At 57.3% G+C, this 57389-nt stretch carries 52 protein-coding genes and 4 pseudogenes (2 of these 56 only partly in view); 31 read left to right on the top strand and 25 right to left on the bottom strand.

The window, feature by feature from the left end; genetic code table 11:
* From ABQ278_RS10910 to ABQ278_RS10875, 8 genes are all read left to right on the top strand, one after another.
* Positions 1-312 carry the 3' portion of a pirin family protein gene (locus ABQ278_RS10910; protein WP_349319614.1) on the top strand. The gene continues 309 nt to the left of window position 1, outside the view, so 312 of the gene's 621 nt are visible here — the last part of the coding sequence; the start codon falls outside the window, past its left edge; its stop codon occupies positions 310-312.
* The gene (locus ABQ278_RS10905) at positions 242-583 is read left to right on the top strand and encodes a pirin-like C-terminal cupin domain-containing protein (RefSeq protein WP_349322149.1); all 342 of its coding nucleotides are present in this window, start codon (positions 242-244) and stop codon (positions 581-583) included. Before ABQ278_RS10910 ends, ABQ278_RS10905 begins: the two co-directional genes overlap by 71 nt.
* 3 nt (positions 584-586) lie before the next feature.
* The gene (locus ABQ278_RS10900) at positions 587-964 is read left to right on the top strand and encodes a hypothetical protein (protein ID WP_349319613.1); all 378 of its coding nucleotides are present in this window, start codon (positions 587-589) and stop codon (positions 962-964) included.
* A 112-nt stretch (positions 965-1076) separates the two neighbouring features.
* Positions 1077-3020: a peptidase M61 gene (locus ABQ278_RS10895; RefSeq protein ID WP_349319612.1), complete on the top strand. Its 1944-nt coding sequence runs from the start codon at positions 1077-1079 to the stop codon at positions 3018-3020.
* 104 nt (positions 3021-3124) lie between these two features.
* Positions 3125-4060: an alpha/beta hydrolase gene (locus ABQ278_RS10890; RefSeq protein WP_349319611.1), complete on the top strand. Its 936-nt coding sequence runs from the start codon at positions 3125-3127 to the stop codon at positions 4058-4060.
* A gap of 9 nt (positions 4061-4069) precedes the next feature.
* Complete coding sequence (locus ABQ278_RS10885) at positions 4070-4816, top strand: 16S rRNA (uracil(1498)-N(3))-methyltransferase (RefSeq protein ID WP_349319610.1); 747 nt, start codon at positions 4070-4072, stop codon at positions 4814-4816.
* A 128-nt stretch (positions 4817-4944) separates the two neighbouring features.
* Positions 4945-6327, top strand: a complete 1383-nt coding sequence (locus ABQ278_RS10880; protein WP_349319609.1) for a glutamate--cysteine ligase — start codon at positions 4945-4947, stop codon at positions 6325-6327.
* Positions 6328-6463: 136 nt separating this feature from the next.
* Complete coding sequence (locus tag ABQ278_RS10875; protein ID WP_349319608.1) at positions 6464-8380, top strand: oligopeptide:H+ symporter; 1917 nt, start codon at positions 6464-6466, stop codon at positions 8378-8380.
* A gap of 134 nt (positions 8381-8514) precedes the next feature.
* On the opposite strand, the gene ABQ278_RS10870 is transcribed toward ABQ278_RS10875, so the two are convergent.
* Positions 8515-10548 carry a hypothetical protein gene (locus ABQ278_RS10870; RefSeq protein WP_349319607.1) on the bottom strand — a complete coding sequence of 678 codons (2034 nt, stop codon included), beginning with the start codon at positions 10546-10548 and terminating at the stop codon, positions 8515-8517.
* 246 nt (positions 10549-10794) lie between these two features.
* A complete protein-coding gene (tldD, locus tag ABQ278_RS10865; RefSeq protein WP_349319606.1) occupies positions 10795-12234 on the bottom strand; it encodes a metalloprotease TldD in 1440 nt (479 codons plus the stop codon).
* A 494-nt stretch (positions 12235-12728) separates the two neighbouring features.
* Here tldD and coxB point away from each other — a divergent pair, with 494 nt between their 5' ends.
* From coxB to ABQ278_RS10815, 10 genes are all read left to right on the top strand, one after another.
* Positions 12729-13691, top strand: coding sequence for a cytochrome c oxidase subunit II (coxB, locus tag ABQ278_RS10860; protein ID WP_349319605.1), 963 nt, complete (start codon positions 12729-12731; stop codon positions 13689-13691).
* Positions 13692-13714: 23 nt separating this feature from the next.
* Complete coding sequence (gene ctaD / locus ABQ278_RS10855) at positions 13715-15406, top strand: cytochrome c oxidase subunit I (RefSeq protein WP_349319604.1); 1692 nt, start codon at positions 13715-13717, stop codon at positions 15404-15406.
* A gap of 216 nt (positions 15407-15622) precedes the next feature.
* Positions 15623-16549, top strand: coding sequence for a heme o synthase (locus ABQ278_RS10850; RefSeq protein WP_349322148.1), 927 nt, complete (start codon positions 15623-15625; stop codon positions 16547-16549).
* Entirely contained in the window at positions 16546-16767 is a 222-nt protein-coding gene (locus tag ABQ278_RS10845; protein ID WP_349319603.1) for a hypothetical protein, read from the top strand. The genes ABQ278_RS10850 and ABQ278_RS10845 overlap by 4 nt, the downstream gene beginning before the upstream one ends.
* Before the next feature lie 86 nt (positions 16768-16853).
* Positions 16854-17357 carry a cytochrome c oxidase assembly protein gene (locus tag ABQ278_RS10840; protein ID WP_349319602.1) on the top strand — a complete coding sequence of 168 codons (504 nt, stop codon included), beginning with the start codon at positions 16854-16856 and terminating at the stop codon, positions 17355-17357.
* A 116-nt stretch (positions 17358-17473) separates the two neighbouring features.
* The gene (locus ABQ278_RS10835; RefSeq protein ID WP_349322147.1) at positions 17474-18370 is read left to right on the top strand and encodes a cytochrome c oxidase subunit 3; all 897 of its coding nucleotides are present in this window, start codon (positions 17474-17476) and stop codon (positions 18368-18370) included.
* Positions 18370-18729: a DUF983 domain-containing protein gene (locus tag ABQ278_RS10830; RefSeq protein WP_349319601.1), complete on the top strand. Its 360-nt coding sequence runs from the start codon at positions 18370-18372 to the stop codon at positions 18727-18729. The genes ABQ278_RS10835 and ABQ278_RS10830 overlap by 1 nt, the downstream gene beginning before the upstream one ends.
* Positions 18729-19433, top strand: coding sequence for an SURF1 family protein (locus ABQ278_RS10825; protein ID WP_349319600.1), 705 nt, complete (start codon positions 18729-18731; stop codon positions 19431-19433). The genes ABQ278_RS10830 and ABQ278_RS10825 overlap by 1 nt, the downstream gene beginning before the upstream one ends.
* Entirely contained in the window at positions 19430-20695 is a 1266-nt protein-coding gene (locus ABQ278_RS10820) for a pitrilysin family protein (RefSeq protein ID WP_349319599.1), read from the top strand. The genes ABQ278_RS10825 and ABQ278_RS10820 overlap by 4 nt, the downstream gene beginning before the upstream one ends.
* Positions 20696-20803: 108 nt before the next feature.
* Complete coding sequence (locus ABQ278_RS10815) at positions 20804-22585, top strand: bifunctional diguanylate cyclase/phosphodiesterase (protein ID WP_349319598.1); 1782 nt, start codon at positions 20804-20806, stop codon at positions 22583-22585.
* Here the strand turns inward: ABQ278_RS10815 and ABQ278_RS10810 are convergent.
* Positions 22582-23211, bottom strand: a complete 630-nt coding sequence (locus ABQ278_RS10810) for a YqgE/AlgH family protein (protein ID WP_349319597.1) — start codon at positions 23209-23211, stop codon at positions 22582-22584. The two genes, ABQ278_RS10815 and ABQ278_RS10810, sit on opposite strands and share 4 nt — an antisense overlap.
* A gap of 161 nt (positions 23212-23372) precedes the next feature.
* Here ABQ278_RS10810 and ABQ278_RS10805 point away from each other — a divergent pair, with 161 nt between their 5' ends.
* A complete protein-coding gene (locus ABQ278_RS10805) occupies positions 23373-23855 on the top strand; it encodes a peroxiredoxin (protein WP_349319596.1) in 483 nt (160 codons plus the stop codon).
* 61 nt (positions 23856-23916) lie between these two features.
* On the opposite strand, the gene ABQ278_RS10800 is transcribed toward ABQ278_RS10805, so the two are convergent.
* The 3 genes from ABQ278_RS10800 to ABQ278_RS10790 all read right to left on the bottom strand — a co-directional run bounded on the left by ABQ278_RS10800 (position 23917) and on the right by ABQ278_RS10790 (position 27615).
* On the bottom strand, positions 23917-25281 hold the full coding sequence (locus ABQ278_RS10800; RefSeq protein ID WP_349319595.1) for a serine hydrolase: 1365 nt from the start codon (positions 25279-25281) through the stop codon (positions 23917-23919).
* 96 nt (positions 25282-25377) lie between these two features.
* A complete protein-coding gene (locus ABQ278_RS10795; RefSeq protein ID WP_349319594.1) occupies positions 25378-27165 on the bottom strand; it encodes an acyl-CoA dehydrogenase C-terminal domain-containing protein in 1788 nt (595 codons plus the stop codon).
* Positions 27166-27207: 42 nt separating this feature from the next.
* Entirely contained in the window at positions 27208-27615 is a 408-nt protein-coding gene (locus ABQ278_RS10790; RefSeq protein ID WP_018081823.1) for a MerR family DNA-binding transcriptional regulator, read from the bottom strand.
* A gap of 175 nt (positions 27616-27790) precedes the next feature.
* On the opposite strand from ABQ278_RS10790, the gene ABQ278_RS10785 reads away from it, so the two are divergent.
* A complete protein-coding gene (locus tag ABQ278_RS10785; RefSeq protein ID WP_349319593.1) occupies positions 27791-29500 on the top strand; it encodes a hypothetical protein in 1710 nt (569 codons plus the stop codon).
* Positions 29501-29579: 79 nt separating this feature from the next.
* Complete coding sequence (locus tag ABQ278_RS10780) at positions 29580-31253, top strand: lysine--tRNA ligase (protein ID WP_349319592.1); 1674 nt, start codon at positions 29580-29582, stop codon at positions 31251-31253.
* An 8-nt stretch (positions 31254-31261) separates the two neighbouring features.
* On the opposite strand, the gene ABQ278_RS10775 is transcribed toward ABQ278_RS10780, so the two are convergent.
* From ABQ278_RS10775 to ABQ278_RS10755, 5 genes are all read right to left on the bottom strand, one after another.
* Positions 31262-31897: a helix-turn-helix transcriptional regulator gene (locus tag ABQ278_RS10775; RefSeq protein WP_349319591.1), complete on the bottom strand. Its 636-nt coding sequence runs from the start codon at positions 31895-31897 to the stop codon at positions 31262-31264.
* 112 nt (positions 31898-32009) lie between these two features.
* Positions 32010-32459, bottom strand: coding sequence for a hypothetical protein (locus ABQ278_RS10770; RefSeq protein WP_349319590.1), 450 nt, complete (start codon positions 32457-32459; stop codon positions 32010-32012).
* A 70-nt stretch (positions 32460-32529) separates the two neighbouring features.
* The gene (locus tag ABQ278_RS10765) at positions 32530-32883 is read right to left on the bottom strand and encodes a hypothetical protein (protein ID WP_349319589.1); all 354 of its coding nucleotides are present in this window, start codon (positions 32881-32883) and stop codon (positions 32530-32532) included.
* 133 nt (positions 32884-33016) lie between these two features.
* Positions 33017-33475: a PaaI family thioesterase gene (locus ABQ278_RS10760; protein WP_349319588.1), complete on the bottom strand. Its 459-nt coding sequence runs from the start codon at positions 33473-33475 to the stop codon at positions 33017-33019.
* The gene (locus ABQ278_RS10755) at positions 33475-33927 is read right to left on the bottom strand and encodes a PaaI family thioesterase (RefSeq protein WP_349319587.1); all 453 of its coding nucleotides are present in this window, start codon (positions 33925-33927) and stop codon (positions 33475-33477) included. The genes ABQ278_RS10760 and ABQ278_RS10755 overlap by 1 nt, the downstream gene beginning before the upstream one ends.
* Before the next feature lie 154 nt (positions 33928-34081).
* Between ABQ278_RS10755 and queC the strand changes: the two genes are divergently transcribed.
* Both queC and queE read left to right on the top strand, forming a co-directional pair.
* A complete protein-coding gene (gene queC, locus ABQ278_RS10750; RefSeq protein ID WP_349319586.1) occupies positions 34082-34822 on the top strand; it encodes a 7-cyano-7-deazaguanine synthase QueC in 741 nt (246 codons plus the stop codon).
* Positions 34822-35454, top strand: coding sequence for a 7-carboxy-7-deazaguanine synthase (queE, locus tag ABQ278_RS10745; protein WP_349319585.1), 633 nt, complete (start codon positions 34822-34824; stop codon positions 35452-35454). The genes queC and queE overlap by 1 nt, the downstream gene beginning before the upstream one ends.
* Positions 35455-35493: 39 nt before the next feature.
* Here the strand turns inward: queE and ABQ278_RS10740 are convergent, their stop codons facing one another.
* The 3 genes from ABQ278_RS10740 to aroC all read right to left on the bottom strand — a co-directional run bounded on the left by ABQ278_RS10740 (position 35494) and on the right by aroC (position 37851).
* The gene (locus ABQ278_RS10740) at positions 35494-36207 is read right to left on the bottom strand and encodes a pirin family protein (protein WP_349319584.1); all 714 of its coding nucleotides are present in this window, start codon (positions 36205-36207) and stop codon (positions 35494-35496) included.
* Positions 36208-36338: 131 nt separating this feature from the next.
* Positions 36339-36545 carry a hypothetical protein gene (locus ABQ278_RS10735; RefSeq protein ID WP_349319583.1) on the bottom strand — a complete coding sequence of 69 codons (207 nt, stop codon included), beginning with the start codon at positions 36543-36545 and terminating at the stop codon, positions 36339-36341.
* Between the two features lie 202 nt (positions 36546-36747).
* On the bottom strand, positions 36748-37851 hold the full coding sequence (gene aroC / locus ABQ278_RS10730) for a chorismate synthase (protein ID WP_349319582.1): 1104 nt from the start codon (positions 37849-37851) through the stop codon (positions 36748-36750).
* 128 nt (positions 37852-37979) lie between these two features.
* Between aroC and ABQ278_RS10725 the strand changes: the two genes are divergently transcribed.
* Positions 37980-39311, top strand: a complete 1332-nt coding sequence (locus ABQ278_RS10725; protein ID WP_349319581.1) for a dicarboxylate/amino acid:cation symporter — start codon at positions 37980-37982, stop codon at positions 39309-39311.
* On the opposite strand, the gene ABQ278_RS10720 is transcribed toward ABQ278_RS10725, so the two are convergent.
* Positions 39246-39974 carry a GNAT family protein gene (locus tag ABQ278_RS10720; protein ID WP_349319580.1) on the bottom strand — a complete coding sequence of 243 codons (729 nt, stop codon included), beginning with the start codon at positions 39972-39974 and terminating at the stop codon, positions 39246-39248. The two genes, ABQ278_RS10725 and ABQ278_RS10720, sit on opposite strands and share 66 nt — an antisense overlap.
* A complete protein-coding gene (locus ABQ278_RS10715; RefSeq protein WP_349319579.1) occupies positions 39975-40766 on the bottom strand; it encodes a DnaJ C-terminal domain-containing protein in 792 nt (263 codons plus the stop codon).
* Between the two features lie 114 nt (positions 40767-40880).
* Here ABQ278_RS10715 and pdxH point away from each other — a divergent pair, with 114 nt between their 5' ends.
* The 4 genes from pdxH to ABQ278_RS10695 all read left to right on the top strand — a co-directional run bounded on the left by pdxH (position 40881) and on the right by ABQ278_RS10695 (position 47825).
* The gene (gene pdxH / locus ABQ278_RS10710) at positions 40881-41543 is read left to right on the top strand and encodes a pyridoxamine 5'-phosphate oxidase (RefSeq protein ID WP_349319578.1); all 663 of its coding nucleotides are present in this window, start codon (positions 40881-40883) and stop codon (positions 41541-41543) included.
* A 154-nt stretch (positions 41544-41697) separates the two neighbouring features.
* Positions 41698-43011, top strand: a complete 1314-nt coding sequence (locus tag ABQ278_RS10705) for an AAA family ATPase (protein ID WP_349319577.1) — start codon at positions 41698-41700, stop codon at positions 43009-43011.
* A 188-nt stretch (positions 43012-43199) separates the two neighbouring features.
* Complete coding sequence (locus ABQ278_RS10700; protein WP_349319576.1) at positions 43200-44036, top strand: DUF1499 domain-containing protein; 837 nt, start codon at positions 43200-43202, stop codon at positions 44034-44036.
* A gap of 615 nt (positions 44037-44651) precedes the next feature.
* Positions 44652-47825, top strand: coding sequence for a TonB-dependent receptor domain-containing protein (locus tag ABQ278_RS10695; protein ID WP_349319575.1), 3174 nt, complete (start codon positions 44652-44654; stop codon positions 47823-47825).
* A 112-nt stretch (positions 47826-47937) separates the two neighbouring features.
* Here ABQ278_RS10695 and ABQ278_RS10690 read toward each other — a convergent pair whose 3' ends face one another.
* The 6 genes and pseudogenes from ABQ278_RS10690 to ABQ278_RS10665 all read right to left on the bottom strand — a co-directional run.
* Positions 47938-48210, bottom strand: a complete 273-nt coding sequence (locus ABQ278_RS10690) for a hypothetical protein (protein WP_349319574.1) — start codon at positions 48208-48210, stop codon at positions 47938-47940.
* The gene (locus ABQ278_RS10685; protein ID WP_349322146.1) at positions 48210-49892 is read right to left on the bottom strand and encodes an IS66 family transposase; all 1683 of its coding nucleotides are present in this window, start codon (positions 49890-49892) and stop codon (positions 48210-48212) included. The genes ABQ278_RS10690 and ABQ278_RS10685 overlap by 1 nt, the downstream gene beginning before the upstream one ends.
* A 91-nt stretch (positions 49893-49983) precedes the next feature.
* On the bottom strand, positions 49984-50331 hold the full coding sequence (gene tnpB / locus ABQ278_RS10680) for an IS66 family insertion sequence element accessory protein TnpB (RefSeq protein WP_349319573.1): 348 nt from the start codon (positions 50329-50331) through the stop codon (positions 49984-49986).
* On the bottom strand, positions 50328-50732 hold the full coding sequence (locus tag ABQ278_RS10675; protein WP_349319572.1) for a transposase: 405 nt from the start codon (positions 50730-50732) through the stop codon (positions 50328-50330). Before ABQ278_RS10675 ends, tnpB begins: the two co-directional genes overlap by 4 nt.
* Positions 50632-51300: a UPF0149 family protein gene (locus ABQ278_RS10670; RefSeq protein ID WP_349319571.1), complete on the bottom strand. Its 669-nt coding sequence runs from the start codon at positions 51298-51300 to the stop codon at positions 50632-50634. The genes ABQ278_RS10675 and ABQ278_RS10670 overlap by 101 nt, the downstream gene beginning before the upstream one ends.
* A pseudogene (locus ABQ278_RS10665) lies at positions 51281-51981 on the bottom strand (IS66 family transposase); the annotation flags it as partial. The pseudogene ABQ278_RS10665 and the gene ABQ278_RS10670, both read right to left, overlap by 20 nt.
* Positions 51982-52077: 96 nt before the next feature.
* Here ABQ278_RS10665 and ABQ278_RS10660 point away from each other — a divergent pair.
* Together ABQ278_RS10660 and ABQ278_RS10655 are read left to right on the top strand one after the other, a co-directional pair.
* The gene (locus ABQ278_RS10660) at positions 52078-52455 is read left to right on the top strand and encodes a transposase (RefSeq protein ID WP_349319570.1); all 378 of its coding nucleotides are present in this window, start codon (positions 52078-52080) and stop codon (positions 52453-52455) included.
* Positions 52456-52861: 406 nt separating this feature from the next.
* Complete coding sequence (locus ABQ278_RS10655) at positions 52862-54487, top strand: IS66 family transposase (RefSeq protein ID WP_349319569.1); 1626 nt, start codon at positions 52862-52864, stop codon at positions 54485-54487.
* Between the two features lie 817 nt (positions 54488-55304).
* Here ABQ278_RS10655 and ABQ278_RS10650 read toward each other — a convergent pair.
* Together ABQ278_RS10650 and ABQ278_RS10645 are read right to left on the bottom strand one after the other, a co-directional pair.
* Positions 55305-56278: pseudogene (locus ABQ278_RS10650) on the bottom strand (recombinase family protein); the annotation flags it as partial.
* A gap of 70 nt (positions 56279-56348) precedes the next feature.
* Entirely contained in the window at positions 56349-56528 is a 180-nt protein-coding gene (locus ABQ278_RS10645; protein ID WP_349319568.1) for a hypothetical protein, read from the bottom strand.
* Between the two features lie 315 nt (positions 56529-56843).
* Here ABQ278_RS10645 and ABQ278_RS10640 point away from each other — a divergent pair.
* Positions 56844-57053, top strand: a pseudogene (locus ABQ278_RS10640) (transposase domain-containing protein); the annotation flags it as partial.
* 72 nt (positions 57054-57125) lie between these two features.
* Here the strand turns inward: ABQ278_RS10640 and ABQ278_RS10635 are convergent.
* Positions 57126-57389, bottom strand: a pseudogene (locus ABQ278_RS10635) (transposase) (its annotated part continues 30 nt past the right edge of the window); the annotation flags it as partial.

The raw sequence follows: 57389 nt of genomic DNA, 5'->3' as shown, positions 1-57389 counted from the left end.
ATTACCCATTCTGAACGCGAGGAAGACAGTGCCATCGCCAAAACGCGCCATCTCGACGGGCTGCAACTGTGGCTGGCCCTGCCCGAAGCCGATGAGGAAATGGACGCGGCTTTCTTTCATTATGATGCCGACGAAATCCCGCAGACTGAGAGTCAGGGTGCAACGGTGCGTGTGATGATGGGGCATGCCTTCGGCCTGACCTCGCCGGTCAAGACCTTCGCCCAGAACTCTTTATGTCGAGATAAAAGCGCAGGCTGGCAGCGCGATCGACGCGCCGCTGAGCGCAGAAGAACGCGCCATCTATGCCTGTGACGGTGCGCTCGAAATCGACGGGCATCGGCTGGAGCAATATGAAATGGCCGTGCTGACGCCCGGCGCCAGCGTGCAGATTAAGGCGCTGGACGAGGCGCACTTCGTCATCATCGGTGGTGAGCCTCTGACCGAACGCCATATCTACTGGAATTTTGTGTCATCCCGCCCTGAGCGTATCGAGCAGGCCAAGGCAGATTGGCAATCGCAGGACGGCATAGCCTTCCCGAAGGTGCCAGGCGACGATCAGGAATTCATTCCGCTGCCGGAGTAGGTCATGCAGATACTGTCGATGAAAAACCTCAACTCTGTCGGGTGGTGGGAATTCCGGCGGGTGACCTATAACCTCATTCTGGTGCCGTTTCTGGCCGGCTCCCTCTGGCTGGGTGCTTTCCTGGTGTCACAGACCTCACTCAGAAATATGCCTGTGGAGCCTCTGGGCCTTGTCTTTATGGCCGGTATCTTCCTTGTGCTGGCGAATTTGGCCTACACGATCGGCTGGCTGACTGAAATTTTATGGAGCAATGGCAAAACCGATCTCACCCGACCTTACCGCTGGCGCATGTGGATTTGGGGCACGGTCCTGTCGGTCGTGCTGGCCTGGCTGCCGGCGGCGCTGGGAATCCTGATCTTCCTGCTTCATCTGTTTCATTAGATCCGCTTTTTTGAATGTTTAAGCGTCTGTCATGCGAACATCGTCTTTACAAATGTAACGATCTGCGCTTGGTTCACTGTCTCCGGGTGTGACGTTTTATGTGAGAGAATTGATGAAAACCTATGGTTTTGCGAGCGCGCTAGCGCTTTGCGCCGCCTTGTCGGCTGGCATGGTAGCTTATGGTGCGGGCGCTCAGACCGTGGCGCCGCCGGATCCGGTGATCGCACCCCCGCAGGATATCGCCTATCCGGGGGTCCTAAAGGTGACGGTTGACGCCACCGATCTTGACCGCAAGATTTTCAGTATCAAGGAAACCGTGCCGGTCAGCAAAGCCGGTGATCTGGTCCTGATGCTGCCGGAATGGCTGCCGGGCAAGCACTCTGACCGTTCGGAGATCAGCAAGATCGCCGGCCTTCTGGTGTCCGCCAACGGTAAACCGCTCACCTGGGTGCGTGATCAGATCAATGTGACGGCCTTCCATATCGACGTGCCGGCCGGCGTGACGGCGGTGGACGTCGAATTCCAGTATCTGGCGCCGACCACGGCGGCAGCCGGTCGCGCGGTCATGACGCCCGACATGCTGAACCTTCAGTTCAATTTCGCCAGCCTCTATCCGGCGGGGTATTACGCCCAGCGCATTCCGGTGCAGGCGACGGTTAAATTCCCCGAAGGCTGGGGTTACGCCACGGGGCTTGAGACCGACAGCAAGACGGGTGATACGGTGGTCTTCAAGACGACCGATTATGACACCCTGATCAATTTGCCGATCTTCTCGGGCCGCTATTTCAAGACCTGGGATCTCGATCCGGAGGGGCCTGCGCCAGTGCGCCTCAATGTGATGGCGGATAGTCCAGAGCAACTGGACGTCATGCCGGGCTTTATCGATGTCCACAAGAAGCTGGTTCAGCAGGCCTACAAGCTCTACGGCGCGCATCATTACGACCACTACGATTTCCTTGTGGCGGCTTCGGATCAGATCGGCGGCATCGGTCTTGAGCATCATCGCAGTTCGGAAAACCGCGTCGAAAAGAAGTATCTGACCGAAGCCAAGGTCAGCTACAGCCGCGACCTGCTGGCGCACGAATACACCCACTCGTGGAACGGCAAGTTCCGCCGCGGCGCCGATCTGTGGACGCCGAACTTCCAGGTGCCGATGCGCAACAGCCTGTTGTGGGTCTATGAAGGCCAGACGCAATACTGGGGTCAGGTTCTGGCAACTCGTTCGGGACTGAACAGCAAGGAACTGGCGCTGCAAAACCTGGCGGCGACGGCGGCCAACCTGGATAATCTGCCAGGCCGTTCGTGGCGCGCCTTGCAGGACACTACCAACGATCCGGTGATCTCGGCCCGCGCGCCGCAGAACTGGCGTGCCTATCAGCGTTCGGAAGACTACTACAATGAAGGTCTGCTGATCTGGCTCGATGCCGATACGCTGATCCGCGAGAAGACCGGCGGCAAGAAGTCCCTCGACAATTTCGCCAAGGGCTTCTTCGGCATCCAGAACGGCGACTGGGGCGAGGCGACCTACACGTTCGATGACGTGGTCAAGACGCTGAACGCTGTCTACCCGTATGACTGGGCCACCTTCCTGCTCACGCGCGTTGATGGTCATGGCGAGGCCGATAAGGGCGGTGCGCCGCTCGACGGCATTACGCGTGGCGGTTACAAGCTTGTCTATACCGAGACACCGAGCGATCTTTGGAAGGGGAACGAGACCCTGGGAAAGGTGACCAACCTCAGCTATTCCATCGGTTTCTCGGTCAACAACAAGGACAACACTCTGGCCGGCGTCCTATGGGGCAGCCCCGCCTTCAAGGCCGGTCTGACGCCGGGCGACACGCTCGTGGCGCTCAATGGCAAAACCTATGACAGCGATGCCCTGAAGCTGGCGATCACCGCTGCCAAGTCCGGCAAGCCGATTGAGTTGATCGTCAAGATGGACGAGACCTATCGCGTCATCAAGATTGATTATACAGGTGGCCTGCGTTACCCGGTCCTGCAACGTATTGAAGGCACGCCAGCGCTTCTCGATGATATCCTGGCCGAGAAGAAGTAAGATGAAAGGCCTCTCCGGTGACGGAGAGGCCTTTTTCGTTCATCTTCCCGTCAGCTTGGTGGTGCTACAGGCGGTTATACCACACCCCATTCGTGAGCGCTGCCATGAGCTGTAAACGCCTGATCACCGCCATTGCCTGCCTGCTGGCCGCAGGTGCTGCAACCTTGCCCGCCGACGCCCAGCCCATCCGAAAGCGTCTTATGCAGCGGATGAAAGAAAAATCCGCTGCTGCCCAGCCGATCGATCCGGGGCAGTACGTCGCCGGCGCCACGCGAAAGTCGGCTGTCTACGGGACCGATGCGGATCAATCCATGGAAGTTTATCTGCCATCGAATCCGGACCATGCCCCGGTCATCGTCATGGTACACGGCGGTGGCTGGCGTGTCGGTGACAAGAACATGACCGCCGTGGTCGAAAACAAGATCAAGCACTGGCTGCCCAAGGGCTATATCTTTATCAGTATTGATTACCGCATGTTGCCTGATGCCGGGGTGGATGTGCAGGCGCAGGATGTCGCCGCCGCTATCGCCTACATAGAAAAGCAGGCGCCAAGCTGGGGTGGCGATGCCGCTAAGCTGATCCTGATGGGGCACTCCGCCGGCGCGCATCTGGTGGCGCTCATGTCGGCCGATCCGTCTCGCGTTCGTCAGGCAGGCGGCCATGACTGGGCGGCGAGCGTCGTCTTGGATAGCGCCGCCTATGACGTGGCCGCCGTCATGAAGGGTAAACATCTCGATCTGTACGACGACGCCTTCGGCAGCGATCCCGCCTATTGGGCGCGTCTGTCGCCCCGCGCTCAGCTCAAGGCCGAGGCCGTACCGATGATGCTGGTCTGCGCCTTGAAGCGGTCGGACAATTCCTGCGGCCAGAGCCATAATTTTGCCGAGGCATTGAAGGGGATGGGGCAGTCGGCGCCGGTGGTGGAACTGGATATGAAGCATGCCGAGGTGAACGCACAGCTTGGACTGCCTGGCGCCTACACCGACAGTGTCGACAGCTTTATCACGGCTCATCTTGGCACGAAGGTTATTCAGCGCTAAACCGGCTGTATGATCCGTCTCTATATTTCCGAACCGACGCCGGCCTTTGTGGCAGGCTTATCTCTGGCGCTTAACAGCGATCAGAGCCGCTATCTGACCTCCGTCATGCGCAAAGGTGTGGGTGACGAGATTGCTATCTTTAACGGGCGCGACGGTGAGTGGACGGCGCGCATAGCCGAGGCCGGCAAGCGTCATGTGACGCTTGCTCTGACCGAACAGACGCAGACACAGGGCCAGGCGCAGGGGCCGGTTTTGGCGGTGGCGCTGATCAAGCGCACGCCGTTGGAATACATCATCGAGAAGGCGACAGAACTGGGCGTCGGCAAAATTCAACTGTTGATCACCCGCCGCTCCAATGCCGATCACACCAAGCTGGAACGCCTGAAACTGATCGCGCAGGAAGCGGCCGAACAGACTGAGCGGCTCGATGTGCCGGAGATTTTGCCGCCTGTGAAGCTGGAAAGCTTCCTCGCCAAGCCCGATGTCGATGTCATTTTGTTTGGCGACGAAGACAGCACGCACGAGGGCGACAGACGTATCACAAGACCTTTGCTTGCAGTTTTGTCAACATTGAGTGAAAAGCGTGCGGCCATCCTGATCGGCCCCGAAGGCGGATTTGATGATATGGAGCGTCAAACCTTGCGCGCCCGTGACGACGTCTATGCGGTCAATCTGGGACCGCGCATCCTGCGCGCCGATACCGCAGCTATCTCCGCGCTTACGCTCTATCAGGCCGCGCTTGGCGACTGGAAGTAACCTCCGCCTAAGGTGGCAAGGGCAAAGCCCGTCCGAGCCGTTGCGAGGAGGCTCTCGCCGATTGAGTCGCAAAAAACTAACTGTAGCCTTGTCAGTGACGATAAGGCGGCCCATATAGGCCAAACTTGATGCAGACCTATCAGAGGGCAGGGCACGTGGCTTATAATTCAGATGTAGAACCTGTGCGCAATTTTTCTGAACTGGTCGGTTATTTTGAATCCGGCAGCAAGCCGCGCGACAAGTGGCGCATCGGCGCCGAGCACGAGAAATTTGCCTTCCACCTCGATACCCTGCACCGACCGGCCTATGAAGGCCCCGATGGCATCGAAGCCATGCTCAAGGGCATGCAGCGCTTTGGCTGGAAGCCCTACGAAGAAAATGGCAAGCTGATCGCCTTGCTGCGCGATGGCGCCTCGGTGACCCTGGAGCCGGGTGGTCAGTTCGAGCTTTCCGGTGCGCCGCTGGAAACCATCCACGATATCTGTAATGAGACCGGTCAGCACCTCGAAGAAGTCAAGGCTGTGGCGTCGGAACTGGGGCTCGGATTCCTGGGTGTCGGCTTCTCGCCGCTATGGACGCGCGAGGAAACGCCGGTCATGCCCAAGGGCCGTTACAAGATTATGCGCGCCTACATGCCGAAGAAGGGCAACCTCGGGTTGGATATGATGCTGCGCACGTGCACGGTGCAGGCCAATCTCGACTACGAATCCGAAGCCGATATGGTGCTGAAGTTCCGCGTGTCGCTGGCCTTGCAACCGATCGCCACGGCGCTTTTCGCCAACTCACCGTTTATTGAAGGCAAGCCGAGCGGTTTCCTGTCGGCGCGCGCCAATGTCTGGACCGACACCGATCCGGATCGCACAGGTATGCTGGATTTCGTTTTCCAGGACGGTTTCGGCTTTGAGCGCTATGCCAAATATGCGCTCGATGTGCCGATGTATTTCGTCAAGCGTGACGATTATATCGATGTCTCTGGTCAGGATTTTAAAGCCTATATGAAGGGCGAACTGCCGGGTTTGCCGGGGCAGTTGCCGACCATGGACGACTGGGCCGATCACCTGACGACCCTGTTCCCGGAAGTACGCCTGAAAAAGTACCTCGAAATGCGCGGCGCCGATGGCGGGCCGTGGAGCCGTCTGTGCGCGCTGCCGGCGTTGTGGGCCGGTCTGCTGTATGATCAGACCTCCCTGGAAGCCGCCTGGGAGCTTGTGAAGGGCTGGACGACGCAAGACCATAACACCCTGCGCGCCATGGCAGCCAAAACCGGTCTCAAGGGCGAGATCGCCGGCCGTCCGGTCAAGGATTGGGCCATGGACGTGCTGGAGATCGCTAAGGCCGGCCTCAAGCGCCGCAACCGGCTGTCGGGCGGCATGGTCGATGAAAGCGGTTATCTTGGCGAACTGTTCGAGATTGCCGACAGCGGCCTGACCCCGGCCGATCGTTTATTGGAAAAGTTCAATGGCGTGTGGCAGGGCAATATCCGTAAGCTCTACGAAGAAGAAGCTTATTAAATTTAAGCGCTAAAATCGTATACTGTTCGCAGGTGCAGCGACGAGTCCGCTTGCAAAACCAAAAATTAACTGCTCTGTTCCTTGCAAATGACACAACCCTTGAAGGGTTGGTTCCAAGACCTTTGCGAGTTTCAGAATGAGTTTCATAATTTTCGCCGGGCTGCTGATCACAGCGCTTACGGCTATCCCTGTGCTTATGCAGATGCGCAACCAGCCCAAGGGGCTGTTTGTGTGCTTCTTTGCCGAGATGTGGGAACGCTTTTCCTATTACGGGATGCGGGCGCTGCTGATATATTACATGACGCAGCACTTCCTGTTCGATGATAGCCGCGCCAATTCGCAATACGGCTCCTATACGACGCTGGTCTACATGCTGCCGCTGGTCGGCGGACTGGTAGCCGACCGTTGGATCGGAACTCGCAAGGCCATCATCTTCGGTGGCCTTTTGCTGGTGTTTGGCCACTTCGGTATGGCGTTTGAAGGCCAGCCCAATCAGCAGACCCTGAGTTATGGCGGGCATCAGTATGAGTTCGTCGCCAAGGGCCGCGAAGGTGAGCGCACGGTCCGCCTCGAACTGGACGGCAAGCTTTATGATTATGCCCCGACCAAGGACGGCGGTCTGGAAATCAAGGATCTGCCGGCGAACGCGCCTATTCCCGCCGTCATGCCCAAGGGCTCCTATGAGTTCGGCGTGAAAAAGATGACGCCGTGGGCGGAAACCGCCTTCTTCCTGTCGATCTCTCTGATCGTTATGGGCGTAGGGTTCCTCAAGCCGAATATCTCGTCGCTGGTGGGCCAGCTTTACAAGGACCGCGACCCGCGCCGCGATTCCGGTTTCCAGCTCTATTATTTCGGCATCAATATGGGCTCGTTCTGGGCGGCCATCCTGTGTGGCTTTCTGGGGAACAAGTACGGCTGGTGGGCCGGTTTCGGACTGGCGGGCCTAGGCATGCTTACAGGTCTTGTATGGTTTGTGCTTGGTCGCAAGTGGCTGGAAGGCAAGGGGGAAGCGCCTGATCCGGTGGCGGTGAAAACCAAGGTCGGCGGCGTGATGTCGAAGGAATGGCTGATCTATGCTGTCGGCATCATCTTCATCCCGGTGGTGTTCCTGCTGATCCAGCACAATGACTATGTGCGTCTGGTGCTGCTGGCTTCGTTCACCCTGATCATGATCTACATCGTCTTCCAGATGGTGACGAAGTTTAACCGGGTGGAAAACTACCGCCTTGGCCTGGCCATGGTACTGACCCTGGCTTCGGTGGTGTTCTGGTCGCTGTTCGAGCAGGCGGGGTCGTCCTTGAGCCTGTTCGCCGAGCGCAATACCAACCTCAATATTCTGTCTCATCCGATCATTGTTGGTGGCGGAGGTACTGGAGGTGGTGGACTTGGGCCCATCGTGCTGGCTTCAACCGAGCAATTGGCGGGGATGACCAATCTGCCTGCGCATTACTTCTGGATCGAAATGGGTATCACCGCCTCCAACACCCAGAGCTTCAATGCCGGCTTTATCCTGATTTTCGCGCCGATCTTCGCCGCCATCTTCTCTTTCCTGGCGCGTCGCAAGCAGGACCCGGACCCGGTCAAGAAGTTCGCTTTCGGTCTGACCTGTGCCGGACTTGGTTTCCTTGTGCTGGTGTGGGCCTCGCCTCTGGCCGATGGCGCCTTCAAGCTGCCGCTGATCTTCCTGATGCTGACCTATCTGATCCATACGCTTGGTGAACTGGCTGTGTCGCCAGTGGGGCTTTCGCAACAGACCAAGCTGTCGCCGGTCACCCTGGTTTCGACCATGATGGCGGTGTGGTTCCTGGGGACGTCCGGCGGTCAGTACCTCGCTGGCTGGATCGCGGGTATGGCGGGCACGGAAACCGTCGGTGGAAAGGTTCTGGATGCCAGTGCGGCGCTCCAGACCTCGCTGAAGACTTTCAATACTATCGGCTGGACGGGTATCGGTCTAGGCATCGCCTTCTTCCTGATCTCCTTCCTGATCAAGGGCTGGGCGCATGGGGCCAGCGATACCGATGCGCCGGTCGAGGAAGGCCTGGCGGATAAGTAATTCCTTAGTTATGGGGTTTGGGGCCTGCGGCCCCAAGTCTTCTCTCTTTCCAAAGAAAACCAGGTCTTTATAACCGGATTTTTCTTTGGAATAAGGCAAGGCTTTGTGGGGGCACGGACCCCACGCCCCATAAATTAGAAGTCCTTCTTGAGCCTGACTTCCAGGATCGGTGGAATCTTCGAGGTCGTGTGCTGGGTATAGGCCACAGGCGACAGCCCGCGCAGGCCCTCATAGACCACCCGGTCCTGTGTAAAGCGCAGATTGAGCGGGTTCTTCACCATGATCTTGAAGGTCACCTTCTTCGGCGTCTTGTACTGGAACCAGACCTGAGTCCACGGATCGAAGAAAGCGTCGGTCAGTTCGTTGGCCAGATAGTTGCGATCCTTCCCGGCGCTTTCGAGATCAATGCCCCAACTCGTGCCGGACTTCGGGAATTCCTGACTGAAACTGGCCGAATAGATATGCGGCTCAACGCCGGAGACATGACGCTCCTTGCCAGTGATCGGGTCCTTCACCCGCGAATTGCGATAGGTCCACTCGAGGCTCAGCGTGCCATGTCGCACATGGAAACGATCCAGTGGTGTATCCAGCTTGAGACGGACGCTATCCCATTGCGAAGCAACAATATTGCCGTTGGCAGTATAGATATCGCCATCATCGATGACGGCGATAAAGTCGGCTGTATCCTCGTAATCGTAGTGCTCCAGCGCCAGGCTGATGGCGCCTTTGTCCCAGAAAGAATGTTCGATGATGATCGTGTTCAGCCAGTCCTTCTGCGGCACCAGAGAGGTGTTGCCAAGCGTGACGTGATTGGTCTGCAATTCCACCGACGAGGCGAAGCCGTTGAAACTGAGCTGATCGACCTGACGTAGGGTTTTCCAGCTAATCTTGGTCTTGTCGGTGAGGGCATAGACGGCCTGGAAACGCGGCTTGTAATAGGTGAAGGAATCCGCGCGATTGGCAGCCGGCACAGAAATGGTCGAGACCTCGACCTTCAGTTCGACCTCGAAGCTCAGTTTCTTTGTCGCTTTCCAGTTGGCGGATGCAAACGTCTCCGTGCGATCTTCCTGCACGCGCACGTGGTCGGTCGGCACGGTCGGGCTGGAAGCGTTCATCACAAATGAGGAATCGCGGTCCATACTGTTGAATACGCTTTCGGTGCCGACGGCGAACGTCAGGCCCTCGCGCTTTTCCCATCGCAGGCGGCCATTCAGGATACGCTCATCGGTGAGGCTGAGCGCACGATAATCGGCCGTGCCGTCCTCGTCTGTATAGATGTCGATATCGTGCACCCGCTCGTGACGCATCAGCACATTCAGGTTGAGATCAACGCCATGACCGAGCTTGCGCTCATACTGGCTGCCCAACTCGCTCGGCGTGTCCTTTTCGATGAAATTCTCATGGCCGGTGGAATTGCCTGAAATGTAGGTGGTGTTCTGTCGGTAGACGGATGGGTTATAGGTGCCGTTAAAGGTGATCTTGCCGCCCCACAGCGGACGCGAATGCGACGCCTGCGATTCGATGCCCGTACCGCCGGCGTGCTGATGGATATTGAGAATATCAGCTCCGGAACTGTCGGTCGTGATGCGACGGCTATTCTGAGCGCCATTGTCGAAGAAGTTGAAAACATCCGCTGTAATATCCGTGCTTTTACCGTTGCTATTATCATTATAGGTGAAGAGCAGGACGCCGGCATTGGCGCGGCCGTCCATATTGCGATAGATGCCGAGCACCGAGAAGTTTGGCTTGGCGTCCTTCTTTCGCACCACATTGACGATCTGGCGATGGCCATGCATGTCGATGCCGGCCGTGCCGCCTGTGACGAGCTCAAGGTGATCGACCTGGGCGGCATTGATGTTGGATAGAGTGTTGCCGAGATCGGACTTCGTGGTCGGGCGCTGGCCATCGATCAGCACATTACCGGCCGTGCCGGAAAAGCCGCGGGCATCCTCGCCGCCAGAGAAGACGAAGCCCGGAACGTGCAGAACCATATCAAAGGCTGTCGAGACCTGAAAGTCAGCGAAATAGGCGGGCTGATAGGTGAGCACCTGACCGGCGCTGGTGGCTGTGGGCGGTGTAACCCCGTCCTGCGCCATGGCGGGATTGCTTCCCAGGCAGCCGAGCGCAAGCAGGATGGGGGCGAGCGCGGTGGTGAGACGAAGGCGCATGAGATTGACTTTCCCCGGTGAAAACGCGTGTACGGTGGCGTTCCTTGGGGACAGGCATAGATGTGGTCACAATTATGGCAAGTTAAATGGCTGTAACAATTTCAACCACAATAAGTCGCAATGTGACGCATATGGAAAACATAAATTAATTTATTCAATAGGTTGCTGTTGTCATCTACGATTAATTTCGTAGATGGCGGCAACCTCAAGATGACAGAGATTTAATGTAAAACCCTGCATCCAGCCTTAAGACGTGCCGCCAACCGTCAGGCCGCGAATGCGCAGAGAGGGCTGACCGATGCCCACAGGGATGCTCTGACCTGCCTTGCCACAGGTGCCGACGCCGGGATCGAATTTGAAGTCGTCACCGATCATGTCGATCTGGCTCATGGCGGCGGGGCCGTCACCGATCAGCGAAGCGCCCTTGACCGGAGACGTCACCTTGCCGTCCTCTATCATGTAGGCTTCGGTGCACTGGAAGACGAACTTTCCGTTGGTGATATCGACCTGGCCGCCGCCAAAATTGACGGCATAAAGGCCCTTCTTCGTATTGGCGATCATGTCGGATAGCTTGTCGTTACCTCCGCGCATGAAGGTGTTGGTCATACGCGGCAGTGGCTGGTGCGCATAGGATTGACGGCGGCCGTTGCCGGTCGCTTTGGCGCCCATCTGACGGGCGGACAGGCGATCGTGCATGTAACCGACCAGGATGCCGTCCTCGATCAGTGTCGTGCAATCGGTCGGTGTACCTTCATCGTCAATGTTGAGCGAGCCGCGCGCATCAAGGATCGTGCCATCATCGACGACCGTGACGCCCTTCGACGCGACCGGCTTGCCCATCTTGCCCGAAAACGCGGAGGTGCCCTTGCGGTTGAAGTCGCCTTCTAGACCGTGGCCGACGGCTTCATGCAGCAGTACGCCGGGCCAGCCTGGTCCAAGCACGATGTCCATTTCGCCAGCCGGCGCCGCTACAGCGTCAAGATTGACAAGCGCCTGACGCAGCGCCTCATCGATCTGCGCCTGCCATTTTTCCGGCGCCGTGATGTCGAACCAGGAGATACGTCCGCCGCCGCCGGAAGAGGCTGTTTCACGCCGGCCGTTGGTCTCGACCGACACGCTGACATTGAGGCGAACGAGCGGGCGGTAATCATGATAGATCTCGCCGTCGCTGCGCAGGATGGTTATGGCGCGCTTTTCGCAGACCAGCGAAGCCGAGACCTGCGCCACGCCTTTGTGGCTGTCGCGGGCATAGGCGTCCATCGCCTGAAGCAGAGCGATCTTGTCGGCGAAGGCCATTTCGGCCAGGGGGTCATGCGCTTTATAGTAGGACTGGTTGGAGCGAACGGGATTGGCGGTCGCCATTTTCAGGTCGAACGACTTGCCCTTCTTGGCCAGCACGGCGGCTTCGGCGGCGCGATGAATGGCGTCGAGCGACAGTTCAGCACTGTTGGCGAAGCCTATGGTCTCGCCGGCCACAACGCGAAAGCCAAAGCCCTGATCGGCGCCGTAGGAACTCGATTTCAAACGGCCGTCATCGAACAGCAGCGCCTCGGATTCGCGCTTCTCGATGAATATCTCACCATCGTCAGCACCTTTGAGCGCCACTTCGAGAATACTGTGCGCGCCGGCAATATCGAAATCGCCCCAGTCGGCAACAGCAGCGGTAAGATCAAGAGAATCGGCCATGAGTATCTTCACTTTTGAACTGGGACTGGCCTCTATTTAGGCACGCAGAGGCGATATGGCCATGGCAAAGTGTCACAAACGCGCAAATAAACCCCAACTCAGTCGCAGATCGACTCACGCGCAGGGCTGGTGGGCTTCCATGCCGCATGCGACAAAAGACCGCATCTGGGGTGTGGATATGCCCGCCGGTTGAGATTTTTTGGCTACCGGCTTTGTGAAAAAGGAGCATTGTTCTTTTTGCTCTTTGCATTTTGCCGTGAAGGCATTAAGGGAAACGATCAGGACGGGCATCAATAGACGGTCGAATTGCGTCGAATTCGCAAATAGATACAGTCACTACAGCCTGTGCATTTTCAAATATAAGGTCACCGTGCGCGCGCACTGGAGGCCACACATAAATGAGGGTACTTCGAATGGGCACTACAGGGCTTTTCGGACGAGGGCTGTTTAAAGCCGCTACAGGAGCAGTTTCGACGCTGATTCTGTCAGCGGCCATGTCAGCATCGGCTTTTGCGGAGGACATCAAGGAAATTCTTGGCCAGCCCACCGACAAGGCCATGGGCTGGCAATTGCCAGGCAGCGCCCTGAAGGTCAAAACCGAAAATTTCTATGATTTTGGTCTGTTCCCCCTCATCACATTCATCTGTCTGCTCGTGCTCGTTTTGCTGGCCTGGATCGTTATCCGCTACAACAAAAAAGCCAATCCTGTTCCTGCCAAATTCTCCCATAACACCCTGATTGAAATTGTCTGGACGGTTTTGCCCGTTTTGATTCTTGTTGTGGTGGCCATCTATTCGCTCAGCCTGCTGCGCGATTATAACAATATGCCAAAGCCTGATGTCGTCGTGAAGGCCACCGGCAATCAATGGTTCTGGACCTACGATTATCCGGAACTGGGTGTCACCGATATCGAATCGCGTCTGCGTGAAGACGCCAAGGACCTGAAGACCGCCAAGGCCGCCGGCATTCCTTATCTGCTCGAAGTTGATAATGTTCTGGTGGTGCCGGTCAATCGCGTCGTCCACGTTCAGACGACCGCCGCTGATGTCATTCACTCCTTCACCGTCCCTGCTTTCGGCTTCAAGATCGATGCTGTGCCGGGACGTCTGAACAATACGTGGTTCAAGGCTGACAAGGTCGGCACCTATTACGGTCAGTGCTCTGAACTGTGCGGCAAGGACCATGCCTACATGCCGATCGAAATCAAGGTCGTCTCCGACGCCGAGTTTGACGCCTTCATCGTCAAGCAGGGCGGTAAAACACGTGCCATGCTGGCTTCCGAAGCTGCCGCTTCCGCAGCGGCGGCTGAAGAGGCCGCTGCCTCCGCTGCCGTTGCCGCCAGCGCCGAAGCCTCGGCTTCCGCCGCGGCGCCTGCTGCTGACGCCGCTACCCCTGCAACCGCCTCCGCATCCGCCGCGCCCGCCGTGACACCGGCCTCCGCAGCCGTCGCGCCATAAGATCAGTAAGAGAGATATCCATCATGTCTTCCACTGCCACCTCTCATGATCATGCGGACGCAGATCACGATCACAAGCCGGGTTTCTTTGACCGTTGGGTCTTCACGACCAACCACAAGGATATCGGCACCCTCTATCTGTTGTTCGCCATATTCGCCGGCATCGTCGGCGGCGCTTTCTCCGGCCTGATCCGCTGGGAACTGTTCGAACCTGGCCTGCAGGTTTTCGCCAAGGGATCGATGCTTAACTCGATGGGCATCTTCGATCTGTCGAATCCGGACCATGCCAAGCACGCCTATAACTCGATCGTCACGGCTCACGCCGTTATCATGATTTTCTTCATGGTCATGCCCGCCATGATCGGTGGCTTCGGCAACTGGTTTGTGCCGATCATGATTGGTTCGCCCGACATGGCTTTCCCACGCCTGAACAACATCTCATTTTGGATGCTGATTGCTTCGTGGATCCTGCTGTGCACCTCGATCTTTACGCCGTCGGGCCCCGGTGGCGAACACGGCTTCGCCGGCGGCTGGACCATGTATCCGCCCATGTCGTCGAGAATCGGTTCCCCCGGACCGGCCATGGATCTTGTCATCCTGTCTTTCCACCTGGCCGGAGCTTCGTCAATCCTTGGCGCCATCAACTTCATCACCACCATCTTCAACATGCGCGCGCCGGGCATGACCCTGCACCGCATGCCGCTGTTCGCGTGGTCGGTGCTTGTCACCGCCTTCCTGCTTCTGCTGTCGTTGCCCGTCCTGGCCGGCGCCATCACCATGCTACTGACCGATCGTAACTTCGGCACCGCCTTCTTCGACCCGACCGGCGGCGGCGACCCTATCATGTTCCAGCACCTGTTCTGGTTCTTCGGTCACCCGGAAGTCTATATCCTCATCCTGCCGGGCTTCGGTATAATCTCACACATCGTGTCGACCTTCTCCAAGAAGCCTGTCTTCGGTTATCTGGCCATGGCCTATGCCATGGTGGCAATCGGCTTCGTCGGCTTCATCGTGTGGGCGCACCACATGTATACTGTGGGCTTAAGCTTCGACCTGCGCGCTTATTTCGTTCTGGCCACCATGGTCATCGCGGTGCCCACCGGCGTGAAGGTGTTCTCCTGGATCGCTACCATGTGGGGCGGCTCGATTGAGTTCAAGGTGCCTATGGTCTGGGCCATCGGCTTCATCTTCCTGTTCACGGTCGGTGGTGTCACAGGTGTCGTACTCTCCAATGCCGCTGTGGACTACTCGCTGCAGGATACCTATTACGTCGTTGCCCACTTCCACTATGTGCTGTCGCTCGGCGCCGTGTTCTCGATCTTTGCCGGCTTCTACTACTGGTTTGAGAAGATGTACGGCGTGAAGTATAACGAATTCCTCGGTCTTCTGCATTTCTGGGTGATGTTCGTTGGCGTGAACCTGATCTTCTTCCCGCAGCACTTCCTCGGTCTGCAAGGGATGCCGCGCCGCTATGTCGACTACCCGACCGGTTTCACCTACTGGAACCAGATGTCGTCGATCGGCTACGCCATTACCGGCGTCGGTGTGATCATCTTCCTGATCATGTTCGCCGAAGCTCTAATCGTTCGCCGCAAGGGCGTCGCCAATCCGTGGGGTGAAGGCGCCACAACTCTGGAGTGGACGCTGTCTTCGCCGCCGCCTTATCACCAGTTCTCCGAATTGCCGGTGATCAAGGACGAAGACGAGCACCACTGATCCAACTGTGGTGGGCTGCAAAATGGCCGCCATTTTCGCCGCACCACAGCGGATCGGACGTAATAGTTACATCGGGGGATGAAGGTTCAAAAGATCTTCATCCCCTTTGTTCATGAAGGCACTATCTTGAGTTCCAAACCCAAAGTGAAACAGCAACCGACCCTGACCCGAGAGGAACTGGCGGCCAATCTAGAGGCGGCCTACGCTTCGAAAGCGATGCGTGGCGCGCCGCGAGATTATTTTGACCTGCTTAAGCCGCGGGTGATGTCGCTTGTGGTTTTCACAGGCCTGACCGGCATGATCATCGCCAATGGTCAGATGAACTGGTTCCTCGGTGCCGTCGCTGTTTTCTGTATCGCCATCGGGGCAGGGGCGGCGGGCGCGCTCAACATGGCCATCGAAGGGGAAACTGACGCCCTGATGCGCCGCACCCGTCTGCGCCCTGTGGCGGCCGGGCGGATCACCAAGAACGACGCCTTTGCTTTCGGCGGCGTGCTGGCCTTCCTGTCGGTGGCCCTGATGTGGCTGGCGTTTCCGGATGGCCTTGCTGCCGGACTGCTGGCCCTGACCATTGTCTATTATGTCGTGCTCTACACGCTGATTCTGAAGCGTCGCACCCCGCAGAATATCGTTATCGGTGGTGCCGCCGGTGCTTTTCCACCGGTGATCGGCTGGGCGGCTGCCACCGGTCATGCCCCCCTTGAGGCCTGGATACTGTTCGCCATCATCTTTCTGTGGACCCCGCCGCATAGCTGGGCGCTGGCACTTTATACGACAGAAGATTACGCCAATGCCGGCATACCCATGATGCCGGTGGCCAAAGGCGCCAAATCGACCCGTTTGCAAATCCTGCTCTATTCGTTGGTGATGGCGCCGGTCGCCTGTTTGCCGATAGCTTTCAAGATGGGCGGTCTGGTCTATGCTGCGGTGTCCATTCTGGGCGGCGCCTTCTTCATCTATCTGGCGGTGCGCGTCTATTTGTCGCGTGCCGGTGATCACCCCGAAGGTGGTGAGGAGAGCCTCTATGATGTTAAGAAGGAAGCTCTGTCGGCGCGCAACCTGTTTGCATTTTCTATCCTTTACCTTACGGCCCTGTTCGCCACACTCCTGGTAGAACACGCCATTACCGGATTGATGTCATGACCGAAAACGCTCCCGAAATTTCCGGCCCCGAAATCTCCGGCAAAGAGGCCTATGTGGCGGCGCAGAAGAAGCGCAATCTCTATATCGGATTGGCGCTGGCCGCTTTCGTCGTCCTGGTTTTCTTTGTGTCGATGGCACGCATGTCACAGGGCATTCATAAGGATGCGGTGAGCCGCGCTGAGTCCAAGGCCGCTATGTCGGCATCGAAGAGCCAATAAGCGTGAAACGCGCCGAAAAGCCCCCCCTAAAAGGCATATCCAAAAACGCACGCGTGGCGTTGTCGCTGGTGGGGGCGCTCGTTTTCATGGGCGGACTGGCCTACGCGTCGGTGCCGCTCTATCGCGCCTTCTGCAATGCGACCGGCTTTAATGGTACGGCGCGTAAGGCCAAGGCCACGCTTGCCGGTATCCATACCGACAGCAACAGCATCGTGCGGGTACGCTTCGATACCAACACCAACGGCGTGCCGTGGTCCTTCAGGCCGGAAAAAAAGTACGTTGATACGCGTGTCGGCAAGACGGCGTTGATCTATTTCACCGTCAAAAACAATGCCAATCACCCGATAACTGCGCGCGCCACCTATAATGTCCTGCCCGATACCATGGGGCCATATTTCATGAAAACGCAGTGTTTTTGCTTTCAGGATATGACGCTGCAAGCCGGGGAATCACTCAAAATTCCGGTGGTTTACTTCCTCGATCCCAAACTGATGACCAACACTGATACGCAAAGTGTCGGTGATGTGACCCTGTCCTATACTTTCTTTGAGTCAAAAGACCCGAAAGCAAATGCAAAAACCGCATCTTGAAGATGGTCTTTGCATTGTGTTTAACTATGAACTGGCATAAATAAAAATCTAGGTTATGCCTGATAAACAAAACGGCCGCCTTTTAAGGGCGCGATAAGAACGGTGAGTTGAACGAAATGGCCCATCACGGCGTTAAACACGATTATCATATCATCAATCCGAGCCCCTGGCCCCTTATGGGCTCGGCTTCGGCGGTTGTTTGGGCGCTCGGCATGGTCGTCGGAATGCGCGGTCTCTTCGGCATCGCCAAGGGCGAATGGTGGCTGATGCTGACCGGCCTGGCGCTGATCATCCTCACCATGGTTTTCTGGTGGCGTGATGTCATCAAGGAATCGAAGGCGGGCGATCATACGCCGGTCGTTCAGATTGGCCTGCGCTACGGCATGATCATGTTCATTGCCTCCGAAGTGATGTTCTTCGTATCGTTCTTCTGGATATTCTTTGAAATGTCCCTGTTCCATGGCCAGCGCTCGGGCGATATGTCGGCCCTTGAGGAGGTCCGCGCTGCCTGGTCGACCTGGCCACCGGAAGGCGTCGAGACACTCGATGCCTGGCATCTGCCGCTGGTCAACACCCTGCTGCTGCTGACCTCCGGCACCACGGTCACCTGGGCGCACCATGCGCTCCAGCAAGGCGACCGCAAGGGCGCCATTCAGGGCCTGCTCCTGACCGTCATTCTCGGCGCGCTGTTTACCCTGGTTCAGGGCTTCGAATATATGGAAGTGCTGCATGAGCATAACTTCCATTTCTTCCTCTTCCCGGATGCTGAAGGTGCTACCGGCGCTGCCAATCTCTACGGTTCGGCCTTCTTCATGGCCACCGGCTTCCACGGCTTCCACGTCCTGATTGGCACCATCTTCCTGATCGTGTGCCTGCTGCGGGCCATCAATGGCGACTTCACACCCAAAAAGCACTTCGGTTTCGAGGCGGCTGCCTGGTACTGGCACTTCGTGGACGTGGTGTGGCTCTTCCTCTTCGCCTTCATCTACGTCATCTTCGGCGGTTCGCATTAATGGCTGATCCAGAAGGCGGCAAGGTGAGCTTTGCCGCTGCCGCCCTTGGCAAGTGCCCGGTCTGCACACAAGGCAAGCTCTATAAGTCTTACCTTAAGGTGGCGAACTCTTGCGCCGTCTGCGGGCAAAATTTTAAGGCGGCGGATACCGGTGACGGCCCCGTCGTCTTTGTCATTTTGATCGCCGGTTTCCTGGCGTGTGCGGGTCTTCTGACCACCTTTTTCCTGTATCCCGGTTGGTCGATTACCACGCACCTGCTCATCTGGCCGGCCGTGGCCGTGGTGACAAGCCTCGTGTTGATGCCGGTGCTCAAGAGCCTGATGATCGCCTCGCAGCTTCGTAACAAGGTGCGCGACTGATGCGCGTCGCTGATATCTGGCAGGCCGTGCCGCGCGGTATGCTGGTGGCCGTTGTGATCGCCTTCACTCTGCTGAATGGTCTGGGCATCTGGCAACTGGAACGCCTGAAATGGAAAGAGGACCTGATCGCCGATATGGCGCGTAGCGAGTCCGCCCCGCCCGTGCCGGCGGAAACGTTGCTGGCGCAGGTCAAGCCGGACTGGCGCTCGGCCAGCCTGCCGGTTTGTGACATCCAGCCTGACCGCCTGATCTACATGCATTCCGAAGTCGGCGGCACACCTGGTTACCGCGTACTGACCGCGTGTCCGCTGGCGCCGCAAGCCATGCTGGTCGATCTGGGGTTTGCGACACAAAAGCTGCCCCTCATAATGCCGCTTTCCCTGACGCCCGTTGGTCGTGTCCGTCCGTTTGAAAAGCCGGGCATGGTCACCCCGGTCAATCGCACCGCTGAAAATGACTGGTACTGGCGTTCGGCGCAGGACATGGGGCAGGCATTGAAAATGCCGTTGCGCGGAGATTATTTCCTTGTCCTTGATCTTGCCGCCACAAAGGCCGATATAGCCGGTCTGCAACAGGGGCGCCTGACCGCGCCTCTGCCCAATCGGCACTTTGAATACGCCCTGACGTGGTTCGGCCTTGGCTGGGCTTTGCTGGGTGTCTTCGGCAGTGTCATCTACCAGCGCTACAAGAAAGCCAAACCTTGAACATCCTTGACGGCCAGAAGCTCTATACCTTTGACAATGGCCTGCGTTTGCTGGTCGATCCCATGCCCGGCCTCAAGACCTTCGCGCTCAGCGCCCTGATCTATGGCGGCGCGCGGTTTGAGACCGAGGCGCAATCGGGCTGGGCGCACCTGCTGGAGCACATGGTTTTCAAGGGCGCCGGCGGCCGCAATGCCCGCGAGCTGGCTGAGGCGATCGAGCATAAGGGCGGCACTATCAATGCCTCCACCGGTTACGAGCATACGCGCTTTGAAGTACGCGGTCTTAATTCGCTGATGCCGCTGGCGCTGGAGATCGTCACCGACTTGATGTTCCGCTCCGCGCTCGATGGCGAAGAACTGACGCGCGAGAAAAAGGTGGTCGAGCAGGAGATTCTCGAAGCTTACGATACGCCCGATGATCATGTCTTTGACCTGCTTCAATCGGCCATGTTCACCGGCCAGTCGCTGGGGCGGCCCATTCTCGGCACCAAGCAGAGCCTGAAACCAGCAGTGCCGGCGACCTTGCGCGCTTTCGCCAATACGCTTTACGCCCCGCATCAGATCGTTATCTGTGTATCCGGCGGCGTCACCCCCGATGAGGTCTATGCCGCCACCAGGGCCCATATCGATAATGTCGCGCCCCATGCCGGGTTTGGCAAGCCGACGCAATTGCGCTTCACGCCCAACAAGGCGGTGCAGAAGCGCAAGATCGAGCAGGCCAATATCACGCTCGGCTTTGACGCCATCAGCCGACTGAGCCCCGACATCATTCCTTTACGTCTGTTCAGCGAAATCCTTGGCGGCGGCATGGCCTCGCGCCTGTTTCAGGAGGCGCGCGAGGCGAGGGGGCTGGCCTACAGCATCGACGCCTACACCACGCCCTATCGTGACGGAGGCGTTTTTGGCGTCTATGCCGGTTGTGCTGCCAAGGATGTCGAGCCACTTGTCAAACTGATACAGAAGGTTATGGCGGAACTTTCGGCTAATCCATTAAGAGAGGAACTGGAGCGCGCCAAGGCGCAGTTCATGACCTCTTTGTTCCTCAACCATGAAGGCGCTGCCTCGCGCTCCGGCACCTTCTCCAGCCAGCTTTCGACGTTTGAGAAGGTTTTCACGCTGGATGAAGTGGCCGCTGATATCGAGCGTGTCAGCCTCGATGATCTGGAGCGCGTCGGCTCGGCCATAACGGCGCAGAAGACCTGCGCCAGCGCGCTGCTGGGGCCGCGCTCGATGGGCGATGCGCTGGGGCTACTTGCGGCCTGAGGTCGCAAGACTTAAACCGATTGCCTCTAGTTTTTTACCGAATCTTAGCCGAATTAAGCGGTTATGATCTAGGTTCACGCCTGACCTTTAGCCTGTTTCTGAGTCCTCATGTCTGACATCAATCTCTTCGGCTGGAAAATGGGCGGACCTGCGGGCAGGACCGGGCACGAAGTGCTAAGCGCCGCGAAAGATGGAGTGCTGCCCACGCTCGAAGATCCACAAACGCAAACCAATGCCCTGCGCAGCGCCGATACGCTTCTGTGGTCCTATGATCTGTCGCACGGTCATTTTGAGTTCAAGGGCGACCTGCGCAACCTGGATTTGGCGCTGCTGAGTGGCCGCTTGACGCTGGAAGACATAACGCCTGTGTTCGCCAGCGGCGAGATCGAGCGTCTTGAGATGGCGCTACGGGCACAGGAAGTGCATACGGCTGCCGATCTTCCGGGCGATGATCAGGTGCAATGCATGCTGCGCCTCAAAGACCTGCGCCTGGTCTATTTTAAGGGGCGCAAGGTGGCGCGACATCTGCTGCTCGGTACACTCACTGAATTGAGCCGTGATATGCGCCGTGTAAGCCGTTCGGCTACGGCCGGCAGCGATCTGGGCCTGCATGATGCGCACAGCGATCAATTGACGGGGCTGCATAGCCGGCAAGGCTTTCTGGCGGCGGCCCGCACCTTCCTGATGCGCGAAGGCGATTACGATCTGGTGGTGGGCGATCTCAACCGTTTCCGTCGCCTCAATGAGGCGTTGGGCCATGAACGCGCTGATCTGGTGCTCGGTATCCTGGCGCAGCGTCTGCGCGATGCCTTTGGTGAGACATCCGTGCTGGCCCGGCTGGGCGAGGATGAGTTTGCTGTCCTGACCCAGCGCGGCTTTCCGAGGGTTTCGGAGCGGATGCGTAATGCGCTGGAGCGCACGATCGTAGTGGCCGGCTTCGACATTCACCCGACCTTTTCCATGGGCGCCGTGTCGGTGGAAGGCGGCGAGGCGGCCTTGGCCAGCGCCGAGCTACTGCGCCGCGCTGAAATGGCGGTCGAAGCGGCCAAGTCCAAGGGCATAGGTGCCGTCGCGTCGTATAAACGCGATCTGGAAAGCGATGGCCTGACGCGACTGGCGCTTGAAGCCGAACTGCGCAAGGCCTTTATCAGCGGCGAAATTCACGCCTGGTATCAGCCGATCGTCAATCTGGAAACCGGCGTTATCGCGGGTTTTGAAGCCTTAGCGCGCTGGGAGCACCCCAAGCGCGGCGTCATCCCCCCCGATCATTTCCTGACCGCAGCGCGTGATCTCGGCATGATGACCGATCTAGGCACCATAATTCTCAGCGCCACGGTGAAATGCCTGACCAAATGGCGGGCTGCCTATGATCTGCCGGAAGGTTTCTTTATCAGCGTCAATCTGTCGGCGCCGGAAATCGAGCGCCTGCATCTGGTCGAGGACGTGTCACGCCTGATCCGCGATGCCGGGTTGCCGGCCAAATGCCTCAAGCTGGAAGTGACCGAGAGCGACGTCATGCGCGATCCGGATGCCACGGCGCGGGTGCTGGAAGCGCTGCGCGATGCCGGCGCGGGTATCGCGCTTGATGATTTCGGCACCGGCTTCTCCTCCTTGAGCTATCTTGCCAAGCTGCCGTTCGACACGCTGAAGATCGACCGTTCGTTTGTCAGCACGCTGACAAGCGACGCGTCGTCAGAAAAGATCGTGCGCGCTATTCTGACGCTCGGCCGTGATTTTGGTCTGGATGTGGTCGCCGAAGGGGTCGAGGACGCCACGGTGGCGGCGCGGCTGCATGGCCTTGGCTGCGGGTTAGGGCAGGGCTATGGCTTTGCCAAGGCCTTGAAAAATAATGAAGCCGAAGCCTTTCTTGTGGCCTCAATAGGTCTCTAAGCTGTGCCGGCAAAGCCTGACAGGTGTACAGGCTCTATACCCATACTTCCCAGTGCGCGCGCCCACAGATGATCGGGGTCGCTGCCGAACAGCAGTTCCTGACTGGCCGGCGCTACGAGCCAGGCGTTCTGACTCAGTTCGCTTTCCAACTGGCCTGGCCCCCATCCGGCATAGCCCAGCGCAATCAGGCTGCGGGCCGGGCCGGCGCCACCGGACAGATCGACCAGAATATCGCGCGAAGCGGTGAGGCCGACCCCCTGTTCCTCACCATCGGGACGGCTGATGAAGGGACCGCCAAGGTCGAGGGTGATGTCGTCGATCTGGTAATCGAGGCTGTGCAGCACGAACCCACGATCATTCTGCACCGGGCCGCCGCGATAGATCTTTTGCGTCGCAAGCCGGCGGTTGCCGCTCTCGATGCCGAGTTCCTTCATCATCTTGCTGAAGTTCAGGCCGCTGATCGGTTGGTTGAGAATCAGCCCCATGGCGTGCTGTTCGTCATGCTGGCAAAGATAGATGACGCTGTGATCGAAGGGCTGATCGGCCAGGCTCGGCATGGCGATCAGCAACTGGCCCTGGTAGGAGACGTGAGCCGGTAGCAGGCCGTCTTCAATGGTCGTTATCATATCTGCTCCTTTGAAGGCGCTGAAATTAGATTCAATATTACCCCATATAGGCGCGGCTGTCGCGGTTGCCAAATCGCACGAAAGCGCCTAGCCATCCGTATCGCATTTTGATGGCGCTCCATCTAACAGCGACGAACCTGCTCTTTACAGAAAGATATCACATGACCCTGCAAGCCGGTGACAAACTACCCGACCTCAACCTGACCGTGGTCGACGAGGCAGGCCCCACGCCTGTCGCCTCCAAGGACTTCTTCGCCGATAAGACGGTGGTTCTGTTCGCCGTACCAGGCGCTTTCACCCCGACCTGCAGCGCGCGCCACCTGCCGGGCTTCAAGGATCATGTTGCCGACTTCAAGGCCAAGGGTGTCGATGTCGTTGCCTGCACCTCGGTCAACGATTATTTCGTCATGAAGGCCTGGGCCAAGGATCAGGGTATCACCGATGAGGTGGTCTTGCTGGCTGATGGCAATGGCGACTTCGCCAAGGCCATGGGCTTGACGCTCGACGCATCGGGCTTCGGTATGGGGCCGCGTTCGCAACGCTACGCCACCGTGATCAAGGATGGCACGATCAATAAGCTGTTCGTTGAAGAAGGCGGCGAGTTCCGTGTTTCCTCGGCCGAATACGTGCTGGAAAACATTTAAGCTTATGAGGTCGAGGAGGCACTTTAGTTCGCGAATGTAACGTTCGCCGGGCCTCCTCGCCTTACTTGCTGGCTTCAACCACAGCCTTAACCAGCGGTTCCGGCCTATAACCGGTGTCCCACGGCGTCAGGCCCATGCGCAGTACGATCAGGCGGTGCGACGGCATGATTGTGAGGCTCTGGCCGTCATGGCCGCGCAGCCAGAAGGTATCCGCCGGCAGGCCTGCCGAATGGCCAGTGTCGCTTTCGCCGGGACCTTTCAGCCAGGTCTGCATCTGCGCATAGCCCTCGTCCGAGCCGTTCGAGGTTCGCATTAGCCCGACAAAGTTCTCCGGCAACAGGCGCTGGCCCTCCCATACACCGTTCTGCAACAGAAACTGGCCGAAGCGCGCCCAGTCGCGCGGCGTGGCGTAGAGATAGGAACCTGCGGCGAACGTGCCGTGTTCATCGGTCTCCAGCACCGCGCTCGTCATGCCCAGAGGGCCGAACAGGGCTTCACGGGGGTAAGGCAGCGCCTGGGCGCCGAGTTTGTTCATCCAGATACGCGCCAGAATGAAACTGGTACCGGTCGAATAGCTATAGGCCGTGCCGGGTTTTGCGGTCAGGGGCATGGCGGCGGCAAAAGCGGCCATATCAGGCTGGCCGTACAACATGCGCGATACGTCCGACACATCGCCATAGTCCTCATTGAAGGCCAGTCCGCTTTTCATCGCCGCCAGATCGCGCAGGGTGATGTCTCTGCGTGCATCGCTCCATTGCGGCAATAGCGCCGTGTCATCGAGGCTAAGCTTGCCAGCCTGAACGAGGCGGCCGATCAGGGCGGCATTGACTGTCTTGGTCATCGACCAGCCGAGCAGGCGGGTTTGTGGTGTAAAGCCTTTGCCATAGGTCTCGGCGATGATACGGCCATCCTTGATGATCAGCACGGCGCGCATACCTGGGCCGGTCAGCTGTGGATCGGCCAGAATTTTGGCGATCAAGGGCGATGGCGCGGTTTCGACGCGGCTACCATCCGGCCAAAGCGCGTTCGTTTCATGTGAGATCACGGGTGTTGCGGCCAGATGGACGCTCCGGGCCGCCGTCCAGTTCCGATCGGGCACGCTGGCGCAACCGAGGCCTTCGCGGTAGAGCGCACCGGATGGCGCGAACAGACCGAGGAAGCGCGCCGTAACGGAGCGCGCCTCAGTATCGACCTTGACCTTTACGAGCTTGAGCGCCGGATTACCGGGGGCTTGCACGTCATCAGCCAGCACGGCTTGAGGGTCACGCCCCGCCAGAAAGACATTGGAACAGACTATCTTGGCGGCGTAGCCATCGGCGACGCGGAAAAGTTCGGGCGGCGCCACGAACAGCCAGATAAGCACGCCAGCAAGGCCTGCGATCAGCACGGCACCAAGGCCTGTCAGCAGTTTCCGGATCAACGTCATGCCCCAGGTTAAAGCGAAAGCTTAGGACGGGATTGTGACAAGAGCAATTAACCGGAGAAACAAAAAAGCCGGCCCCAAGAGGACCGGCTTAATCGTTTAGAACTGATCGTCGGCCAGGTCCATCAAGCCTTCCGAACCGGCTTTCATCTTGATCAGGTGTGCATCGGCGTCGGGCAGGATGCGCTCCAGGAAGACGCGGCCGACCTTGAGCTTGGTATCGAAGAAGGGATCGGTCGAGCCGGCGGAAACCTCGGCCTGCGCTTCCTTGGCCATGCGCGCCCACATATAGGCGGTGCAGGTCAGGCCGAAGAGGTGCAGGTAATCCATCGAGCCAGCCGCAGCGGCATCCGGATTGCCCATGCCGTTCTGCATCAGCCACATCGTGCCATCAAACAGCTTGGCCTTGGTGTCTTTCAGAGCCTTGATATAGGCGGGAACGATCGAACCAGCTTCTTCAGCGGCTATGTAGGCGTCGATTTCAGCAAGGAAGGCCTGCAGGGCGCGCCCCCCCTTGGACGGCAGCTTGCGGCCGACCAGATCGAGCGCCTGCACGCCGTTGGTGCCTTCATAGATCAGGGTGATGCGGACATCGCGCATATATTGCGAGGCCGGGAAGTGCTCGGTGAAGCCTGACCCACCGTGCACCTGCATGGCGTCCTGCGTCACCTTCAGGCCCTTCTCGGTCAGATAGGCCTTAATCACAGGGATCAACAGGCTTACAGAATTGCTGGCCTTCTCGCGACTGGCCTCATCTTCTGCCACCTTTGCCAGATCGGATAGCAGGGATACCCAAGTCAGGAAGGCGCGGCCGCCTTCGATCAGGGCGCGGCTTTCCAGCAGCATGCGTCGCACATCGGGGTGAACCAGGATGCTGTCCGCTGGCCCCGTCGGGTTCTTCGGGCCTGTGAGGGCGCGGCCCTGCAAGCGGTCTTTCGCGAACTGATTGGCAGCCACGAGGGCGGCGTGACCTATGGCGAGGCCCTGAAGGCCGACACCAAAGCGCGCATTGTTCATCATGTAGAACATGATCTTGAGGCCTTCGTTTTCCTGACCGAGCAGGAAGCCCTTGGCTTCATCGTACATCATGACGCAGGTCGAATTGCCGTGGATGCCCATCTTGTGCTCAAGGCCGGCGCATTCGAGTTTATTGCGTTCTCCCGGATTGCCGGCGGCATCGGGTATAAACTTCGGCACCAGGAACAACGAGATGCCCTTGACGCCGGCCGGTGCGCCTTCGAGGCGGGCCAGAACCAGATGGCAGATATTGCTGGTGAAATCGTGCTCGCCGGCAGAGATCCAGATCTTCTGGCCGGTAATTCTGTAGCTGCCGTCGCCATTCGGCACGGCCTTGGTGCGCAGCAGGCTGAGATCGGTGCCGCAGTGCGGTTCGGTCAGGTTCATGGTGCCGGACCATTCGCCGCTGATCAGCTTGGGCAGATACAGGTCTTTTTGTTCTTGCGTGCCGCCGGCGGTGAGGGCGGAGATGGCGCCTTCGGTCAGGCCGGGATACATGCCGAAGGCCGACGAGGCGCCGGAAAGCATTTCGGAAAAGGCGGTGTTGACGAAGTGCGGCAGGCCCTGGCCGCCATATTGCGGATCGCCGGACAGCGCCGTCCAGCCCGCCTCGGTCAGCGCCTTATAGGCTTCCTTGTACCCCTTGGGCGCGGTGACCGTCTTGTCGGGGTTGAGAACGCAGCCTTCCTTGTCGCCCGTAATATTGATCGGGTGGACTACCTCTTCGGTGAACTTGGCCGCTTCTTCCAGAATGGCCATGACCGTGGCGCTGTCGGCGTCGGCAAAGCCTTTCAGGTTGCTGTACTGATCGGTCTTGAAGACGTTTTCAAAGAGGAACTGATAGTCGCGTACCGGAGCTTGATAGGCCATTTTCTTGTTATCCCTGTTGAGATGTTCGAAATAGAGTTTTGATTAGTTTGAAGCTTCCGCTTCGTGCTGGTGAATCTGATCTTCGAGCCAGACGCACCCCTCGGCCATGTCCTTGATCGCCGCTTCGATATCCTCGCGCTGGCGCTTCAGGGTTTCGATCTGGCCGCGATACTTGGCCAGGGTGGCGCGCATCTGGGCGGTGCCATGATCTTTCGGCGTATAGAGGTCGAGAATTTCGTGGATTTCGATGAGCGAGAAGCCCAGGCGCTTACCGCGCAGGATCAGTTGCAGGCGGGCGCGGTCACGGGCGGAATAGAGGCGGGTCTGCCCTTTGCGTTCCGGTGAGATCAGGCCCTTGTCCTCGTAAAAACGCAGGGCGCGGGCGGTGACATCAAACTCTTTCGAGAGCTGTCGGATCGAATAGGTGCGGTCTTTGTGAATCGTTTCCATGGCCGTTTTTTCTCGTTGCAGGTGGAGTATGTCAAAGCTTTACATTGACGTCAACGTAAAGATTATGTCGATTTAGAAAGATCGTCAACTCATTTGTTTACGTTAGGTGAAGCGCTGGCTGGTTTCATTGACTCGGCCGGCAAGTGGTGTAGTCATTGGGAAAACGGGGGTTTCAATGACGCTGCGCAGCCAATTGATGATTGCAACGGCCTGCCTAAGCCTGATGGGTGTGTTCGGTTGCGCCAGCGGTCCGACCAAGACTGCGACACTCGATCCGTCGCTTGTGGCTGCCAGCATGTGCGGCAAGCCGTTGAGCGACGCGCCGGCCGATCCGGAGGCGCCCAAGCCGATTCCGCTGATCAGCGGGCTGGCATCGGTCCAATATCCCGTTACTTCGTCCAATCCCGATGTTCAGCGCTATATGGATCAGGGACTGGCCATGCTGTACGGCTTTGAATACGAAAAGGCATGGTTCAGCTTTGCGGCCGCGCTCAAACTTGATCCGGATTGCGCGATGTGCGCCTGGGGCGATGCCTATGCCTATGGCCCCAATATCAACAGTGGAGAGTTGTCGGCAAAGGATGCGACCGCTGCGCGCAAGCGGGTGGCGGAGACGCTGGCTTCTCATAAAAATCTGCCGGAACGCGACCGCGCGCTGCTGGAGGCCCTGGAGATACGCTATGCTGCAAATCCGCCCAAGGATCAGGCCGGCGTCCATGCCGAGGCCTATGCCAACGCCATGATCGAGGCTTCTAATCGCTGGCCCGATGACGATGTAATCATGATTTTGGCGGCTGAGGCAGCGATGACAGCGCGGCCTTGGGATTATTGGGAGAAGGGCGGGCATGTCGCCCTGCGCTGGGGTGGCAAGGCCATGCACCTGGTCGAGACGGTGCTGGCGCGCAATCCGACACAGCCGGAAGCGATCCACCTCTATATCCACCTGACGGAAAATTCGGATAACCCCAGACGTGCCGAAATCTATGCCGATAAACTCGGCGGCCTGGCACCCAATTCGGCGCATCTGGTCCATATGCCTAGCCATACCTATTATCCGCTCGGTCGTTTCAAGGATTCCATCATCATAAACGAGCGTGCGATCAACATTGATGAAGGCGTGGCGCGCACCATGGGGGAAGACCCGGCATGGTACGGCTATTATTTCCACCATGCGCGTTTCGTCATGTCGGCGGCGCAACAGGTGGGGGATAGCACCACGGCTCTGCGTATTGCTGCCCAGCTAGAAAAAGGCACCACGGTTGAGAAGGCGCTCAAGTCGGAATGGAGCGAAAGCAACCTGGCGCTGGCGATACAGGCGCGCGGTCAGTTCCAGACGCCGGAAGCTGTACTGGCCTTGCCAGCGCCGGATAAACGTTTGAAAATCGCTACACTGACATGGCGTGCCGTGCGGGCGGAAGCCTTGGCGCGCAAGGGCGATCTGACGGGGGCGCGGCGTGAGGTGGTGGCCTTGAAGAAGGCGCGTGAGGCGCTGACCTCCAAGGATTGGCAGAGTTTCGCGCAACGTATCTTAGAGATGGCGCAGGGACGAGTTGATCTGGCGTCGGGACGTTATGATCTGGCAGCGGGGCACTTCCGCGCAGCGGCCGAGCTTGAGGGGGCATTCGATTACACCGAACCGCCCTTGTGGTCGGAACCGGCTGATATCGCGCTGGGGCGCACCTTGCTGGCGTTGGGCGATGCGACGGGTGCGCAAACGGCGTTTGATCGGGCGCTGAAGGTGCGGCCCGGCAACGCCTATGCCCTGTGGGGACGCGCTCAGGCCGAGGCAAAGGCGGGCCAAAGCGGTGCCAGTCAGGCGTCTCTGACTGAATTTGATAAGGTTTGGTTGGGCGACAAGGCAGTGATAGGCCTGGAGCGACTTTGACAAGCGCCTTTAAGATTGACCTGTCGCCTGTCGGGCCGTAAAGCCTTTCCTCCAACACTGGAAAGGCTTTATCCCCATCATGTCGTCTCTGACCACCTCTGCTTACGCCGGCCGCGCTTGGCCCTTTGAACAGGCTCGCAATCTGATTGCCCGTCTGATCAAATCGCGCATTGCAGGACATGAGGATCAGAAACGGGCGCTTGGCCTGATCGAAGCCGGCAAGACGGATGATGCGCTGGCGGCGTTTGAAGGCCTTGGCCGCGCGGTGATTTTCGAAACCGGCTATGGGCCGTCTGGTTTGCCGCACATAGGTACCTTCGGCGAGGTGGCGCGCACGACCATGGTGCGCCAAGCCTTCGAGGCCATGACCGGCAAGGCCTGGCCGACGCGCCTGATTTGTTTTTCGGATGATATGGACGGCCTGCGCAAGGTGCCGGAAGGTATCCCCAACGCTGATGTCCTTCGCGAAGACCTGTACAAGCCACTGACCGTGGTGCGCGATCCTTTCGGGGAATATCCAAGCTTTGGGGCGCATAACAATGCCCGCCTTAAGGCTTTCCTCGACAGTTTCGGTTTCACCTACGAGTTTTTGTCGTCGACCGAATGCTACAAGAGCGGCATGTTCGATCAGACCCTGCTGACCGCGCTGGCGCGTTTTGACGATATTCAAAAGGTCATGCTGCCGACGCTTGGGCCGGACCGCCGGGCGACCTATTCACCCTTCCTGCCGATCTCCCCGAAGACCGGTTTTGTGTTGCAGGTGCCAACCTTGGAGCGTGATGTTGCCAGGGGCACGATTGTGTTTGAGGAGAATGGCGAGCGTTTTGAACTGCCGGTCACTGGCGGTCACGTCAAGATGCAATGGAAGCCTGACTGGGCCATGCGCTGGGCCGCGCTCGGCGTCGATTATGAGATGGCTGGCAAGGACTTGATCGATTCAGTTAAGGTTTCATCTCAGGTCTGCAAGGTGCTGGGAGGCACGCCGCCGGAAGGGTTCAACTACGAACTGTTCCTCGATGAGGCCGGGCAAAAGATTTCCAAGTCGAAGGGCAATGGCCTGACCATGGAGGACTGGCTGCGTTATGGCGCGCCGAAGTCCTTGGCCTATTACATGTTCCAGTCGCCGAAATCAGCCAAGAAACTGTATTTCGATGTGATCCCGCGCGCGACAGATGAGTTCTTCCAGCAACTCGACGCCTTCCCGAAGCAGGAAGAGGCCAAGCAGATCGAGAACCCGGTGTGGTTCGTGCTGCGTGGTGAAACCTCCATCAAGAGCCCGCCAGTCACCTTCGGTCTGATGCTCAATCTGGTGTCGGTGGCCAATGCGCAGGATAAGGAAACCCTTTGGGGCTTCCTGCGCGCCTATATTCCCGGCGCCACGCCGGAAAGCGAGCCTGTGCTGGACCGTCTTGCCGGCTATGCACTGAACTATTTTGAAGACTTCGTGAAGCCGACCAAGACCTTCCGCCTGCCGGACGACAAGGAAAAGGCGGCTATGATCGAACTTGCGGCAAAATTCAAGGCGCTGCCGACGGATACGCGCGATGCCGAGGTGCTGCAAAATCTCGTCTTCGAAGTCGGAAAAGCGCGTGAGTTCGAGCCTTTACGCGCATGGTTTCAGGCTTTGTATGAAGTGCTTTTGGGGCAAAGCCAGGGGCCGCGCTTTGGCTCATTCGTGGCTATCTTCGGACTGGAACGGACGATCACCTTGCTGGAGCAGGGCATCAATGGCGAGTTGGTTCAAACCCCATAACTCTTCAGCTACTGACTGGCCCAGACAATGCGCGCGACCCACGCTACGTCCAGCCGATCAAGCGAACGATCGGGGAAATCCGGATTGAGCGAACGCAATTCTATGGTGCGGGCCGAATAGCGCACCAGTTCCTTGGCCATGACCTCGCCATCGCTGGTCTTGACCACGACGCGATCGCCTTTGCGAAGGTTCTGGCTGTTGTGCGGATCAACCAGGATGCGGTCACCGTCACGATAAAGCGGTTCCATCGAACCGCCCGATATTTCCAGCGCATACAGTCCGGAATGCGCACCGGGAAAGGTGATCTCGTCCCAGCCCTGTCCCAGGGGAAAGCCCGAATCATCGAAGAAGCCTGCGCTGCCGGCCTGGGCGAAACCGATCAGCGGAATACCCTGACCTTCGGCGCGGCCTTCAGCCATCAGGGCGAATTCCGAGAATTTGATGCCGGTGGCTTCCAGCAACTTGGCCAGGCTCTCTGTCGAGGGCCAGCGCGGGCGTGGCGGATTTTCCGGCGACGCGCGTTTGGATTTGTTGAAACTGGTCGGATCAAGCCCCGCCATACGCGCCAGACCCGAGGGGGTGGTGCTGAGGCGGTTGGCCAAGGCATCTATAGCGGCCCAGATGTGGCTATGCGAAAGGGGCATTAGGAGCGCCAACAGATCATTCAGGCCGTATGTGGCCGGTGACATTTAGGAATTACAGTGATTTGAAAGGAAAATAAATCTATTAATAGGAAAATGAGCCTATTTGTCGGCTTCATTCTCTGGATTCTGCCACGCTTTGTGATCGGACGCGGAAACGGCGGCGTGCGGCCGCAAACGTTCCGATCCACAAAACCAAAAGTACGCCGTAGCCAGAAAGGGCCACAACGGTCAGCAGTGTCCAGCGCAAGGTGTGTGTGCTCATGAACAGTACGGACACTTCGGTCATAACGGCCAGCAATTGCAATCCCGCAGCCCACAATGGCCAGGGATGTGGCGCCTTCCAGCACAGGCAAAAGAAACCGATCAGGCATAGCGTATCCGAAAACAGAAGGCGTTGCGTCGTCATATCGAGTACCAAAAGGCCCAGCCCATAGTTGGCAGCAACAGCGAGAAGATAAAGCGCGGCGGCGGATCGTTCGCGCCAGCCCCCGAGGATCAGGGCCGCAACGCAGGTCAACAGTCCGAACGCCGCACCGAATTGAGCGGGGAGTGATTGCAGCATGGATACCTCTCAGCGGGTCTGTCCTATAAGGCCAGACTTGATCCGTATAGCCAAGCCGCAAGACTCAAATTTAAGCGGTCTCATTCTCACGAGCGGGCATGGCGCCGGTCGGTTTTGGGGATGGCTTGTCATCGACCGGCACGATGTCTACGGCACCGAGGCCAACCTGATGCTGAACCTTGGTCAGGTCGGCGTGCGCGGCCGTCATATGGCGCTGGGCCGTGCTCAGGGACATCATCGCCTGCAAGGTATTGTAATGGACATCGTTGCCGACGATCGTTGATATACGGATGGTGCGTCGTGAGGTGACATAGGCCTCGATCAGGTTTGCCGCTTCGGCAAGCGCTGTATCGATGGCCTCTTCCGTCGCATGAAGCTGAGCCGTTAAGGCTTTGGCTATGCTTATTTTTCTCTCTTTGGACATGGTGCGAACCCCTCAGGTTAAAATACAAAACGAGTCATCGCCAACAACGCTGCGACCTCTATAGAGGTGCATGCAATCAAAAATTGCGCGTGAATTAAACGCTATTAATGGGAGAATTTTCCTAAAGTGTATTTTATCCGGTCAAAAAGTGCGCCTGAAGAGTGGCGATGGGATGATGTCTTGACTCCTGCCAGGCCGATACTTCGACATTGGCGACGGTGCGTCCCACGCGATTGACCACTGCGCGCGCATAGGTATCGACCGGTTTGCCGGAGCGCAGATACTGCACGGTGACATCGATCGGCTTGGGCATATGCTCGAAATTAGCATGCCATCCGAGTTGCGCCATGGCGGTTATTTCCATGAAGGCGCCGATAACCCCACCATGCAGGGCGGGCAGCATCGGGTTGCCGATCAGGTGCGGTGAAAAGGGCAGGTGGCCGGTAAGTTCATCGCCGGCCAGTTCCAGACGGACGCCAAGAAAGCCGGCAAAGGGGATGTTTTGTAACAGGAGCACCGGATCACGTCGCGCATGGGCGCCAGCTCCGGTTATCTTTTCGCTCCTCGGCTTCTCAATCGGGGGCTTCTCCATCAGGCAACTCCGCTATTGGGTTTGGGCACGGGCGAGGAGACAACGAAGGCCGATTGTGCCGCGGCCACGGGATCCTCGGGCGTCACCTCATAGGCGAAGGCGCGCACGAAGCCGACCGAGCGCGTCAGCTTGTAGCACTTGGCCGTGACCCTCAATTCCTGATCAGGCCAGGCCGGACGCATATAGTCGATGCGCAGGTCGAGCGTGGCCACCGGTTTGAATTCATTGACCTTATCCCAAACCGCCATGCCGCAACAATTGTCGAGCAGGGCGGTCACCACGCCAGAGGCGATGACGCGTGTTTCTGGATCGCCAACCAGATCCGCGCGCCATGGCAAGGCCATGGTGATGCCATCCTCTGACTTGCCGACATAGTAGGCGCCGATGGCCTTCATATAGGGGGTATTGTCTATAATGGCGCCGAACATGTCGGAAAAGGGCGGTTGGTTCATGGGGTAACCCGGATTGGAAAACACGGCCATTCTCTGCCAACTTAACGTGGACGTCAAAAGAAACCCATGCCGCGCCGCACCAAAAATACTTGCAAATTCAGGCAAAGGAGCGTTTTAGATGAGAACCTCCCGTTCACTTTGAAAGCCCGTTTCCATGTCCGCGTCCCTGGATCATGTCCCCGCCGCCAAATCCGCGCTCGTCCTGTTTTCGGGCGGGCAGGATTCCAGCGTCTGTTTGGCCTGGGCGCTGACGCATTTCGAGCGCGTGGAAACCATCGGGTTCGATTATGGCCAGCGCCATGCCATCGAGATGACGACGCGCACCACGGTGCTGGAAAAATTCCGTGAGGTTTTCCCGCTCGCCGCCACCCGTCTGGGAGAGGATCATGTCTGCGATTTGCGCGGCTTTGGCGCTGTCGCCGAATCATCACTGACGCGCGAAACCGAGATTGTGATGACCGAACGCGGCCTGCCGTCGTCGTTCGTGCCGGGACGCAATCTGGTGTTCTTCGTTTACGCGGCGGCCGTGGCTGATCGGCGTGGGCTGGATCATCTGGTCGGCGGCATGTGCGAAACTGATTTTTCCGGTTATCCCGATTGCCGCAACGAAACGCTGCAAGCCATGCAAACCGTATTGCAACTCGGTGTCGAGCGGCCGTTCGAGATTCACACGCCGCTGATGTGGATCGACAAGGCGCAGACCTGGGCGCTGTCGCTCGAACTGGGTGGCCAGTCGCTGGTCGATCTGATTCTTGAAGAAACCACGACCTGCTACAAGGGCGAGCGCGGTGAACGCCATCCGTGGGGCTATGGGTGTGGAGAATGTCCGGCCTGCCAGTTGCGCAAGACCGGCTTTGAGCATTTCATCGAAAACGCCCAACCGGCCGAGCGCTAATGTACAGTTTCAAGGAAATCTTCCTCACCCTGCAAGGCGAAGGCGGGCAGGCCGGTCGCGTGAACGTGTTCGCGCGCTTTGCCGGTTGCAACCTGTGGAGCGGGCGTGAGCAGGATCGCGCCATGGCCGCCTGTACCTTCTGTGACACCGATTTTGTCGGCATCGATGGCGAAAATGGCGGCAAATTTCCGAAGCCGGCCGATGTCGTGACGGCGCTGGATGCGGTGTGGGGCACGGCTGACCCGTCTCAAAAGGCCGTGGTCTTTACCGGTGGCGAACCTCTGCTGCAATTGGACCCGGCCTTGATAGAAGCGGTCAAGGCGGCGGGCTATTTCATCGCCGTAGAGACCAATGGTACGATCAAGGCGCCGGAAGGCATCGACTGGATCTGTGTCAGTCCGAAAGCCGATAATCGCCTGCATCAAACCTTTGGGCAGGAATTGAAGCTGGTGTGGCCGCAGGCCGAGGTCGATCCGGCCGAGTTTCTGGCGTTCGATTTCGAGCGCTATTATCTGCAACCGATGGATTCCGACAGGCAGGCCGCCAATACGCAGGCGGTGATCGACTATTGCCTGAAGCATCCACAATGGCGCATGAGCGTCCAGACCCACAAGCTGGTCGGGCTTAAATAAAAGGGGCTTGAGGCTCGCGGCCCCAAACCCCCTTAATCATCAGGCTGCGTCGAGCAAAACGACTTCGGCATCTTCGAGCGCGCGAATATCGAGCGAGGACTCGTCCTTGATCGCCGCGCCATCGCGCTCGTTCAGTTCAACACCATTGACGCTGACCTTACCCTTGGCGACGACCAGGTACAGGTGGCGCGTCGTGGCGGGTTTGGTGGCCAGCGGTGTGTAGCTCTCGGACTGGTCCTTGAGCAGGGTGGCGCCCAGCAGGCGGGCCGGTGAGCGAATCTTGAGCGCGTCGCCGTCTTCATCAAAGCCGGTGGCCAGCGTCACGAACTTGCCGGCGCGGTCGCCCTTGGGAAAGGGCTTGGCGCCCCAGCTTGGTGCTTCGCCACGCGACGCCGGCATGACCCAGATCTGGAAGATCTTGGTGGTTTCGCTTTCCAGATTGTATTCCGAATGCCGAATACCCGTGCCGGCCGACATTACCTGCACATCGCCCGCTTCGGTGCGGCCTTTGTTGCCAAGCAAATCCTCGTGGGTTATCGCGCCTTCGCGGACATAGGTGATGATTTCCATATTGTCGTGCGGATGCGGCGGGAAACCGGTTTGTGCCTTGATCTCGTCGTCATTCCAGACGCGCAAAGAGCCCCAGCCCATCTTGGCCGGATCGTAATAGTTGGCGAAGGAAAAATGGTGCTTGGCCTTCAGCCAGCCGTGATCGGCGCCGCCGAGCGTGTTGTATGGTCTTTTGTCAATCATGAGAAACTCTCCCTCTCTAACGTGAGACCTATATAAGTGTAACTGTATTAATTACAATAGGCGTTCGATCAGGAGAATTACGCGCATAAAAAAGCCGGAAGCGCCAGCCTCCGGCTTATGTCCAAACTCGTTTACGGACGCTCAGGTGGCTTCATTGTGGCGAAGAAGGCTTTCAATTCTGTCGCGTTCACCTTGCCGTCGTGATCGGCATCGGCCTGGTCGAAGTGTTCAGCCAGGCGCTTATCGGCGCTCACCTCGGACTTGCTGATGGCGCCGTCCTTGTCTGTATCGAGTTCTGGTGATGATGCTTTCAGCTTTCGGCGGACCACCAGGGCCATCGCCAGGAGGCGGGCCGCCTTCTGGCGGTTGTTGCGAACACGCGGCGGTGGCGGCCATCAGCAGGCCCAGAGCCAGAGGGGCGATTGTGTTTTTCAGCATGTCGTCAATCCGTTCAGGCGCGCCGGATGCGCGACCTTTCAGGCTCGATACGCTGTGAAATGGCCGGTTTTTGGGCTGTGGCATTACAGCCGTGCAGCAATCCTAGCCGACGTGGTGCGGACCTCCGCCCGTCTGGCCACGATGGCGCAGGAAGGCATCGAGCAAGACGCACGCCATCATGGCTTCGGCCACCGGCACGGCGCGGATACCGACGCACGGATCATGACGGCCCTTGGTCAGCAGTTCGACCTCGTTGCCCCTGATGTCGATGCTCTCGCGCTTGTTGAGGATCGAAGAGGTTGGCTTCAGCGCCATACGCGCCACGACCGTCTGGCCCGTCGAGATACCGCCGAGGATACCGCCGGCATGGTTGGATTTGAATTCCGGTCCATCAGGGCCCATGCGCATTTCATCGGCATTATCCTCGCCGGAAAGCTCGGCGGCTCCGAAGCCTTCACCGATCTCGACACCCTTGCAGGCGTTGATGGTCATCAGCGCCGAGGCCAGTTCGGAATCAAGCTTGCCATAGATTGGTGCGCCCCAGCCGGCGGGAATGCCTTCGGCCTGAACCTCTACCACGGCGCCAATGGATGAGCCGGCCTTCCGGATGCCGTCGAGATAGGTTTCCCACAGCGTGACCGACGCCGGATCAGGGCAGAAGAAAGGGTTATTGCCGACCTCTTCCCAGTCCCAGTTGCCTCTCGCGGCCTTGTGCGTACCAAGCTGGACGAGGGCGCCGCGCACCTTGACCTCTTCGCCGATCAGGACCTGCAACACTTTCAGCGCCACGGCGCCGGCCGCGACGCGTGCGGCGGTTTCACGGGCGCTGGAGCGTCCGCCGCCGCGATAATCGCGCACGCCGTATTTGGCGAAGTAGGTGTAATCGGCGTGGCCAGGGCGAAACTGTTGGGCGATGTCGCCGTAGTCCTTCGAGCGCTGGTCGGTATTTTCGATCAGGATCGAGATTGGCGTGCCGGTTGTGACGCCTTCAAAGACGCCGGAAAGAATCTTCGCCTCGTCGGCTTCGCGGCGCTGGGTGACGAAACGCGAACCGCCCGGTTTGCGACGATCCATGGCCCATTGGATATCCGCTTCGGACAGGGCGATGCCCGGCGGGCAGCCATCGATGACGCAGCCAAGGGCCGGTCCGTGGCTTTCGCCCCAGGTGGTGACACGGAAGAGATGACCGAAGGTATTGTGCGACATGAAGTTTTACCGAGTGGATATGGCACAGCGTTTAGCGCTGTTTAACTCAGGCCGCAATTTTTTTAGTGTGCAAACGGAGCAACTGGGGCTCATATAGCAGGCAATTGGTTACACACGAAAGCATCCCCATGACGTGGCTCGGTAAAATACCGTTCTGGCTGAAAACGCTCATCGCCTTCACGCTCGGAGTCGGTGTCGCCCTCTATTGGGGCAAGGCGGCCTTGCCTGTGTTGACGCCGATAGGGGATACCTTCATCCGCGCCATCAAGATGCTGGTCGTGCCGCTGGTCTTTTTCACCATCGCGGCCTCGATCGCGCGCCTGGGACATGGCGAGGAAGGGACGGGGGGCAGGGCGTTCAAGCTCGGCGCCCAGACGATCGTCTGGTTCATGATCACCTCGGCCATCGCGGTGTCGGTTGGCCTGGCCATCGGCATCTATTTCCAGCCGGGTGCCGGTCTGGCGGGATTGCCGCTGACCGTGGAGGCGCACGATCCGATCCCTGCACCGATCGATGTGATCACCGGGATTGTGCCGTCCAATATTTTCAAGAGCTTCGCCGAGGGCAAGGTGCTCAGCGTTGTCTTCTTCGCCATTCTCGCGGGGGCCGCGCTTAGTACTTTAGGTCAGAAAACCAAAGCCTTGGCGGAAATTGTTGAACAGGGCTCTCAGGTCATGTTCAAGCTGACACGCTGGATCATTCAATTGACGCCGATCGGTGTTTTCGGCCTGATCGGGTCGGTCGTGGCCTCCTATGGTCTTGAGGCGCTCAAACCCCTCATCCCCTATATCGGCCTGATTTATCTCGGTTGCTTTGTCGAAATCCTGATCGTCTACCCAACCCTGCTCAAGCTGCATGGCCTGCGTGTGTCGGGTTTCTACAAAGGCATATTCACCGCGCAGCAGACCGCCTTCTTCACGTGCTCGTCCATCGGCACGTTGCCTGTGTCACTGGCTGCGGCGGTCGATAATCTCAAATTACCGAAATCCTATGCCGGTTTTGCCCTGCCTCTGGGCGCCAATATGAAAATGGATGGCTGCGGCGCCATCTATCCGGCGATCTCTTCTATCTTCATTGCCAATTATTTCCACATTGCCCTGACACCTCAGCACTATCTGCTGATCGCTTTAGCGTCCGTGCTGGGCTCGCTGGCTACCGCCGGCGTTCCGGGCGTTGCGACCGTCATGCTGACTGTGACCCTCTCCACCGCCGGTTTGCCGCTGGAAGGGATCGCAATTCTGGCCGCTATTGACCGTATCCTCGATATGATGCGCACGGCGACCAATGTCACCAGCCAAATTCTGGTGCCTACTCTGGTGGCGCGTGAAAACGGCATGATAGAAAAAGTCACCGCTGCTGACCCGACCCGCAAAAGCCGCATCGGCGGCGGGAAGCTAACCTATCGGGATATCGCGCAGGGCCTTTTTCTGCCTGCCATCAACGCTGAAATTTTCAGGTGATAACCAGGACTCCAGCCGTGCACGGACCTGTGGCCATTCCTCGACAATAACCGAATACCAGGCCGTATCGCGCCGGCCTTCGCGCGCCACCTGATGATTGCGGAAGACCCCCTCGAAACTGAAGCCCAGTCGCAAGGCAGCCAGACTGGAGGGCATGTTGAGCTGGTTGCACTTCCATTCGTAGCGGCGGTAGCCGTGCGAGAAGGCGTGCTTCATCATCAGGTACATGGCCTCGGTTGCGGCGGTGCTGCGCTGTAAAGCGGGTGAGTAGGTGACGCCGCCGATCTCGACGCTGCCATTCGCCAGGTCATAGCGCATAAAGCTGGCGTGTCCGACCGGCTGCTCATCTTTTAAAATAACAAAAGTATGGAAGTCTCTGTTATTTTGGTGCTTTTGAATGCTGACATTGACGCTGTGAGGGCTGTCGAAAGGGCCGTAGGGCAGGTAGCTCCACATGTGGCCCTCGTCCTGTGCATAGGCTTCAAACAGGCCGTGAGCGTAGGTTTCATCATAGGGTGCAAGGCGGCAGGTGCGACCGGTCAATTCCACATCCGGCAGACGCTGACAGCCTTTCCAATCCGGAATAGCCTTACCCACCGGATCGCCGAAAGCATTGTCACGGATACCCAGTGAAGGACTGACAGTATCGAAGTTTACAGTCATTTATGACGCCCAGCGCTGGCGAAATTCGCTCAGGATATGTGTAACGGGGCGCACGACATCCGGTTGCGCTTCCAGCCGAATATAGAGATTGCCGGCGGGAGCTGTGCCGGTAGCCGGCAGGCCCTTGCCCTTGAGGCAAAGGCTGGCGCCATGTGGCACGTCACGGTCTAAATGTATGTCCTGCAGGCCGTGCGGTGTCTCAATCAGGGTCTTGCCGCCATATTGCAGTAAACGGCGGTCGAGTGTGGCGGTCATCCAGATATCATCGCCCCAGACCCGGCAATGGTCGTCGGTTTCAATGTTGATCTCGAAATACATCTCGTGGCGTGCTGCGCCTTCGCAAGGCAAGCATAGCTTGACTCCGTTGCGCAGCCCGCAGGGCAGGGTGACGCTTAACGTTTTGGTCTGTGTCAAGGAGGTCAGGAGCTCGTCGGCGTGTGAAAATTCCAGAGCCGGCACGTCCGCTGTAACGGTACCGCCGTAAAGGGCCTGTGCGAGCGTAATGGTCAGTGGCGTGGCACCGTCACCCAGCGTATTGTCGGCATGGAAATTTATTGCGTTATCAGCCGGTTCAGAGATAGTCTTAGCCTCTGACATCAACAGGTCGCGCGCCAGGATCAGGCGGCGCAGGCGGCAATCTGTGCCACCATGGATGTCGGGATGGGCCTGTTTGAGGCGCTGGCGAAACGCGCTGCGGATATCTTCATCGAGCGCGCAGTCTTTAAGACCGAGCTCGTTCAGGGCATCTGCACGGTTCAAATCGTCGCAGGACTTACTTTTTAACGCCGCCATCTTGAAGTTCTGGCCCCCGAAGTCCATTCTGAAACTGGTGGAGACGGCGCTTTTTCTCAAGTGCCGCATATATCATTAATGCGCCATTATCCTTTTCAAAGTCTTAAAGCTCCCATGACCGATTCGCTTATTCCGCCGAGCCCTTCTGCCGCCGACTATGCCGAGGCTCACGCGGCGCATGAGGCTGAGATCGCGGCCTCCGAACCCTTTGCCCTGTTTGGTCAATGGCTGAAAGATGCCGGGGCGAAAGAACCGAACGATCCCAACGCCATGGCGGTGGCCACAGTTGATCATGACGGGTTACCGGACGTGCGTATGGTGCTTCTCAAGGATTTCGATGAAGCAGGCTTTGTTTTCTACACCAATACGCAGAGTGCTAAAGGTCAACAGTTGACGCAAAGCCATAAGGCCGCGTTGCTGTTCCACTGGAAATCCTTGCGTCGTCAGGTGCGTATCCGCGGCGAGGTGACCCGCGTGTCGGATGCCGAAGCGGACGCCTACTTCCACAGCCGTGCCCGCCAGAGCCAGATCGGCGCCTGGGCATCCGATCAGTCACGCCCGCTGGAAAGTCGGTTCGCGCTGGAGAAAAGCGTCGCGGAATACGCTCTGAAATTCGGACTGGGCAAGATAGAGCGTCCACCGCACTGGACGGGTTTCCGTATCGCCCCGCTTAGCATAGAATTCTGGCGTGACATGCCCTTCCGCCTGCATGATCGTGTTCAGTTCAAACGCGACGCTGTTACAGAGGGCTGGACAAGCGCCCGCTTATATCCGTAATGGCCCGTGTTTTTACCCTTTTATTATCTGAAAGTGCCACGTGTCGTTGAGCCATGTTCTGCTTCGCCTCAGGGAAGGCGCTGATCGCGTCATCGAAACCTCATGCGCGAACATCATTCTCAAGGGGGACAAGGCTTATAAGATCAAGAAAAGCGTGGATTACGGCTTCCTTGATTTTACCACGCCAGAAAAACGCCGCGCGGCCCTGTTGCGCGAATTCAGTTTCAATCAGCGGATGGCGGCCGATATCTATCTGGGAGTTGAGGATATTGCTGGCGAAAGCGTGTTGGTGATGCGCCGCTTCGATACGAATGGCGTGTTGAGCGAGCAGGCCGCCGAACTCGGCTGGACGCCGGATGCCGGTCAGATGCATGACCTCGGTCAGCTTGTGGCGCGTTTTCATGCTGATGCCGTCGTGTGCCGTGATATCCAACATGCAAGCAATACGGCCTATGTTCTCGACTCAAATCGTCAAAACATCAAAATTTTCAGGCAGCGACTTGGAGCCGATCTCGTTGATGCCTATGATGAGGCGGTATCGGTAACCTATGCGAAGCTGGAAACGAAAGTGCGGCAGCGTTTCGACAGCGGGTATGTCCGCCACTGTCATGGCGATCTGCATCTTGGCAATATTCTGATCGAACATAATAAGCCGGTTCTCTTCGATTGTATCGAATTCAATGATCGTCTCAGCCAGATAGATGTGCTTTACGATCTGGCCTTTCTGCTCATGGATCTGTGGGTGAGGGGGCATCACGCCGCTGCCAATCAGGTCATGAACATCTGGCTTGAAGAGTTGGCGCGGAGGGAGTACGACCCGGCGCAGGTATATGCTGGCCTGGAGCTTTTGCCGCTTTATATGTCTATGCGCGCCGCTGTGCGCTGCCATGTCCATGCGAATTCTGGTGGTGAAGATGGCGATAATATGGATAAGGCGCGCGCCTACCTGCAGGCTGCTCAGGCCTTTCTAAAGCTAAAGACGGCCGAGTCGCGGGCCGTGGGCGGTCTTTCAGGCTCCGGAAAAAGCACGCGCGCCCGCAGCGATGCGCCGCCAACCGGCCGGGCGCCCGGCGCCGTGATCCTGCGCAGCGACGAAATCCGTAAACGTTTGTGGGGCTGTCTGGCCCATGATGCCCTGCCTGGCGCTGCCTACGCGCCTGAAGAAAGCCTTCGCGTTTATGAGCACATGTTCGATCTGGCGCAGCATGTTTTACGGTCAGGACAGTCTGTCATCCTCGACGCCACCTTCCGGGAAGCCTGGTCGCGCGAGCGTTGCGCGGAAATTGCGCGAATAGAACATGTCGCTTTTTCGGGGCTTTGGCTGGATCTGCCTGCCTCGGTGAGGGCTGAACGTGTGGGCTTGCGAAAAGGTGATGTTTCCGATGCCACAAGTGACATTGCGATACAACAACAAGCCGTTGATCCGTCTCAAATTTCATGGCGCATCGAAAATGCGGATGCGCCTTGAAGGCCGCCCGTATTTAAGCTTTACTGACTAGGGATTTATATCGAACGGCGATAAAGACTATCGCTATGGCGTGATGAATTTCGCCTATTGAAGGTAAATCCGTGACGCGGTTACGCATCGGTTTAAGCTCTGACAATCGCAACTATAATCTGGCGCAACTATAATCTGGACGAACGGGAGCCCACAGGGTGCCACAAGATAATCTCGAAGCGGACGTGCCTGCCCAGTCGTCCTCACGGAAGAAAAAGAAGGGTTTTGCCTTCGCGCATCTGGCCTTCATGGTGGCGGTCATCACGGCCCTTTTCCTGATGGGTGTCATGATGGTCACAAATCTGGGCTATGTCAGCATGGATTTGGGCTTCAAGACCCTGACCTTGGGCATAGGTCCGCGCATGGTGCTGGCGTCGCTGGTCGTGTCCGCGGTCTCTTTGCTGATATCGCTGTTTATGTGCCCCACCCGCTGTGCGCCCTGGGCGTTTGCCGCCGTTGTGATATCTGGTGGATTGTGGGGTGGTTTCGCGTTTTATCACAAGGCGCTAAAAGATCATCCGCCCATCAATGACGTGGCGACGAACTGGGACAGACCCCTTGGTTTCTCTGAGCGGATGATGAGCATCCGCGGTGCCGATGCGCCGCCTGTCGAGGATTTGCCACGCGTGCCGCGTAATGAATCTCTGGACTGGGGTGGAAAGACGATCGCGGCTATCAACGAAGCCACCTGTCCGGCGGCGAAAACAATCCGCGATCATCCGATCATAGAAGGTCAGGTGGATGCGGTCGTCGCCATGCTCAAGGCCAGTGGTTACCGCGTCTGGGGCACCTCGCCGTGGCGCGTTGAGGCCACCTACCAGGACAAATTCTACGGCTTCAAATACGATATGGTGATCCGTATTGACCCAACCAGCGTCGATGTTCGTTCGGTAAGTCGTTACAATGCCCCTGATCTCGGCGCAAATTGCCAGCGCGTGACCGAAATCGTCCAGAAGATCAAGGCTATGCCGGTTCTGCCGGGCGCGGGCGCCTGATTCCTTAATGGCGCACCTTTTGCTGTGTGAAGGTCTCAACGAGGCCCGGAGCCGGCTATGCGCAGCAAACTTATCCTTTATATTTCAAAACGTTCGCAGCGCATTGTCGCAGCATTTCTCAGTCTTGCTTTGATACATGTCCTTGTGGCCAGTTGCGCGCCCGAAGCGGCGCCATCGGTGCAAACGGGAATATGGATCAGCCGCTAAAGGGCCTTAATTGGAGCTATAGAGGTCACAATTGTGAAATGTTCCACAAAATCATTTTGGCAATGTTTTTTCGATATTCCGCTAAGCTGAGCAAATATTTTGTACTATGTTTTTAGCTAATTCATAACGGAATTGCATTTAACTATTTGAATTTAAATTATTATTATAAATAACAGCTCGCCGTTTTTTTTAAATTTGGGGCGGTAAAATTCACCCTATGAGCGATGCTTCCTGACGTAAGGTAAGGTTTCTTCTGTGACTTAATTGGAACAGGTTTCAAATGATATAGACAAAAATGTGTCGTGCGATTGACGGATTTGCGACACCGGTCTTTAACTTCATTAACAGCGTGTAATGCTGGAAACTGCGGTGGGTGCGCCTACACCCTCATGTAACCCGGAGAAACAAGTGAAAAAACTATCTTTGCGATCTGGCCTGTTGGCCACGACGACGATCTGCGGTGCAGCATTGTCGACCATGGCTGGCGGCGCCCTAGTGGCCACCGTCGCCACAATGCTGCCGGCGGTGGCTCAAGCCCAGGATTATACGTCTGGCGCTTTGGTGGGTACGGTTACCGACAGCACGGGTAAGCCTGTTTCGGGCGCGACCGTTACACTGACCTCGGTTGGCCAGGGGCAAGCTCGTACTTTGACAACTGCTACCGATGGTACATTTCATGCCTCGGGTTTGCCCGCCGGCGAATATAATGTTGCTGTAAGTGCAAATGGTTATACCGATTATTCCGATACCGTTTCGGTCGTTATTTCCCAAGAAGTACGCTATAGCTTTGCATTGCAACAGGTTGGTGTTGACGTACAAACTGTTGTTGTTAAGGGGAAGCGCTTACGTCAAGACTTCACCAAAACGACAACTGGTTTGACCGTTGATCTGGAAACTCTTACGTCGCAACAACCGATTGCCCGTAATCTGACTGCTGTTACATTGCTCGCCCCAACTGTGACTAAGGGTAATCCCGGTTTTGGTAACGTCGCATCTTTTGGTGGTGGTTCGGTCGCTGAAAACGCCTACTACATTGATGGTCTCAATATTACCAATCCTGATACCTACGTAGGTTCAGCTTCGGTGCCTTTTGATTTCTACAAGACGATTGAAGTGAAAACCGGCGGTTATTCCGCAGAATTTGGTCGTGCTACGGGCGGCGTTGTTAATGCAACCACTAAGTCTGGTACCAACCAGTTTACTTTTGCAGTTCACGGTAATTATCAACCGGCCGACCTTCGTGAAGAGCAGAAAGATACATATGCTAACCGTGGAGAGTTTTCGGAAGCACAGGCAAATTCTTTAGGCATTGAAGCGGGAGGCCCGATCATTAAGGATCACCTTTTTGCCTACGGATTATACCAAGTCAACGATCTTTACACGAAAACTGCTGCCTATCGTGCTGGCACATACACTACGGTTAAGAATAAAGATCCATTCCTAGGTCTGAAGTTGGATGGTTACATTACGCCAACGCAACATTTTGCGTTCACCTATTTCGACACGACCAATGAAGACATTTCCTCCATCAATGGTTTCACGGACAAGCTTACCGAAGCAACTACGGTTGGCGGCGTAACACGTAATCCTGGACAAAGTGTCATATTTCCCGCCAGTGCTGGTCAGGCTGGGGCTGACTTTGCTTTGAACCCCACCAATCATGCCATGAAAATTGGCGATGCCCTGCCTGGCTCAATTAATGAACTCGGCGGAAAAAGCTGGGTCTTTAATTATAATGGTAAGGTAACGGATTGGTTCACTGTCTCCGCTGCCATCGGTGACATGAAGGATCGTAACAATGTTCTTCCCGAGGATATCACCGCTTATTATGTAATTGACACACAATCCGGCACTAACGTCCTTTCAAAGGGCCAGCCGAGCGGTTCTTATACTACAGACGCAACGGAACGTAAGTTCTACCGTCTCGATAGCGATTTCCGCTTTGATTTGTGGGGCCGTCACCATGTGCGTGCGGGCTATGATCACGAAGAAAATTCTATGACGAAGTTGACGCGCCTCACTGGTGCGGAACCTGTTCGTTATGATTACACGACTTCACCGGATGAAGATAATCCGGAAGTTCTGCTGCACGTTATCTATGAAAATCTTGGTGGTAATGTCAGCGCGGAGAACTCTGCTTTCTATATTCAGGATTTGTGGGATGTCACTTCCAATCTAAACCTGCAAATAGGTTTGCGTTCTGATGATTTCAAACAAAACAACTTGTCCGGAGAAGAGTATCTGAGTCTGACAGGCAATGTGGCGCCGCGCTTGGGCTTCTCATATGATCCGACTGGCGAAGGTAAGTGGAAGATCTTTGGTTCGTTTGGTGCCAACTTTATCCCTCCGGCAATGAACCTTGGCTATCGTGGCAAGGATTTGTATTTCGAAGAATACTTTAGCGCGCCTGCCGGCGGTTGGGTGATTGATCCGACGACTGGGCTTCCGTCCTCTATTGGCACGCCATTTGTCTGGGCCGATACAGGCTTTAATGCGGCATGTCCCGTCTCGACAATACAGAATGCTCCTGCTTTGGGTTCTGCAGCTGCTGGTGTTGAAGCTTGTAACATCCATGGAAACGGTGAGCAGGAAGGTGCTACGTCCAAGACCTCGCTTGATCTTAAGGCTACACAAGAGGATGAGTATATCCTTGGTACTACTTATCGTGTGAACGATTTATGGACTTTGGGTCTGACTTATACTCATCGGGAGTTGAAGCGCGTATCGGAAGATTTAGACTTTAATGATGCTATTATCTCTTACTTGGATGATCTTGGCCTCGATAGCTCGGCTTATGCGGGCGCAGCCAGCTACTATGTGTGGAACGTGGGGGACCACGATGTGACGATTAATCTCAAGCAACCAGTTGCTGGGCTTGCTTCACAGACCATTACGCTGACAGCGGATCAATTGGGTCATTACCATGAGCCTACTCGTGAGTATGATGCTGTTGTATTCGACTTCAAGCGAGCCTTCGACGGTAAGTGGGGGGTTCAGGGCTCGTATACTTGGTCTCGTTCTTACGGCAATTATGAGGGTACGGTTAAGTCCGATGTGGGTAACGGCGTTCAAACAGATGCCGGTGCTACGATCGCTTACGATTCTCCGGGCTTTGAAGATTACGGTACTGGCCTGCTTGGAAACGATCGTACTCATCAATTTAAGATTTGGGGCTCTTATGCTATTACCCCAGACTTCATTGTTGGTGCGAATATCCAGATCGAATCTCCGTTGCACTTCTCATGTTTGGGTGTTCACCCGACAGATCCATATGCTGGTTCGTACGGCCCTTACTCTCACTTCTGCAATGGTGAACCTTCGCCGTTGGGCAAGGGAAACAAGAGTGATTGGACTAAGAACGTAGATGTGGCGTTCCGATATACTGTTCCGGAGGGTCTTGCTTTGGGAGGAAAGCTGGTTCTCCGCGCAGATATATTCAATCTGTTTGATATCCATAGTATCGTTACTCGTCGTGTTACTTATGAGACAACAGGGCCGGGTGTGCGTAGCTTCCCATATGGTCAGCCCACCGCCTATAACACCCCACGTTACGTGCGTCTGGGCTTTGACCTGAACTACTAAGGTTAAGCTTTCGCGCTCAATTTAATAAGAACGGCGGAAGAAAACCTTCCGCCGTTTTTATATGTCTGGAAGCTGATATGTACCCATTCGCCCAAGGCCACAGGGGGTATGATTATTTCTTTTTGTAGAACAGTTCAGTTTTCTTACGTTGCTCGACGTAATGCTCCCGATTGTCTTTCAGAGCCTCGATCAGGTAGTCGATCCCATCTGTGTTAAAAACAGTAATCGACTCCTTTGTTTCATCGGCTGGGTAATCGTCGTAAACGGTAAAGCACCCGTCTTCAGAGAACATTTCTATCGTTACTTCGCGTAGAAGATCTTCGTCTTCCTCGAGCTGCCGGGCGACATATTTAAGCGTAAAAAAATGACTGTCGCGATATGCCATCAGGCCGCCTGAGTTTTGTTTTGGGTTGAGGGCTGCCAGTTCCAGGGGAGCAGCTCATCAAGACGTCGAGCGGGATGCTCTGCAATACGCGCGAGGATATCAGCAAGCCAGATCTGCGGATCGATTTTGTTCATCTTGGCGGTAACAATCAGACTGTACATGGCCGCAGCCCTTTGGCCTCCGCGATCTGACCCACAGAAGGTCCAGTTTCGACGGCCCAAAGCTATGCCTCTTAACGCTCGTTCGGCAGCATTGTTCGACAGACAGACCCGACCATCCGTCAGGAAGAGTGTGAAGGCGTGCCAGCGGCTGAGCATGTAATTCAAGGCTTTGCGCAGGTCATGCCCGTTAGGCAGCTTGGCTTTCTGATCTTGCATCCAGGGCTCCAGATCGTCGATGATGGGTTTACTTAGAGTTTGGCGTACAGCAAGGCGCTCTTCAGGACTTTTGCCATTGATGCCACGCTCGATCTCGAAGAGGGCATCGATCCGGCGCACCATTTCCATGGCAACAGGCGACAGGACGGACGGCTTCTTACCTTCGGCCTTACGGCGTGCATTCTGTTCGACGTCGGCCATGATGAAGAAGGGCCTCCTCGCATGCGCCCAGCAGGCAGCTTCTAAAATGGGCCCGGGACTTCGCCCCGGTTTATAAATTTCACCATACCCGGAGTAGGCGTCGGCCTGGAACAGACCTTTAAATTTAATCAGATGCGCTTGAGGATGTTCTCCACCGCGATCGCGGGAATAATAGAACATGGCCGATGGTGGCGACGTGCCCCCGAAGGGCTTGTCGTCTTTTACATAGCCCCATATTCGGCCCGTAATCGTCTTCCCCTCTGCCAGAACAGGCACTGTGGTGTCATCGCCGTGTAAACGCTCGGCCTTGAAGGTGTGCGCCTCAACCAGTCGGATCAGAGGCGCCAGCGCCAGACAGCTGGCGCCAACCAGATCAGCGACCGTTGACAGGCTGATCGGTACCCCTTCCAGCGCATAGCGCTCAATCTGACGATTGAGAGGTTGGTGCTGACCGAACTTCTCGAACAGGATCATGGCTATAAGGCTGGGGCCGGCCCACCCCCGTGGAATGGTATGGAACGGCGATGGCGCCTGGCTGATTTTCTCGCAATCCCGGCATGAGAACTTCTCGCGTACGGTTTCAATGACCTTCCACGTGCGCGGAATAGATTCGAGCGTCTTCGTGACATCTTCGCTGAGCTTGCGCAGACGATCGCTGCCACAGCAGTCGCAGACGGTTGGTCCAGGCACAACGACGCGTTCGCGAGGCAGGTGTTCTGGGAAGTTTAAACGGGTATGAGGCCGGCTGCGCGTAAAGCCAGCCACATGCGTCGCTTTTGAGACCGCCATCTCCGCCAACAGCTCGGCTTCCGTCGCTGTGGCCTCAAGCTCTTCAAAGGTCATTTCAAGCTGATCGGTCAGGCGGGCCGATCGTTCAGATGTCTGGCCATGGATTTGCCTCTGAAGCTTCTCGATGACAAGCTTCTGGTGGGCGATTATCGCCATATCCTCAGCTGCCTTGGCCTGAGCCACAGCGTATTCCGCCGCAAGGGTGCTGTGAGACGCCGATTTATGCCTTAGGGCCTCTTCAGCTGCCAGCCGTTCTGAGCGCGCTAATACCAGCTCCGCCCGTAGGGCAGCGACATCATCCGGCAAGGCGTCCAGGGCGTGATCCATATACAGGAATGAATCATAAATCCCTTTCCCTGTATAGGGTTTTCGCTATATTTGATTCAACATGCTGTGACCTTAAATCCTAGCCGGCGCTGGTCGGTCGCCAGCTATGTTGGGGATTTCTCCACTCAATACCTTCGAGCAAAAAAGACATCTGACCGCTCGTCAGCTGGATCGCGCCGTCAACGGTTGAAGGCCAGATGAAGCGTCCATGGTCCAGTCTTTTGGTATAAAGCGACAGCCCAACCCCATCATGCCAGATCGCCTTAATCAACCGACCACTACGCCCCCGGAAGACATAGACATCGCCGGCGAAGGGCTGTCGGTGAAGATGTTCCTGGACCAACAAGGACAGTCCAGTCATGCCTTTCCTCATATCGAAGTGACCTGTGGCAATCCAGATTTTAGCGCCCGAACCGATGGGGATCATCGCAAGCTCTTCATGATCGCCGAGACCAGTTCAAGAGAAGCCCCAGCGCCAATGCTCACACGAGCGCCGATTTTGAAGTCGACTGTTATCAAACCCGCGCCTGACTCTGACCCAGCGCCCGCCGGCCCATCCGCAAGTATAGCGGGACTGAAAGAAACGCCGCTGCTGGCCGCCAGAAACTGATCCCGCCATCTGTAAATCAGGCTTGTCGCCACATCGAACTGCCGGGCAACCTCTGCCACGCTCGAACCAGGCGAAAACGCCAGAGAGACAATCTCGCGACGCTGACTATCATGCCATTTAATTGAGTCCGCAGCATTTTTTGTATTTTTTACCTGACCCGCATGGACAGGGTTCGTTTCGGCCCACCTTCGAAGCGTGGGCCTGTTGCGGCTTAGCAAATGGGTTTTCTTGAGATTTCATGCGTGCGCCGTGAAGGGCAAGCACTGCCGAAGGAATCAGGTCAGGCGCTTCATCATCGAGGTGGGCCAGGGCTGGATTTTCGATATTATCGCCTTCGTCTGCAATGTTTCCAAGGGTCATAAGGATGGCCGCGGCCGTGGAGATATCCTCGTCTCGGCTGTGTACGTAGGTCTGCCAGGATTTCGGCCGTAATCTGATGGCTGTCATAAATCCGCAGGCCCATCTCTCCCACATGATAAAGTCGTCATCATCCTCGAAGCCATCGAAGATTGGCACATAACGGCCCTTTTCCAGATCAGCGATGATCTGGTTATAGTGATACATAACCAGATTTATTGTCTCCTGGATATCCGCATCATTTTTGAACACTGGGCCTGATGTGTGGGGGCCGCCATCCCAAATGCAAGGCAACCATTCACTGGGAGGGATAAAATCCGGCGAGACAATAACCCCGGCCAGTAATCCGTCCAGTTCGGACAGAAGCAGAGCATCAAGCTTGCCTAGCTTTTCGTCCAGGCGCCGAAGTTTAGGAGATAGATTTGACACGTGGCTTATAGTTCCAGGGCAGCAATTCGTGAAGGTTTTCCTCGGGGTAATCCTTGATCCGTGCCAGGACGTCCGTCAGATAGATCTCCGGATTAAGGCCGTGCATCTTGGCGGTTTCGATAATGGTCAAGACATTGGCGATGCGCTCGCCACCGTTGTCGGACCCGGCGAAGAGCCAATTTTTTTTTTGCCGATTCCAATAGGACGGATTGCCCGCTCAGCGATGTTGTTGTCGATCTCGACGCGACCATCATCGATGTAGACGCTGAGGGCGTCCCACCTGGACAGGGCATAGCGCATGGCCTCAGCCAGCTTTTGTTTCTGAGGAATTGTCGACAGCATATCTCTGATCCAGACCTTCAGATCCGCAAGCAGAGGCTTGGCGTGCTGCTGGCGTAATGTGCGGCGTTCATCCGCCGTCATGCCACGGATCCGCTCCTCGATATCGTAGAGCGCACCGATCCGCGTTAAGGCCTCCTCAGCCAGAGGTGATGCCTTCAGCTTGATGACGTCATGGAACTTGCGACGCACATGCGCCATGCAGGCAGCCTCAATGATCTGATTGCCATATAACTTTTTGTACCCGCCATATCCGTCGGCATGCATAACACCGGTAAAGTCGGCGAGATGGTCGGCCGGATGCGCGCCCTTGCGGTCGGGGCTGTAATAATAGGCCACAGCCCTCGGATTTTCGTAAGCGTAAGCTGCTCCCCGTGTTTTCTTTAGGCCTAAAAAGTTCGAAAATGCCCTGTTTTATAAACGGGGATATGAACTTCTATGGCTACGCCTATGCGTGCGACTAGAAATAGTCAATTTGTGGAACTTGTTGCCAGCGGTGTCGTCGGTCGGGTTCGGAGAGACTGGCCTGAAGACTTCAAAGCCGAGATGGCGTCGCGATCTATGATGCCAGGGGTAAACGCGTCGGCGCTTGCGCGTGAGATTGGCATCTCGCCGTCGCAGTTGTTTGGATGGCGTCGGTTCTGCCGGGAACGAGGGCTGGTTAGTGAGGGCAACCCGGATAGTGGATCCCACCGCCCCCTACGTGACGAGATTGGCTCTATTGAGATTGAAGTTAGCGGCCTGGTCGTGCGTTGCAAAGGCCCTATCGATGAGCAGTCCCTGAGCCTAGTGATACGCGCGGTGCGCGCAGCATGATCCCGACCGGCGTCAAGGTATTGCTGTCGGCCCAGCCGATTGACTTCCGTAAAGGTATGGATGGGCTACTGGGGCTGGTTCGGGATGCGGGGCTCGACCCCTTCAATGGGACTGTTTACGTCTTCCGCTCTAAACGGGCTGACCGGCTGCGGATGGTCTGGTTTGATGGCACAGGGGTTTGCCTGGTCTCAAAGCGTTTGGAGACGGGAGGGTTTTGCTGGCCAAGGGTAGGCCAGGCCCGGATCCGCTTAAACCAGGCTCAAGCGCAAGCCCTCGTCGATGGGCTTGACTGGAAGCGGGTTCATCCGGAAAGGGTGGTACGCCCGAGCCTTACGGGGTGAGAAAATAGGCGCATAATGCAAAGAAAAGCCATGCAAATAAGGGGTTTGCGTGGTATAAACTGTTCATGTCGGACCCCACGATTATCCTCCCGAAAGATCCAGCGGCGCTAATGGCGTTCGCTCTGGAAATGGCCCAAAAGGCCGCTCGGGTAGAAGCGCTGGAAGCGGAGGTAAGCGTCTTGAAGGGGCGTGAAGACGCCCTCAATCAACGTCTGGATCGCCTTAACGACATACTCAAAATCTTCAACCGTGGTCGCTTCTCGCGCAAATCCGAGTCTCTACAGACGCCGCCTGCGAAAGATGACGAACAACTCGTCCTTCTGTTTGAAGAGGTGTCCACCGGCGTTGGTGCGCTTGAGGCCGAAATCCGCAAGGGGCGGGCAAAATCCTCCGCATCGCCTTCACGTCCCCGTAAAAGCCTGCCGGCGCACCTTGAGCGCGTCGAGGTCGTCATTGAGCCGGAGGAACCGGCAGAGCACGCGGGCAAGATGAAGGTTCGCATCGGTGAAGACCGGAGCGAACGCCTGGACGTGCTGCCGGTGACCTACCGGGTTATCGTCACTGTCCGGCCTCGGTATGCCTATAAGGACAAGACAATCGATGGGGTCCTTCAGGCCAGGGCACCGAACCATATTGTAGAGGCCGGTCTGCCAACCGAGGGCCTGTTGGCACATATCGCTGTCGCCAAGTACGCTGATGGTCTGCCGCTCTATCGCCAAGAAGCGATCTTCGCCCGGCAAGACATCGAGGTCAGCCGGCAGGTGATGGCCAGTTGGATGGGAGTTGTGGGCTTCGAGCTGACCACCTTGCACGCTTATATGATGAAGCAGCTTCTCAAGGCTGAGCGTTTGTTCGCCGATGAGACGGTTCTGCCGACCCTGTCACCCGGAAACGGGAAGGTGTTACACAACTATCTCTGGGCCTATGTGAAAGACGACCGCCCCTTCGGCAGAGGTGACCCGCCGATCGTCGTCTACCAGTTCGAGGACGGTCGCTCCGGCGACCGGCCAAAGCGCCACCTTGCCAGCTTCAATGGCGTTCTGCAGGTCGATGGCTATACGGCCTATAAACAGCTTGAAAAGGCGCCAGACGTCAATGCTGGCATCCGGCTTGCCGGGTGCTGGGCGCATGTCCGCAGAAAGTTTTACGACCTGCATGCCAATAAAAGCTCGGCCGTAGCCACCCAGACGGTTGAAATCATGGCGGCGCTTTGGCGCCACGAAGACGAGGTTCGTGGCCAGTCACCCGAGGTCCGGGCCGCATACCGTCTGGCACACAGTGAGGCCGTCGTCGATGATCTCTTCAAGCTCTGGGAAAAGACCCTACCCCAGCTCTCTCAAAAATCATCAATGGCAGTGGCGATTAAATACGCTCTGAGACGCCGCGAGGTTCTGGAGAGGTTCCTTTATGACGGGCGTATAGAACTCGACTCCAATATCGTCGAACGCGCCATAAGGCCTCAGACGATGAGGGATTCATTGTGCATTCTTTCTTCAAGTGTTTGTAAACATTGGAAGCGTGTCCGGGTCCGTGGTGCGACACGGGGCGGTCTTCCGGGCCAACGCCGCTTTAACCGCGTCCGAGGCCAGGTCAGAGCTGCGGATCTGATGTGGCGCTCCGGGAACAACTTGCTCCGCCGCCAGGATCCCGTGCTTGATGAGACGCCGGATCACGTGGCTGGTTACGCTTAAAGCCTTCGCGGCTTCCGCCATGGTCAGCCACTCACCATCCTTATCTGCGGATCGGTAGGCGTGGATTCCCCTTACGCGGCGAACGGAAGAGACACGGTGGGCCGTCCAGGTTTTGCCCTGACCGGTCGGCAGCCCCATCCGATTGAGCGACGCGGCGATATGCTCGTCAGACCAGCGGCCAGCCATGCTGCGCATCACGGCCAAAGCGTCGTCAGCGGTTGCACAACCATGCTCACCGCTTTTGGGCTTTCGGACGCGCAGTTCGGAGTGCTGACCTCCTCGCCAGTGGATCGTGAGCACGACATCACGTACAGCGTCATCAACATCGACGATAATGTCTGCGATCAAAGCCCTCAAGAGCTGCTGACGCGCGCGCATAGTCACGTCGGGCGCATTCCAGGCTGCGGCCAGGTTCTCGGCCATGTTGGCAAAGGCGCTGGGATCGACTTCTATGACAGACGGCTTATCAACGGGTTGCCGCCCTTCGATATCGCGCAGACGGCGCAGTGCGCCTTCCCAGTTCTTCTCGAGTTGGGCAGCGATCAGGCGGTTGTCGGGATCGCAGGCGGCATATCGCCGTTCAGCAATCTTCGCCTCGTACCGCGCTTGCTGGAGCTCAAGATCCAGGACCTGGCGCTGCTCTTCCTGTCGTTCCCGGTGCATCCGCTCGGCCTCAAACGCGGCTTCGATCGCTAAAGGTTCTACCGCACGCAGCAGTTCAGATGCAACCGCCGCATCCACTCTTAGTCCTCCGAAGGTCATACATCGCTGCAATCCCATCATCAAATTAGGTTTGTCGCAGCGATAAACTGGGCGGCTCATCGGGTTCCCGGTATAGGCGACGCTGAGTCTCCGCCCACATTGTCCACACGTAATTATGCCTGACAGCAGCGCCCTTCCGCCACGGCCAGATTTTACGCCTCCTGCGCGACCGTAGTTGTTGAGCGCCAACTGCTTTTGATTCCGCTCATAGTCGTCCCAGGCGATATAGCCTTCGTGATGATCCTTGATCATCACCTCCCAAGTTCCCTCCGGTTTGCCATGGCCGTAGCTCTTGCGGGCACGTCCCTCGACAATCGACACGCGCTTCTCACTTTTTCCATAGACATAGACGCCTGCGTAGAATGGATTTTTAAGCACTCCGATCACATTGCGATAGCGGATCGGCAGCCAGACGCAGTTCGTCATGCGTCCCTCGTCCGAGGGGCGTGGGAAGTGAATCTGGTCAACCGTCATCGACAACAAGACCTGCCTGGCGCTGCCAAGCTCCTTGAACCTTGCAAAGATAATCCTGATGACCTCTTGAAGGCGACGGTCAGGGTCGAAGCCCAGACCTGCCTCACGGTGCCAGATATAGCCGAAGGGTACCGACAGACGCAGCTCACCTCGGTGGGCTTTGGATCTGGCGGCATCGAGCATCCGCGTCTTAAGAACGCCCAACTCGAACTCGCTGATGCTGCCCTTCATGCCGAGAAGAAGGCGATCGTTGGGCAGGCATGGATTGTAGGTGCCATCATGATCGATGACACGGGCCTCGACGAGCCCACATAGCTCGAGCAAATGGTGCCAGTCGCGCCCATTCCTGGCGAGCCTGGATGCATCCAGGCAAAGGACAGCACCAACCTTGCCGGCACACAACAAAGCGACCAGGCGATCAAAGCCTGGGCGCGCCACCGTCCCACTGGCAGACCGACCGAGGTCATCGTCGACCACTTCAATGTCGGCGAAGCCATGGCGCCGCGCAATATCGACGAGATCATACTGCCGTCGCTGGCTCTCCAGGTTCGTCATGACTTGGGACTGCGTCGACTGGCGGACGTAGACGACCGCCTTGCGCATTAGAAGCGAAGCGGGGATGAGGTCATTGCCGGTCATCGACGGCCTCCTCGACAGCCACTCCGGCCGCTTGCATCAATATCCGCGCAAGGGTCAATCGGGCCTTCGCCCGCTCTGCCGCGCTTAGCCCGTCCAGCATGCGGGGTTCGAATATCAGGCTCATTTGCGCGCCTTTGGTCGGCGCGGGTACCTTGTACTGTCTCATCGACGTCCTCCCTTGCGATTCCATTCTCGCGCGGGGAGTTTGCGACAATGGCCGCCTGGCTGACCAGCCGCTTCAAGTCGGACAATGCTACGAGGTCAACTTGCGGCGCACCAAGCCTCATGTCCGCGCATGCTATAGGATCGATCATCCGGCCCGGAATGGAAACGACCGTCCCAACCGGGCCGAGAATTTTTAAGAACAGTCCGTTCGCACGTTTCTCGATGCGCCGTACGTTGACCCTATTGCGAAAATAGGGATGCCAACGATAATGGACTTCAACTTCTTCGCCTATATGGGCAGAATGGACGGGCGATGACCATCACACGGAAAAATGCCCTCTTCGCCGGTTCTGACGGTGGCGGGCGCACTTGGGCGACGATCGCCTCCCTTATCCAAACCGCCAAGATGAATGGCGTCAATCCTCAGGCCTGGATGACACAGACGCTCGAGCGTATCGCCAACGACTGGCCCGTCTCACGCATCGACGAACTCACGCCCTGGAACTTCAAGCCAGACGCGGCGTAAAAACCGACCCACAAATCTCAAAAACCGCAACATGGGGACGCATTTACGCTTACGGTCGAGCTCCGCTTGGGCGAAATAAGCGCTGGCCTTGCGCAATATCTCGTTGGCCTGCCGCAGCTCCCGGTTCTCGCGCTCCAGGGCCTTCATCTTCTCAGACAGATCAGTCGGGACGCCGGCGCGCTTGCCGCTATCGACCTCGGTCTTCTTGATCCAGTCGTTCAAAGTGCCCGGCGCACAGCCGATCTTCTGAGCCACCGACAGGATCGCCGTCCATCGGGAAGGGTAATCGGCTTCATGATCCAGAACCATCCGCACAGAGCGTTCGCGGACCTCGGG

This window comes from Asticcacaulis sp. MM231, from assembly GCF_964186625.1.
GTDB lineage: Bacteria > Pseudomonadota > Alphaproteobacteria > Caulobacterales > Caulobacteraceae > Asticcacaulis.
Note: the sequence above shows the minus strand (reverse complement) of the source record. Positions and strands in the feature narration are given on the sequence as shown.

Excerpts from the sequence above, each read along its gene's own strand:
- ABQ278_RS10795 (WP_349319594.1), bottom strand. The coding sequence starts at position 27,165 with ATGGCCTATCAAGCTCCGGTACGCGACTATCAGTTCCTCTTTGAAAAC.
- ABQ278_RS10660 (WP_349319570.1), top strand. The coding sequence starts at position 52,078 with ATGGCTACGCCTATGCGTGCGACTAGAAATAGTCAATTTGTGGAACTT.
- ABQ278_RS10735 (WP_349319583.1), bottom strand. The coding sequence starts at position 36,545 with ATGGCCCTGGTGGTCCGCCGAAAGCTGAAAGCATCATCACCAGAACTC.
- ABQ278_RS10890 (WP_349319611.1), top strand. The coding sequence starts at position 3,125 with ATGAGCTGTAAACGCCTGATCACCGCCATTGCCTGCCTGCTGGCCGCA.
- ABQ278_RS10830 (WP_349319601.1), top strand. The coding sequence starts at position 18,370 with ATGGCTGATCCAGAAGGCGGCAAGGTGAGCTTTGCCGCTGCCGCCCTT.
- tldD (WP_349319606.1), bottom strand. The coding sequence starts at position 12,234 with ATGGCCGATTCTCTTGATCTTACCGCTGCTGTTGCCGACTGGGGCGAT.
- ABQ278_RS10765 (WP_349319589.1), bottom strand. The coding sequence starts at position 32,883 with ATGTCCAAAGAGAGAAAAATAAGCATAGCCAAAGCCTTAACGGCTCAG.
- ABQ278_RS10760 (WP_349319588.1), bottom strand. The coding sequence starts at position 33,475 with ATGGAGAAGCCCCCGATTGAGAAGCCGAGGAGCGAAAAGATAACCGGA.
- ABQ278_RS10840 (WP_349319602.1), top strand. The coding sequence starts at position 16,854 with ATGGGCGGACTGGCCTACGCGTCGGTGCCGCTCTATCGCGCCTTCTGC.
- ctaD (WP_349319604.1), top strand. The coding sequence starts at position 13,715 with ATGTCTTCCACTGCCACCTCTCATGATCATGCGGACGCAGATCACGAT.
- ABQ278_RS10815 (WP_349319598.1), top strand. The coding sequence starts at position 20,804 with ATGTCTGACATCAATCTCTTCGGCTGGAAAATGGGCGGACCTGCGGGC.
- tnpB (WP_349319573.1), bottom strand. The coding sequence starts at position 50,331 with ATGATCCCCATCGGTTCGGGCGCTAAAATCTGGATTGCCACAGGTCAC.
- aroC (WP_349319582.1), bottom strand. The coding sequence starts at position 37,851 with ATGTCGCACAATACCTTCGGTCATCTCTTCCGTGTCACCACCTGGGGC.
- ABQ278_RS10720 (WP_349319580.1), bottom strand. The coding sequence starts at position 39,974 with ATGACTGTAAACTTCGATACTGTCAGTCCTTCACTGGGTATCCGTGAC.
- ABQ278_RS10870 (WP_349319607.1), bottom strand. The coding sequence starts at position 10,548 with ATGCGCCTTCGTCTCACCACCGCGCTCGCCCCCATCCTGCTTGCGCTC.
- queC (WP_349319586.1), top strand. The coding sequence starts at position 34,082 with ATGTCCGCGTCCCTGGATCATGTCCCCGCCGCCAAATCCGCGCTCGTC.
- ABQ278_RS10725 (WP_349319581.1), top strand. The coding sequence starts at position 37,980 with ATGACGTGGCTCGGTAAAATACCGTTCTGGCTGAAAACGCTCATCGCC.
- ABQ278_RS10895 (WP_349319612.1), top strand. The coding sequence starts at position 1,077 with ATGAAAACCTATGGTTTTGCGAGCGCGCTAGCGCTTTGCGCCGCCTTG.
- ABQ278_RS10715 (WP_349319579.1), bottom strand. The coding sequence starts at position 40,766 with ATGGCGGCGTTAAAAAGTAAGTCCTGCGACGATTTGAACCGTGCAGAT.
- ABQ278_RS10775 (WP_349319591.1), bottom strand. The coding sequence starts at position 31,897 with ATGCCCCTTTCGCATAGCCACATCTGGGCCGCTATAGATGCCTTGGCC.
- ABQ278_RS10790 (WP_018081823.1), bottom strand. The coding sequence starts at position 27,615 with ATGGAAACGATTCACAAAGACCGCACCTATTCGATCCGACAGCTCTCG.
- ABQ278_RS10780 (WP_349319592.1), top strand. The coding sequence starts at position 29,580 with ATGTCGTCTCTGACCACCTCTGCTTACGCCGGCCGCGCTTGGCCCTTT.
- ABQ278_RS10770 (WP_349319590.1), bottom strand. The coding sequence starts at position 32,459 with ATGCTGCAATCACTCCCCGCTCAATTCGGTGCGGCGTTCGGACTGTTG.
- queE (WP_349319585.1), top strand. The coding sequence starts at position 34,822 with ATGTACAGTTTCAAGGAAATCTTCCTCACCCTGCAAGGCGAAGGCGGG.
- ABQ278_RS10835 (WP_349322147.1), top strand. The coding sequence starts at position 17,474 with ATGGCCCATCACGGCGTTAAACACGATTATCATATCATCAATCCGAGC.
- ABQ278_RS10785 (WP_349319593.1), top strand. The coding sequence starts at position 27,791 with ATGACGCTGCGCAGCCAATTGATGATTGCAACGGCCTGCCTAAGCCTG.
- ABQ278_RS10885 (WP_349319610.1), top strand. The coding sequence starts at position 4,070 with ATGATCCGTCTCTATATTTCCGAACCGACGCCGGCCTTTGTGGCAGGC.
- ABQ278_RS10645 (WP_349319568.1), bottom strand. The coding sequence starts at position 56,528 with ATGAGACAGTACAAGGTACCCGCGCCGACCAAAGGCGCGCAAATGAGC.
- ABQ278_RS10825 (WP_349319600.1), top strand. The coding sequence starts at position 18,729 with ATGCGCGTCGCTGATATCTGGCAGGCCGTGCCGCGCGGTATGCTGGTG.
- ABQ278_RS10800 (WP_349319595.1), bottom strand. The coding sequence starts at position 25,281 with ATGACGTTGATCCGGAAACTGCTGACAGGCCTTGGTGCCGTGCTGATC.
- ABQ278_RS10740 (WP_349319584.1), bottom strand. The coding sequence starts at position 36,207 with ATGATTGACAAAAGACCATACAACACGCTCGGCGGCGCCGATCACGGC.
- ABQ278_RS10805 (WP_349319596.1), top strand. The coding sequence starts at position 23,373 with ATGACCCTGCAAGCCGGTGACAAACTACCCGACCTCAACCTGACCGTG.
- ABQ278_RS10810 (WP_349319597.1), bottom strand. The coding sequence starts at position 23,211 with ATGATAACGACCATTGAAGACGGCCTGCTACCGGCTCACGTCTCCTAC.
- ABQ278_RS10880 (WP_349319609.1), top strand. The coding sequence starts at position 4,945 with ATGCAGACCTATCAGAGGGCAGGGCACGTGGCTTATAATTCAGATGTA.
- coxB (WP_349319605.1), top strand. The coding sequence starts at position 12,729 with ATGTCAGCATCGGCTTTTGCGGAGGACATCAAGGAAATTCTTGGCCAG.
- pdxH (WP_349319578.1), top strand. The coding sequence starts at position 40,881 with ATGACCGATTCGCTTATTCCGCCGAGCCCTTCTGCCGCCGACTATGCC.
- ABQ278_RS10655 (WP_349319569.1), top strand. The coding sequence starts at position 52,862 with ATGTCGGACCCCACGATTATCCTCCCGAAAGATCCAGCGGCGCTAATG.
- ABQ278_RS10845 (WP_349319603.1), top strand. The coding sequence starts at position 16,546 with ATGACCGAAAACGCTCCCGAAATTTCCGGCCCCGAAATCTCCGGCAAA.
- ABQ278_RS10900 (WP_349319613.1), top strand. The coding sequence starts at position 587 with ATGCAGATACTGTCGATGAAAAACCTCAACTCTGTCGGGTGGTGGGAA.
- ABQ278_RS10875 (WP_349319608.1), top strand. The coding sequence starts at position 6,464 with ATGAGTTTCATAATTTTCGCCGGGCTGCTGATCACAGCGCTTACGGCT.
- ABQ278_RS10850 (WP_349322148.1), top strand. The coding sequence starts at position 15,623 with ATGCGTGGCGCGCCGCGAGATTATTTTGACCTGCTTAAGCCGCGGGTG.
- ABQ278_RS10690 (WP_349319574.1), bottom strand. The coding sequence starts at position 48,210 with ATGGCATATCGCGACAGTCATTTTTTTACGCTTAAATATGTCGCCCGG.
- ABQ278_RS10755 (WP_349319587.1), bottom strand. The coding sequence starts at position 33,927 with ATGAACCAACCGCCCTTTTCCGACATGTTCGGCGCCATTATAGACAAT.